55 protein-coding genes, 1 tRNA gene and 1 pseudogene (1 of these 57 only partly in view) are annotated in these 54721 nt (G+C 66.2%); 27 read left to right on the plus strand and 30 right to left on the minus strand.

The genetic code is table 11. The annotated features are described in order from the left end of the window. Positions 1-115, minus strand: partial view of a large conductance mechanosensitive channel protein MscL gene (mscL, locus tag SGRAN_RS15770; RefSeq protein WP_067105404.1) — the start only. Its footprint begins 299 nt before the window's first position; the window shows 115 of its 414 coding nt (coding positions 1-115); the start codon lies at positions 113-115; the stop codon falls past the left edge of the window. Between the two features lie 123 nt (positions 116-238). Between mscL and SGRAN_RS15775 the strand changes: the two genes are divergently transcribed. The 4 genes from SGRAN_RS15775 (at position 239) to SGRAN_RS15790 (ending at position 2991) form a co-directional block, all read left to right on the plus strand. Continuing rightward, the gene (locus SGRAN_RS15775; protein ID WP_067105405.1) at positions 239-835 is read left to right on the plus strand and encodes a LemA family protein; all 597 of its coding nucleotides are present in this window, start codon (positions 239-241) and stop codon (positions 833-835) included. 115 nt (positions 836-950) lie between these two features. Further along, entirely contained in the window at positions 951-1724 is a 774-nt protein-coding gene (locus SGRAN_RS15780; protein WP_067187125.1) for a TPM domain-containing protein, read from the plus strand. Between the two features lie 12 nt (positions 1725-1736). Then, positions 1737-2417 (plus strand): TPM domain-containing protein, encoded by a 681-nt coding sequence (locus tag SGRAN_RS15785; protein WP_067105406.1) that lies wholly within the window; start codon positions 1737-1739, stop codon positions 2415-2417. A 28-nt stretch (positions 2418-2445) separates the two neighbouring features. After that, positions 2446-2991 carry an NUDIX hydrolase gene (locus SGRAN_RS15790; protein WP_067185247.1) on the plus strand — a complete coding sequence of 182 codons (546 nt, stop codon included), beginning with the start codon at positions 2446-2448 and terminating at the stop codon, positions 2989-2991. A gap of 24 nt (positions 2992-3015) precedes the next feature. Here SGRAN_RS15790 and SGRAN_RS15795 read toward each other — a convergent pair whose 3' ends face one another. The 5 genes from SGRAN_RS15795 to carA form a co-directional block, all read right to left on the minus strand. Continuing rightward, on the minus strand, positions 3016-3651 hold the full coding sequence (locus SGRAN_RS15795; protein ID WP_067185250.1) for a rhomboid family intramembrane serine protease: 636 nt from the start codon (positions 3649-3651) through the stop codon (positions 3016-3018). 13 nt (positions 3652-3664) lie between these two features. Next, positions 3665-4141 carry a transcription elongation factor GreA gene (greA, locus tag SGRAN_RS15800; protein WP_067105409.1) on the minus strand — a complete coding sequence of 159 codons (477 nt, stop codon included), beginning with the start codon at positions 4139-4141 and terminating at the stop codon, positions 3665-3667. 97 nt (positions 4142-4238) lie between these two features. Continuing rightward, on the minus strand, positions 4239-7580 hold the full coding sequence (gene carB, locus SGRAN_RS15805; protein ID WP_067185252.1) for a carbamoyl-phosphate synthase large subunit: 3342 nt from the start codon (positions 7578-7580) through the stop codon (positions 4239-4241). Beyond that, positions 7580-8038: a hypothetical protein gene (locus SGRAN_RS22340; protein ID WP_148650900.1), complete on the minus strand. Its 459-nt coding sequence runs from the start codon at positions 8036-8038 to the stop codon at positions 7580-7582. Before SGRAN_RS22340 ends, carB begins: the two co-directional genes overlap by 1 nt. Position 8039: 1 nt before the next feature. Continuing rightward, on the minus strand, positions 8040-9227 hold the full coding sequence (gene carA, locus SGRAN_RS15810) for a glutamine-hydrolyzing carbamoyl-phosphate synthase small subunit (RefSeq protein ID WP_067185255.1): 1188 nt from the start codon (positions 9225-9227) through the stop codon (positions 8040-8042). Positions 9228-9359: 132 nt separating this feature from the next. Between carA and SGRAN_RS15815 the strand changes: the two genes are divergently transcribed. The 7 genes from SGRAN_RS15815 to SGRAN_RS15845 all read left to right on the plus strand — a co-directional run bounded on the left by SGRAN_RS15815 (position 9360) and on the right by SGRAN_RS15845 (position 17451). Next, positions 9360-9812 carry a GatB/YqeY domain-containing protein gene (locus SGRAN_RS15815; RefSeq protein ID WP_067185257.1) on the plus strand — a complete coding sequence of 151 codons (453 nt, stop codon included), beginning with the start codon at positions 9360-9362 and terminating at the stop codon, positions 9810-9812. Positions 9813-9931: 119 nt separating this feature from the next. Then, positions 9932-10291, plus strand: a complete 360-nt coding sequence (locus SGRAN_RS15820; RefSeq protein WP_067185259.1) for a GIY-YIG nuclease family protein — start codon at positions 9932-9934, stop codon at positions 10289-10291. After that, positions 10291-12186: a DNA primase gene (gene dnaG, locus SGRAN_RS15825; RefSeq protein ID WP_067185262.1), complete on the plus strand. Its 1896-nt coding sequence runs from the start codon at positions 10291-10293 to the stop codon at positions 12184-12186. Before SGRAN_RS15820 ends, dnaG begins: the two co-directional genes overlap by 1 nt. A 30-nt stretch (positions 12187-12216) precedes the next feature. Then, positions 12217-14223, plus strand: coding sequence for an RNA polymerase sigma factor RpoD (gene rpoD, locus SGRAN_RS15830; RefSeq protein ID WP_067185264.1), 2007 nt, complete (start codon positions 12217-12219; stop codon positions 14221-14223). A gap of 847 nt (positions 14224-15070) precedes the next feature. After that, positions 15071-15472, plus strand: coding sequence for a PspC domain-containing protein (locus SGRAN_RS23055; protein ID WP_237233539.1), 402 nt, complete (start codon positions 15071-15073; stop codon positions 15470-15472). Positions 15473-15729: 257 nt separating this feature from the next. Next, complete coding sequence (locus tag SGRAN_RS15840) at positions 15730-16401, plus strand: DUF6975 family protein (protein ID WP_067185270.1); 672 nt, start codon at positions 15730-15732, stop codon at positions 16399-16401. A 204-nt stretch (positions 16402-16605) separates the two neighbouring features. Next, entirely contained in the window at positions 16606-17451 is an 846-nt protein-coding gene (locus SGRAN_RS15845) for an AAA family ATPase (RefSeq protein WP_067185272.1), read from the plus strand. A 33-nt stretch (positions 17452-17484) separates the two neighbouring features. On the opposite strand, the gene SGRAN_RS15850 is transcribed toward SGRAN_RS15845, so the two are convergent. Then, positions 17485-18882, minus strand: coding sequence for a methyl-accepting chemotaxis protein (locus SGRAN_RS15850; protein ID WP_067185274.1), 1398 nt, complete (start codon positions 18880-18882; stop codon positions 17485-17487). A gap of 311 nt (positions 18883-19193) precedes the next feature. On the opposite strand from SGRAN_RS15850, the gene SGRAN_RS15855 reads away from it, so the two are divergent. The 3 genes from SGRAN_RS15855 to SGRAN_RS15865 all read left to right on the plus strand — a co-directional run bounded on the left by SGRAN_RS15855 (position 19194) and on the right by SGRAN_RS15865 (position 22195). Beyond that, positions 19194-20372, plus strand: a complete 1179-nt coding sequence (locus tag SGRAN_RS15855) for a vWA domain-containing protein (RefSeq protein ID WP_067105420.1) — start codon at positions 19194-19196, stop codon at positions 20370-20372. Between the two features lie 169 nt (positions 20373-20541). Next, positions 20542-21348 carry a lipid II flippase Amj family protein gene (locus SGRAN_RS15860; protein WP_067185277.1) on the plus strand — a complete coding sequence of 269 codons (807 nt, stop codon included), beginning with the start codon at positions 20542-20544 and terminating at the stop codon, positions 21346-21348. After that, a complete protein-coding gene (locus tag SGRAN_RS15865) occupies positions 21341-22195 on the plus strand; it encodes a DUF817 domain-containing protein (RefSeq protein WP_067185279.1) in 855 nt (284 codons plus the stop codon). The genes SGRAN_RS15860 and SGRAN_RS15865 overlap by 8 nt, the downstream gene beginning before the upstream one ends. Before the next feature lie 73 nt (positions 22196-22268). On the opposite strand, the gene SGRAN_RS15870 is transcribed toward SGRAN_RS15865, so the two are convergent. Genes SGRAN_RS15870 through SGRAN_RS15880 form a run of 3 tightly spaced genes read right to left on the minus strand, consistent with a single transcriptional unit; the run spans position 22269 to position 25292 of the window. Next, entirely contained in the window at positions 22269-23519 is a 1251-nt protein-coding gene (locus tag SGRAN_RS15870) for a M24 family metallopeptidase (protein ID WP_210434157.1), read from the minus strand. Positions 23520-23532: 13 nt separating this feature from the next. Beyond that, entirely contained in the window at positions 23533-24738 is a 1206-nt protein-coding gene (locus tag SGRAN_RS15875) for an exo-beta-N-acetylmuramidase NamZ family protein (protein WP_210434158.1), read from the minus strand. Beyond that, positions 24735-25292 (minus strand): DOMON-like domain-containing protein, encoded by a 558-nt coding sequence (locus SGRAN_RS15880; RefSeq protein WP_067185281.1) that lies wholly within the window; start codon positions 25290-25292, stop codon positions 24735-24737. The genes SGRAN_RS15875 and SGRAN_RS15880 overlap by 4 nt, the downstream gene beginning before the upstream one ends. 32 nt (positions 25293-25324) lie before the next feature. Here SGRAN_RS15880 and tyrS point away from each other — a divergent pair, with 32 nt between their 5' ends. After that, positions 25325-26551, plus strand: a complete 1227-nt coding sequence (gene tyrS / locus SGRAN_RS15885; RefSeq protein ID WP_067185284.1) for a tyrosine--tRNA ligase — start codon at positions 25325-25327, stop codon at positions 26549-26551. Positions 26552-26641: 90 nt separating this feature from the next. Then, entirely contained in the window at positions 26642-26983 is a 342-nt protein-coding gene (locus SGRAN_RS15890; RefSeq protein WP_067185286.1) for a PilZ domain-containing protein, read from the plus strand. A 17-nt stretch (positions 26984-27000) separates the two neighbouring features. Here the strand turns inward: SGRAN_RS15890 and SGRAN_RS15895 are convergent, their stop codons facing one another. Together SGRAN_RS15895 and recG are read right to left on the minus strand one after the other, a co-directional pair. Then, positions 27001-28176, minus strand: coding sequence for an iron-containing alcohol dehydrogenase (locus SGRAN_RS15895; RefSeq protein ID WP_237233540.1), 1176 nt, complete (start codon positions 28174-28176; stop codon positions 27001-27003). Between the two features lie 77 nt (positions 28177-28253). After that, positions 28254-30320, minus strand: coding sequence for an ATP-dependent DNA helicase RecG (gene recG, locus SGRAN_RS15900; RefSeq protein WP_067185292.1), 2067 nt, complete (start codon positions 30318-30320; stop codon positions 28254-28256). A gap of 207 nt (positions 30321-30527) precedes the next feature. Here recG and SGRAN_RS15905 point away from each other — a divergent pair, with 207 nt between their 5' ends. Both SGRAN_RS15905 and mfd read left to right on the plus strand, forming a co-directional pair. Beyond that, on the plus strand, positions 30528-30788 hold the full coding sequence (locus tag SGRAN_RS15905) for a succinate dehydrogenase assembly factor 2 (RefSeq protein ID WP_067185295.1): 261 nt from the start codon (positions 30528-30530) through the stop codon (positions 30786-30788). Further along, positions 30785-34372, plus strand: a complete 3588-nt coding sequence (gene mfd, locus SGRAN_RS15910) for a transcription-repair coupling factor (RefSeq protein ID WP_067185297.1) — start codon at positions 30785-30787, stop codon at positions 34370-34372. The genes SGRAN_RS15905 and mfd overlap by 4 nt, the downstream gene beginning before the upstream one ends. Before the next feature lie 175 nt (positions 34373-34547). Here mfd and SGRAN_RS15915 read toward each other — a convergent pair whose 3' ends face one another. After that, positions 34548-35744, minus strand: coding sequence for a GGDEF domain-containing phosphodiesterase (locus SGRAN_RS15915; protein ID WP_067185299.1), 1197 nt, complete (start codon positions 35742-35744; stop codon positions 34548-34550). Between the two features lie 60 nt (positions 35745-35804). Here SGRAN_RS15915 and moaA point away from each other — a divergent pair, with 60 nt between their 5' ends. The 4 genes from moaA to SGRAN_RS23060 all read left to right on the plus strand — a co-directional run bounded on the left by moaA (position 35805) and on the right by SGRAN_RS23060 (position 38202). Continuing rightward, positions 35805-36812, plus strand: coding sequence for a GTP 3',8-cyclase MoaA (moaA, locus tag SGRAN_RS15920; protein WP_067185302.1), 1008 nt, complete (start codon positions 35805-35807; stop codon positions 36810-36812). Positions 36813-36836: 24 nt separating this feature from the next. Further along, positions 36837-37607: an NAD kinase gene (locus tag SGRAN_RS15925; protein ID WP_067105433.1), complete on the plus strand. Its 771-nt coding sequence runs from the start codon at positions 36837-36839 to the stop codon at positions 37605-37607. 109 nt (positions 37608-37716) lie between these two features. Further along, a tRNA-Asn gene (locus SGRAN_RS15930) sits at positions 37717-37791 on the plus strand. Positions 37792-37923: 132 nt separating this feature from the next. Continuing rightward, positions 37924-38202, plus strand: a complete 279-nt coding sequence (locus SGRAN_RS23060; protein ID WP_237233541.1) for a hypothetical protein — start codon at positions 37924-37926, stop codon at positions 38200-38202. Positions 38203-38316: 114 nt separating this feature from the next. Here SGRAN_RS23060 and SGRAN_RS23065 read toward each other — a convergent pair. Then, positions 38317-39402: pseudogene (locus tag SGRAN_RS23065) on the minus strand (recombinase family protein); the annotation flags it as partial. A 660-nt stretch (positions 39403-40062) separates the two neighbouring features. On the opposite strand from SGRAN_RS23065, the gene SGRAN_RS22635 reads away from it, so the two are divergent. Then, the gene (locus SGRAN_RS22635) at positions 40063-40209 is read left to right on the plus strand and encodes a hypothetical protein (RefSeq protein ID WP_172709664.1); all 147 of its coding nucleotides are present in this window, start codon (positions 40063-40065) and stop codon (positions 40207-40209) included. A gap of 14 nt (positions 40210-40223) precedes the next feature. Here the strand turns inward: SGRAN_RS22635 and SGRAN_RS15945 are convergent, their stop codons facing one another. Genes SGRAN_RS15945 through trbB form a run of 11 tightly spaced genes read right to left on the minus strand, consistent with a single transcriptional unit; the run spans position 40224 to position 49439 of the window. Next, positions 40224-40445, minus strand: a complete 222-nt coding sequence (locus SGRAN_RS15945; RefSeq protein WP_067185306.1) for a DUF2274 domain-containing protein — start codon at positions 40443-40445, stop codon at positions 40224-40226. Then, positions 40442-41662, minus strand: a complete 1221-nt coding sequence (locus SGRAN_RS15950; protein ID WP_067185309.1) for a TrbI/VirB10 family protein — start codon at positions 41660-41662, stop codon at positions 40442-40444. The genes SGRAN_RS15945 and SGRAN_RS15950 overlap by 4 nt, the downstream gene beginning before the upstream one ends. After that, complete coding sequence (trbG, locus tag SGRAN_RS15955; protein ID WP_404950424.1) at positions 41659-42477, minus strand: P-type conjugative transfer protein TrbG; 819 nt, start codon at positions 42475-42477, stop codon at positions 41659-41661. Before trbG ends, SGRAN_RS15950 begins: the two co-directional genes overlap by 4 nt. Positions 42478-42491: 14 nt before the next feature. Beyond that, positions 42492-43175: a conjugal transfer protein TrbF gene (gene trbF, locus SGRAN_RS15960; protein WP_067185310.1), complete on the minus strand. Its 684-nt coding sequence runs from the start codon at positions 43173-43175 to the stop codon at positions 42492-42494. Between the two features lie 4 nt (positions 43176-43179). Then, positions 43180-44460 (minus strand): P-type conjugative transfer protein TrbL, encoded by a 1281-nt coding sequence (gene trbL, locus SGRAN_RS15965; RefSeq protein ID WP_067185313.1) that lies wholly within the window; start codon positions 44458-44460, stop codon positions 43180-43182. After that, on the minus strand, positions 44457-44708 hold the full coding sequence (gene trbK-alt / locus SGRAN_RS15970; protein ID WP_067185315.1) for a putative entry exclusion protein TrbK-alt: 252 nt from the start codon (positions 44706-44708) through the stop codon (positions 44457-44459). The genes trbL and trbK-alt overlap by 4 nt, the downstream gene beginning before the upstream one ends. Position 44709: 1 nt before the next feature. Continuing rightward, a complete protein-coding gene (gene trbJ / locus SGRAN_RS15975; protein ID WP_067185318.1) occupies positions 44710-45423 on the minus strand; it encodes a P-type conjugative transfer protein TrbJ in 714 nt (237 codons plus the stop codon). Then, entirely contained in the window at positions 45420-47861 is a 2442-nt protein-coding gene (gene trbE / locus SGRAN_RS15980) for a conjugal transfer protein TrbE (protein WP_067185320.1), read from the minus strand. Before trbE ends, trbJ begins: the two co-directional genes overlap by 4 nt. Then, positions 47858-48127: a VirB3 family type IV secretion system protein gene (locus tag SGRAN_RS15985; RefSeq protein WP_067185322.1), complete on the minus strand. Its 270-nt coding sequence runs from the start codon at positions 48125-48127 to the stop codon at positions 47858-47860. The genes trbE and SGRAN_RS15985 overlap by 4 nt, the downstream gene beginning before the upstream one ends. Further along, the gene (locus SGRAN_RS15990) at positions 48127-48459 is read right to left on the minus strand and encodes a TrbC/VirB2 family protein (protein WP_067185324.1); all 333 of its coding nucleotides are present in this window, start codon (positions 48457-48459) and stop codon (positions 48127-48129) included. The genes SGRAN_RS15985 and SGRAN_RS15990 overlap by 1 nt, the downstream gene beginning before the upstream one ends. After that, entirely contained in the window at positions 48456-49439 is a 984-nt protein-coding gene (trbB, locus tag SGRAN_RS15995; RefSeq protein WP_067185327.1) for a P-type conjugative transfer ATPase TrbB, read from the minus strand. Before trbB ends, SGRAN_RS15990 begins: the two co-directional genes overlap by 4 nt. Positions 49440-49658: 219 nt before the next feature. Between trbB and SGRAN_RS16000 the strand changes: the two genes are divergently transcribed. The 4 genes from SGRAN_RS16000 (at position 49659) to SGRAN_RS22645 (ending at position 51571) form a co-directional block, all read left to right on the plus strand. Further along, positions 49659-50177 carry a helix-turn-helix transcriptional regulator gene (locus SGRAN_RS16000; RefSeq protein ID WP_067185329.1) on the plus strand — a complete coding sequence of 173 codons (519 nt, stop codon included), beginning with the start codon at positions 49659-49661 and terminating at the stop codon, positions 50175-50177. Positions 50178-50238: 61 nt separating this feature from the next. Continuing rightward, entirely contained in the window at positions 50239-50571 is a 333-nt protein-coding gene (locus SGRAN_RS16005; RefSeq protein ID WP_067185331.1) for a hypothetical protein, read from the plus strand. A 41-nt stretch (positions 50572-50612) separates the two neighbouring features. Beyond that, the gene (locus tag SGRAN_RS22640) at positions 50613-51086 is read left to right on the plus strand and encodes a hypothetical protein (protein WP_067185334.1); all 474 of its coding nucleotides are present in this window, start codon (positions 50613-50615) and stop codon (positions 51084-51086) included. Further along, on the plus strand, positions 51038-51571 hold the full coding sequence (locus SGRAN_RS22645; protein ID WP_067185337.1) for a JAB domain-containing protein: 534 nt from the start codon (positions 51038-51040) through the stop codon (positions 51569-51571). The genes SGRAN_RS22640 and SGRAN_RS22645 overlap by 49 nt, the downstream gene beginning before the upstream one ends. A 35-nt stretch (positions 51572-51606) precedes the next feature. Here the strand turns inward: SGRAN_RS22645 and SGRAN_RS16020 are convergent. The 5 genes from SGRAN_RS16020 to SGRAN_RS16045 form a co-directional block, all read right to left on the minus strand. After that, positions 51607-52976 (minus strand): IS3 family transposase gene (locus SGRAN_RS16020; RefSeq protein ID WP_148650901.1). Its coding sequence is split into 2 segments (ribosomal slippage): positions 51607-52626 and positions 52629-52976, totalling 1368 coding nucleotides; the frame shifts between segments, so codons are not numbered across the junction. A gap of 39 nt (positions 52977-53015) precedes the next feature. Then, complete coding sequence (locus SGRAN_RS16030) at positions 53016-53531, minus strand: DUF2840 domain-containing protein (protein WP_082737304.1); 516 nt, start codon at positions 53529-53531, stop codon at positions 53016-53018. Beyond that, entirely contained in the window at positions 53531-53782 is a 252-nt protein-coding gene (locus tag SGRAN_RS16035) for a helix-turn-helix transcriptional regulator (protein ID WP_067185339.1), read from the minus strand. The genes SGRAN_RS16030 and SGRAN_RS16035 overlap by 1 nt, the downstream gene beginning before the upstream one ends. Positions 53783-53899: 117 nt before the next feature. Next, positions 53900-54346, minus strand: a complete 447-nt coding sequence (locus SGRAN_RS16040; RefSeq protein ID WP_067185342.1) for a DUF2285 domain-containing protein — start codon at positions 54344-54346, stop codon at positions 53900-53902. A 124-nt stretch (positions 54347-54470) separates the two neighbouring features. Further along, positions 54471-54680, minus strand: a complete 210-nt coding sequence (locus tag SGRAN_RS16045) for a transcriptional regulator domain-containing protein (protein ID WP_067185343.1) — start codon at positions 54678-54680, stop codon at positions 54471-54473. Positions 54681-54721: the final 41 nt, after the last annotated feature.

Consider the following 54721-nt stretch of genomic DNA (forward strand, 5'->3'; position numbering starts at 1 on the left):
TCAGGTCCTCGGTCAGCGACCCGGTGATCGTCGCAAAGGCGCCGCCGATGATGACGCCGACCGCCAGATCGATGACGCTGCCGCGTGCGATGAATTCCTTGAACTCGTTCAACATCTTCTCACTCCCGGGAAAATTGGGCGAACCGCCGAGTGGTGCCGCGACGATTGCGCAAAGGCAAGCGTCATCCTATTATGTGTATTGTTGCGGCAAAACGCCGCCGGAGGGAGTTTAGAGACCATGACCATGCGTTCCGCCCGCTGGATGATCGTCCCCGTCGCCGCGCTGTCGCTGTCCGCCTGCGGCATCAACAGCGTTCCCACCAAGGAAGAGGCCGCCAAGGCGAAATGGGCGAATGTCGAGGCCGCCTATCAGCGGCGCGCCGACCTGATTCCCAATCTCGTCGAGACCGCGAAGGGCGCGGCGAAGATCGAACAGGCGACGCTGGAAAGCGTCATCCAGGCGCGCGCCTCGGCTACCCAGATCAAGCTGACCGCCGACGACCTCGAAGACCCTGCGAAGGTGCAGGCCTTCCAGCAGGCGCAGGGCAATGTCACCGGCTCGCTCAGCCGCCTGCTCGCCACCGTCGAGCAATATCCCGACCTCAAGAGCCAGGGTCGTTTTGCCGACCTGATGACCCAGCTCGAAGGCACGGAGAACCGGATCAACGTGACGATCCAGGACTATAACAACGCGGTGCAGGATTATAACACGACGATCCGCACCTTCCCCGACATCATCGGCGCCAAGATCGTCCACGGCGCAAAGCCGATGACGCCCTATCGCGCGGTGACGCCCAACGCCAACGTCGCGCCCAAGGTCGATTTCGGGCAATAGGGCCATCGCTATGCCATTTCTCCCGTTCGCCCAGAGCACGAACGGACGCGAGGGCCGCTTCGGTTTCGCGGGATTGTGGGCCGCCCTGACGTCGGCCCTCCTCCTCGCTTTGCTTATGGCGGTCCCCGCCGCCGCGCAGACCTTTCCCCAGCTCACCGGGCGCGTCGTCGATCAGGCCGACATCATCCCGCCGGCCGAGGAAGCGGACCTCACCGCCCAGCTCGAACAGCTCGAAAAGACGACCGGGCACCAGCTCGTCGTCGCGACGGTCAACGACCTTGAAGGACAGGACGTCGCCGATTACGGCTACAGGCTCGGCCGCACCTGGGGCATCGGGGGCAAGGAAGAGAATGACGGCGTCGTCTTCCTGATCGCGCCCAACGAACGGCGAATGAACATATCGGTGGGCTACGGCCTCGAACCGATCCTGACGGACGCCCTGTCGGGGCGGATCATCCGCGATCAGGTGACGCCGCGCTTCAAGGATGGCGACTATCCGGGCGGCATCCAGGCCGGGGTGAACGCGATCGCGCAGCAGATCGCGCTCCCGCCCGAGGAGGCCGCGGCGCGCGCCGCCGCCGCCGCGAAGGCAGAGCGCGACCGCGCCGATGACGGCAGCTTCGGCGGCTTCATCTTTATCGGTTTCATCATCCTCTTCTTCTTCGTCCTGCCGATGCTCTCGGCCTTCGGGCGGCGCGGCCGGCGGCATCGCAAGCATCGCCCATGGGGCGCGGCGCCGATCATCGTCTGGGGCGATCATGACTGGGGCGGCGGCGGCCGTGGCTCATCTTGGGGCGGCGGCGGCGGCTGGGGCGGCGGTGGCGGATTCGGCGGTTTTTCGGGGGGCGGCGGCAGTTTCGGCGGCGGCGGCGCCTCGGGCGGCTGGTAGGGAGCGGAACGCATGAAAGTCAGCCATGTCAGCGCCGCCGATCACGACCTCGTCACCGCCGCGGTCGCCGCGGCCGAGGCGCGGACGAGCGGCGAGATCGTCACCGTCATCGCCGCGCAATCGAACGATTACGACGATGTCGCGCTTGTCTGGGCGAGCGTGATCGCCTTCCTCGCCATGTCGGTGATCGCGCTGTTTCCCGATTTCTATCAGGGCCTCTACGACCGGCTGACCGGCGGCTGGGGGCACGGCCTGACCGCCAATCAATGGCTTGGCGTCGTCATTGCAGTCGGTGTGCTCAAGTGGATCGCCATGTGGCTGATTCTGTTGTGGCGGCCGCTGCGTCTGTGGCTGACGCCGCGCGCGATCCTCGCCGGCCGCGTCCGCGCCCGCGCGATCGACCTGTTCAAGGTCGGGGCGGAGGCGAAGACGCTTGGCCGCACCGGCGTCCTCCTCTATCTCAGCCTGCGCGAACATCGCGCCGACATCGTCGCCGACGAAGCGATCGCCTCGAAAGTCCCGGCGGAGGTATGGGGCGACGCGATGGCGGCGCTGATCGAACGCGTGCGCGCCGGCCGGCCCGGCGAAGGCATGGCAGAGGCGGTCGCGCACATGGGTGTCATACTCGCCGAACATTTCCCGCGCGGCAGCGAAAATCCGAACGAACTGCCCGATCGCCTGATCGAGCTTTGACGCGCTCCGTCGCCGCGAAAGGAAAGCCATGTCCCGCCCCGCCCCCGACGCTCCCATCGAAACGCGATGGGAGGGCCGCTTCATCACCGTCCGGCAGCAGGGGACGTGGGAATATGTCTCGCGCTCGCGCGGCATCCACGCCGCGGTGATCCTCGCGATCGACGCGGACGAAAGCGGGCGTCACGTCCTGCTGGTCGAACAATATCGCGTGCCGCTGGGGCGTCCGTGCCTCGAACTGCCCGCGGGTCTCGTCGGCGACGAGAGCGCGGGCGAGGCGCCGGAAACGGCGGCCGAGCGCGAACTGGAGGAGGAAACCGGCTATCGCGCCACCCACTGGCGCACGGTGGGCGAATTCTTCAGTTCGCCGGGCATGGTCAGCGAGAGCTTCACCCTGCTCGTCGCCACCGGATTGACCAAGGTCGGCCCCGGCGGCGGAGTCGGCGGCGAAGACATCATTGTCCACCGCGTGCCGCTGACCGGAATCGCCGATTTCGTCGCGGCGAAGCGCGCCGGGGGATGCGGCATCGACGTGCGCGTCGCGATGCTGCTCGCGGGCGGCTTGCTGGACGGCTGAGCGCCACCAAAGGGTCGCCCGTCCCTACCGCCCTCCGAACCGCCAGCGCAGCAGCGGCCGCGCGAGCAGCAGGCCCGCCAGGAAACCGCCGACATGCGCCCAGATGGCGATGGCGCCAAAGCCGGCGCCGCCCGCGAAACCGATGAGCAGCTGGACGCCGATCCACGCCGCGGCGAGCCACAGCGCCCGCACCCAATGGCTGGGGATCGGCCCGAGCGCCGGTGCCTGCGACCGGCTGAAGATCAGCGCGAACACCGCGATCAGCGCCGAGATCGCGCCGCTCGCGCCGATCATCGGCACCACCGACGCCGGGTTGGAAAGCCATTGCGCGAATGCGCCGGCGCAGGCGCCGACGACCAGCAGGACCGCGATCGCCTTCGTTCCCATCGGCGCTTCGAGCGGCCGCCCGATATAGAGCAGCACGACCAGGTTGAAGATCAGGTGCAGCAGGCTCCCGTGCAGGAAGGCGGAGGTCAGCGGCGTCAGCACGAAGGGCACGAACGGCCCCGGCGGCAGGATCAGCTCGCCGCTCCAGCGCGCCGGCACGAAGCCCGCGCGCACGATCGCCTCGGTCTGGAAACCGCTGAGCGTCAGCACGACGAACAGCGCCGCACAGAGCAGCGCATAGCCCGTGACCAGCGGCGCGTCCTGCGGCTTCATGCGCGTCCGTCCGTCAGATGAATTCGATCTTCGTCACCAGATAATATTTGTCGCCCGACGGCACGGTGACCTCGATCTCGTCGTCGACGCGGCGGCCGATCAGCGCGCGGCCGAGCGGCGAATTATAGCTGATCCGCCCTTCCTTGGCGTCCGCCTCGGCCTGCCCAACGATCTGGTAGCGCACCGGCTTGTCGTCCTCGTCGGCCAGGGTGACGGTCGCGCCAAAGACGATGCGGTCGCCCGAAAGCGTCGTGGGGTCGATGATCTGCGCGCGCGCCAGCTTGTCCTCGAGATCGCCGATCGACGCCTCGACCTGGCCCTGGCGTTCCTTCGCGGCGTGATATTCGGCATTTTCCGACAGGTCGCCATGCGCGCGCGCTTCCTCGATCGCGTCGACGATCTGCGGGCGCTCGGCCTTCAGCGCGGCGAGTTGGGCGCTCAGCTTCTCATAGCCTTCCGCCAGCATCGGCACCTTTTCAACGCTTGCCATTATCCCATTGTCCTTCGTCAAAAATCCTGTTCCGGCGAACCGGGTGTCGGGCGGCTGAGCCGCTGTTTCCGTCAATGTCGGGGGGTGAAGCGGTGCATCAATAATAGTCCTGAAGCGGCTTTACTTCAAGACTGCGCGCGCGCAGCGCGCCGATGGCGTGGGTCGCGGCATCGCTTCCCGCCGCCGTCGTGTAATAGGCGACGTCCGCCGCGAGCGCCGAGGCGCGGATCGACTGCGAATCCTGCAGGCTCTGCCACCCTTCGGTGGTGTTGAAGATGAGCTGGACGTCGCCGTCCTTGATCCGGTCGACGATATGCGGACGCCCCTCGGCCACCTTGTTGACGCGTTCGATCGCGATGCCCTGCTCGGCCAGATAGTCGGCGGTGCCGCCGGTCGCGATCACCTGCCACCCCCAGTCGGCGAGTTGCTTCACCGCGCCGACGACCCGCGGCTTGTCGCTGTCCTTGACCGACACGAACAGACGCCCCTCGGTCGGCAGGCTGTCACCCGCGCCGAGCTGTGCCTTGGCAAAGGCCAGGTTGAAATCGCTATCGATTCCCATGACTTCGCCGGTGGACTTCATCTCCGGCGACAAGACCGGATCGGTGCCGGGGAAGCGCGCGAAGGGGAAGACCGCTTCCTTCACCGCGACATGCGCGATGTCGCGGTTGATCTTCGGCAGGTCGGCCAGCTTCTCGCCCGCCATCACGCGCGCCGCGATCTTGGCGATCGGCGATCCCACCGCCTTGGCGACGAACGGCACGGTGCGGCTGGCGCGCGGGTTGACCTCGATCAGATAGACGCTGGCCCCGGCCGGCGATCCGGGATCGGCCTGCACCGCGAACTGGATGTTCATCAGCCCGCGCACGTTCAGCGCGCGCGCCAGCGCGTCGGCCCGCCGTTCGATCTCGGCGACGATTTCGGCGGACAGGCTGTAGGGCGGGATCGAGCAGGCGCTGTCGCCCGAATGGACGCCCGCTTCCTCGATATGCTGGAGCACGCCCGCGACCACGACATCGGTGCCGTCGCACAGCGCGTCGACGTCGACCTCGATCGCGTCGCGCAGATAGCGATCGATCAGCACCGGCGAATCGCCCGATACCTGCACCGCGGTCTCGATATAGTTTTCGAGCTGTTCCTGATCGTCGACGATCTCCATCGCCCGCCCGCCGAGAACATAGCTCGGGCGCGTCAGCACCGGGTACCCGATACGCGCCGCGACCGCGATGGCCTCCTCGCGGCTGCGCGCGATGCCGTTGGCAGGCTGCTTGAGGCCGAGCTTGTTGACGAGCGCCGCGAAACGCTCGCGGTCCTCGGCCAGATCGATCGCGTCGGGCGAGGTGCCCAGGATCGGGATACCCGCCTCCTCCAGCGCCTGCGCGAGCTTGAGCGGGGTCTGCCCGCCGAACTGGACGATCACGCCGACGAGGGTGCCCTTCGACTGCTCGACGTGCAGGATCTCGAGCACGTCCTCGGCGGTCAGCGGCTCGAAATAGAGGCGGTCCGACGTATCGTAATCGGTCGACACCGTCTCCGGGTTGCAGTTGACCATGATCGTCTCATAGCCCGCCTCTTCCAGCGCGAAGCAGGCGTGGCAGCAGCAATAGTCGAACTCGATCCCCTGCCCGATCCGGTTCGGGCCGCCGCCCAGGATGACGATCTTTTTCCGGTCGCTCGGATTGGCCTCATTCTCGGGCGCGCCGAAGGTCGGCGCTTCGTAGGTCGAATAGAGATAGGGCGTCTGCGCCTCGAACTCCGCGGCGCAGGTGTCGATGGTCTTGAACACCGGGCGCACGCCCAGCCGGTGGCGCAGCGCGCGCACCTCGGCCTCGGTGACGCCGCCGGTCATCGCCTTCACCGCCTCGTGGATCAGCCCGCCGCCGCGCGCCGCGGCGTGCCCGGCGCCCGGCTGGAGATTCGCCGACTGGAGCGCCAGATAGGCGAGCCTCTTGTCCGAAAAGCCCATCGCCTTCAGCCGCCGCAGTCCTTCGGCGTCGCGCGGCAGGCCGTCCGCCACCACGGCCTTCTCGGCCGCGACGATCTCGGCGATGCGGTCGAGGAACCACATGTCATATCCGGCGATGCGGTTGATCTCGGCGAGCGGCAGCCCCTCGCGGATCGCCTGCGCGGCGACGAGCAGCCGGTCGGGGGTCGGCTTCGCCAGTTCGATCTTCAGCTGCTCCGCGCTCGCGCCGACCAGCCGGTCGACGAAGTTGAAGCCCGACAGCCCGGTTTCGAGCCCGCGCAGCGCCTTCTGCAGGCTTTCGTGGATCGTGCGGCCGATCGCCATCACCTCACCCACCGACTTCATCGCGGTCGACAGCGTCGCCTCGGCGCCCTTGAACTTCTCGAAGGCGAAGCGCGGAATCTTGGTGACGACATAGTCGATGGTCGGCTCGAATGACGCCGGAGTGACGCCGGTGATGTCGTTCATGATCTCGTCGAGCGTGTAGCCGACCGCCAGCTTCGCCGCGACCTTGGCGATCGGGAAGCCCGTCGCCTTCGACGCCAGCGCCGACGAGCGCGACACGCGCGGGTTCATCTCGATCACGATCAGGCGCCCGTCCTTCGGGTTGACCGCGAACTGCACGTTCGACCCGCCCGTTTCGACCCCGATCTCGCGCAGCACCGCGATGCTCGCGTTCCGCATGATCTGATATTCCTTGTCGGTCAGCGTCAGCGCGGGCGCGACGGTGATGCTGTCGCCGGTATGCACCCCCATCGGATCGACATTCTCGATCGAGCAGATGATGATGCAATTGTCCTTGCGGTCGCGCACCACCTCCATCTCGAACTCCTTCCAGCCGAGGAGCGATTCCTCGATCAGGACTTCGGTGGTGGGGGATGCGATCAGGCCGCCGCGAACGATGCCCTCGAACTCCTCGCGGTTATAGGCGATGCCGCCGCCGGTACCGCCGAGCGTGAAGGACGGGCGGATGATCGCGGGCAGGCCGGTGCGTTCGAGCACCGCGAACGCCTCTTCCATCGTGTGCGCGATGCCGCTGCGCGCGCTTTCGAGGCCGATCTTGTCCATCGCATCGCGGAACTTCAGCCGGTCCTCGGCCTTGTCGATCGCCTCGGCGTCGGCGCCGATCATCTCGACCCCGAACTTCGCCAGCGTCCCGTCCTGCGCCAGCGCCAGCGCGGTGTTGAGCGCCGTCTGCCCGCCCATCGTCGGCAGCACCGCATCGGGGCGCTCGCGTTCGATGATCTTGGCGACGATCTCCGGCGTGATCGGCTCGACATAGGTCGCGTCGGCCAGTTCGGGATCGGTCATGATCGTCGCCGGGTTGGAGTTGACGAGGACGATGCGATAGCCCTCCTCCTTGAGCGCCTTGATCGCCTGCGTCCCCGAATAGTCAAACTCGCACGCCTGACCGATAACGATCGGGCCGGCGCCGATGACGAGGATGGATTTTATGTCGGTTCTTTTGGGCATTAGATTGCGAGTTCCTGAATCAATACGGACCAATCGGCATCGGTGATTTTCGAAGGCTGGAATGCAAAATTGCCTTGAACCGTAATGAGATGCTTCCGTGGATCGTCTTTACCCGGGAGTTGCATACTCGGCAGGACCGCTTTCGCCCGAGCGACAGATAGCGATTTAGTTGGATTTCCTAATGGTTTGATCTGAAACGGTAAGACCCACGGAGCTGCCCAAATATTCGATATCGTTTTTGCGGGATCCGGCTTCGAATAGACCACAAATGGCGTCGTGTACGAAGCCGTCTCGCGGCAATATAGAATTCCAAAGGCACCGACCGGCATGCTGTCCGCTTTCGTGCGGCGGCCTTTTTCGTAAGTCGCATCCTTAGCTTCGCCGACAGCCCAGAGGCCCGAGCCGATGCCTGCCCAAATATTTGTGAGGCTGTCTGAAGCGAATCCGTAGATTTCCATCTCAGCTCTCCAACCCACCAACAAACTTCTCGAACAGATAGAAGCTGTCCTGCGGCCCCGGGCTCGCCTCGGGGTGATATTGCACGCTGAACGCATTCTTGCCCGTGATCGCTATGCCGCAGTTCGATCCGTCGAACAGGCTCTTGTGCGTCTCGACCACGCCCGCGGGTAGCGTCGCGGCGTCGACCGCGAAGCCGTGGTTCATGCTGGTGATCTCGACCACGCCGTCTTCCGCGCGCTGCACGGGGTGGTTCGCGCCGCGGTGGCCCTGGTGCATCTTCACCGTCCTGGCGCCGACCGCGATGCCCAGCATCTGGTGGCCGAGGCAGATGCCGAACAGCGGAATGTCGCGGTCGAGCAGCCCGCGAATCACGGGCACCGCATATTCCCCCGTCGCCGCGGGGTCGCCGGGGCCGTTCGACAGGAACACGCCGTCAGGCTTGTGGCTCAGCACCTCGTCCAGCGTCGCGGTCGCGGGAACCACGGTGACGCGCGCGCCGGCCTTCACCAGGTTGCGGAAGATATTGTCCTTCGCGCCATAGTCGATCGCGACGACATGCGGGCGCGCATCACCCCCGGCGCTCGCATAGCCCTGTCCCAGCGCCCACGCGCCGCCGGTCCAGTCGCCCGTGTCCGCGCGGCTGACGCCCTTCGCCAGATCGAGGCCTTCCAGCCCCGGCCAGTTGCGCGCCATGGCGAGCAGTTCGTCAATGTCGAACCGGCCATCGGGGCTGTGTGCGATCACACCGTTCGGCGCGCCCGCGTCGCGGATGCGGCGGGTCAGCGCGCGGGTGTCGATCCCCGCCAGCCCGATCACGCCCTGTTCGGCCATCCATTCGGGCAGCGTCTGGATACTGCGGAAATTGCTGGGCGCCGTCGGCAGCTCGCGCGTGATGCAGCCGACCGCACCATGGACGCCGCGCTCCATATCCTCCGGGTTCGCGCCGACGTTGCCGATGTGCGGAAAGGTGAAGGTGACGATCTGCCCGGCATAGCTCGGGTCGGTCAGTATCTCCTGATACCCCGTCATCGCGGTGTTGAAGCAGACTTCGCCCACCGCCCCCCCGGCGGCGCCGTATCCGACGCCCCACAGCAGCGTGCCGTCGGCGAGGACGAGCACGCCGGTAGCGCCGGCGGGCTGTTTTGCGGGCGCGACTTCAGGCGCGGCGGACGGGGTGGCTGGTGCCATCGAGCATGCTCCGGTGGGAAGGCTAAACGGCCGATCACCTATGCGCCAAAAAAGTGATTCACAAGCTATCGGATTATGAATCTTCCCGCTAAGGGTGCTCCTTTCCGAAATGGCAGCGCAAGAGGACACGCAATGATTCGCGAGGACATCAAGGCTGCGCAGGTTGCCGCGATGAAGGCCGGCGACAAGGCGCGTCTGGGCACCATCCGGCTGATGCTGGCCAAGATCAAGGACCGCGATATCGAGCTTCGTACCGGCACCCCGCCGGCCGACGACGACGTGCTGGTCGTCGACGTGCTGCAGAAGATGGTCAAGCAGCGGCGCGAATCGATCGCGATGTACGAACAGGGCGGCCGCCAGGAACTCGCCGACGCCGAAGCGGCCGAGGTCGCGGTGATCGAGGATTTCCTGCCCGCACAGCTGGGCGAGGACGAAGCCAGGGCCGCGATCGCGGCGATCGTCGCCGAACTCGGCGCGACGAGCGTCAAGGACATGGGCAAGGTCATGGCCGCGGTGAAGGACCGCCACGGCAGCCAGCTCGACATGAGCAAGGCGAGCGGGTGGGTGAAGGCGGCGCTGGGCTGATAGCGGATAAAACCGCCTTCCCACTTCCGTTCGTGTCGAGCGAAGTCGAGACACCCATCTATCGCGCACGCCTTCGGGGTGTCTCGACTTCGCTCGACACGAACGGGTAGAGAGCGGGAATGGCGTTCTGGTCCTACATCCTGCTTTGTGCCGATGGGCGATACTATACCGGGCATACGGATGAGTTGGAGCGCCAGATCGCGCAGCACCAGTCGGGGGAGATCGAAGGCTTTACGTCGTCACGATTGCCGGTTCGGCTGATGTGGTCGCAGGACTTCCCGACGCGGACAGAGGCCCTGGAGACCGAGTTGCGGATCAAGAAATGGTCACGCGCCAAGAAGGAAGCGCTGATCCGCGGGGATTGGGCAGCCATCAGCCATTTCGCCAAACCGCCCAAAGAGCGCTCCACCGCCCCCTCTTCCGTTCGTGTCGAGCGAAGTCGAGACACAAACGGCAATGAATCCGAGGGTCTGTCCTGATGGCCCTCACCCCGCAATGGCTCGACGAACTGCGCTCGCGCGTCACGCTGTCCACGCTGATCGGGCGGACGGTGAAGATCACGCGCGCGGGGCGCGAGTACAAGGCCTGCTGCCCTTTCCATAACGAAAAGACGCCCAGCTTCACGATCAACGACGAAAAGGGCTTCTATCACTGCTTCGGCTGCGGCGCGCACGGCGACGCTATCCGCTGGATGACCGACCAGCGCGGCCTGTCGTTCATGGACGCGGTCAAGGAACTCGCCGCCGAAGCGGGCATGGAGGTCCCCGCCCCCGACCCGCGCGCCGCGAAGAAGGCCGAGGCGCAGGCCAGCCTGCGCGACGTCGTGCAAGCCGCCGCCGACTGGTTTGCGCAGCAGCTCGGCAGCGGCAACGGCGCCCCGGCGCGCGATTATCTGGCGAAGCGCGGCATTTCGGAGGCGACCCGCGACGCCTTCGGTTTCGGCCTCGCCCCCGACAGCCGCAGCGCGCTGAAGGAGGCGCTGAAGACATTCCCCACCGCGATGCTCGTCGAATCCGGGATGTTGATTTCGCCAAAGGAACATGGCTCCGACAAGGACCCTTACGACCGTTTCCGCGGCCGGCTGATGATCCCGATCCGCGACGCGCGCGGGCGGGTGATCGCGTTCGGCGGGCGCATCCTGGGCGACGGCGAGCCCAAATATCTGAACTCGCCCGACACGCCGCTGTTCGACAAGGGGCGCACCCTGTTCAACCTCGACAAGGCGAGCCCGGCATCGCGCCGCACCGACCGCGTCATCGTCGTCGAGGGCTATATGGACGTGATCGCGCTCGCAGAGGCGGGAATCGCCGACGCGGTCGCGCCGCTCGGCACCGCGCTCACCGAAAGCCAGCTCGGCCTGCTGTGGCGGATGGTGCCGGTGCCGCTGCTCTGCTTCGACGGCGACGCGGCGGGACAGAAGGCGGCGATGCGCGCCGCGACGCGCGCGCTGCCGCTGCTCCGTCCCGGCTTCAGCCTCGCCTTCGCGACCCTGCCCGCCGGGCAGGACCCCGACGACCTCGTCCGCGCGAAGGGCGCCGAAGGCTTCGCCGGCGTGCTCGACGACGCCCAGCCGCTCGTCGAACGGCTGTGGACGCACGAGGTCGCGGCGGCGGCGCTGAACACGCCCGAGGAGCGCGCCGCGCTCAAGACGCGGCTGCTGAACCACGCCGACGCGATCCAGGACCCCGACGTGCGCCACCATTATCGCGAGGCCTTTCGCGAGCGGCTCGACACGCTGTTCGCGCGCGCGCGGCCCGAACGCGGCCCGCGCGTCCCGTGGGCGCCGCAGGGGCCGCGCGGCGGCGGGCGGCGCTTTCAGCCCGACCCGCGGCTGCAGCCGCCCGCCGACGAGACGCGGTCGATCGGACAGGCGGGAATCGCCGCCCCGCTCGCGGCGGCGCTGATCGGCGGATTGCTGCGCTATCCCGAGGTGTTGCGCCGCCACGAGGAGGCGCTGGCGCGACTCCCGGTGCCCGATTCCGCCGACGCCGAACTGCTCGGCCTGATGCTTGACATCGCGATGCGCGAAGAAGGGCTTGATACCGAGGGGTTGCTTGCCATATTGGAGCCGATGAAAGTGTATAATAGGGCGATGGCATTGCTCAGAGCCGACCGAATGCACTTCTCGTTCAATCGACGGCTGGAAGGCGATGAAGGGGTTGCCAAGGCGCGGGAAACCGCGCTGCGCGACCTTGACGAATATATCGGCGTGCTGGTGACGCAGCCCGAAATCCGTGCCCGGCTGGCCGAGGCGACCGCGGATTTCCAGCGGACGATGGACGACGAAGGCTTGGCGCGGCAGCAGAAACTGCGCGCGATGGACGAGGAACTGACCCGCAGGCTGGCCGCGCTGTCCGACAGCAGCCAGCTCTGACTATTTGATGCCCCAAGGCAGGAACAACGCATGGCAACGAAGAATACCGCCGAAACCGACGCTCCGCTGATCGACCTCAACGAGGCCGACGTCAAGAAGCTGATCGCGCGCGGCAAGAAGCGCGGCTACCTGACCTACGACGAGCTCAACGAGGCGCTGCCGCAGGACCAGATGTCGTCCGAGCAGATCGAGGACATCATGTCGGCGATTTCCGACATGGGCATCAACATCGTCGAAAGCGACGAGGATGTGCAGGAGGAAGCCGAGCAGGAGGCCGACGACGACATCGACGTCGCCGCCAATTCGGGTTCGGTGTCCGCGCCCGCGGTCGAGAAGAAGAAGGAAACGGTCGACCGCACCGACGACCCGGTGCGCATGTATCTGCGCGAGATGGGCGCGGTCGAACTGCTGAGCCGCGAGGGCGAGATCGCGATCGCCAAGCGCATCGAGGCGGGCCGCGACACGATGATCCTCGGCCTGTGCGAAAGCCCGCTGACCTTCAACGCGATCATCGAATGGTCGAACGCGCTCAACAACGGCGACATGCAGCTTCGCGAGATCGTCGACCTCGAAGCGATGCTGACCAAGGATCCCGCGCCCGAGAATCTCGAGGACGAGGAAGAGGTCGACGGCGAGATCAGCGAGAAGAACGCCGGCGTCTCGTTCAAGGACGAGGACGAGGTCGAGGAGGAGCCCGAGGCCGACGGCGACGACGAAGAGGGCGGCGCAGCCAAGAAGCGCGAGAATTACGACGACGACGACGAGGACAATACGCTGAGTCTCGCCGCGATGGAGGAATTGCTCAAGCCCGACGCGCTCGAGAAGTTCGCGGCGATCACCAAGAGCTTCAAGGCGTTTCAGAAGTTGCAGGAAGCGCGGCTCGACGCGCTGTCGGCGGGCGGCGACTTCCCGGCGGCGTCGGAGAAGAAATATCACAAGCTGCGCGAGGAACTGACCGCGCAGGTCGAAAGCGTGCAGTTCCACGGCACCAAGATCGAATATCTGGTCGACCAGCTCTACAGCTACAACCGGCGCCTGACCGCGCTCGGCGGCCAGATGCTGCGCCTGGCCGAGCGCCACAAAGTGGCGCGCAAGTCGTTCCTCGACCATTATGTCGGGCGCGAGCTCGAGGAGAATTGGCTCGACGAGGTCGGCAAGCTCGACAAGAAATGGGCCGCCTTCGCCGAGAATGAGGCGGTCGCGGTCGATCGCATCCGCACCGAGATTTCAGAGATCGCGCAGGCGGCGGGGATGAGCCTCGTCGAATTCCGCCGCGTCGTGAACATGGTCCAGAAGGGCGAGCGCGAGGCGCGCATCGCCAAGAAGGAAATGGTCGAGGCCAACCTGCGCCTCGTCATCTCGATCGCCAAGAAATACACCAACCGCGGGTTGCAGTTCCTCGACCTGATCCAGGAAGGCAACATCGGGCTGATGAAGGCGGTCGACAAGTTCGAATATCGCCGCGGCTACAAGTTCAGCACCTATGCGACCTGGTGGATCCGCCAGGCGATCACCCGCAGCATCGCCGACCAGGCGCGCACGATCCGCATCCCGGTCCACATGATCGAGACGATCAACAAGCTGGTGCGGTGCAGCCGCCAGTTCCTGCACGAAAGCGGCCGCGAGCCGACGCCGGAGGAAATGGCCGAACGGCTGTCGATGCCGCTCGAAAAGGTCCGCAAGGTGATGAAGATCGCCAAGGAGCCGATCAGCCTCGAAACGCCGATCGGCGACGAGGAGGATTCGCACCTCGGCGATTTCATCGAGGACAAGAACGCCGTGATCCCGGTCGACGCCGCGGTGCAGTCGAACCTCAAGGAAACGGTCACGCGAGTCCTGGCTTCGCTGACCCCGCGTGAGGAGCGGGTTCTGCGCATGCGCTTCGGCATCGGCATGAACACCGACCACACGCTGGAGGAGGTCGGCCAGCAGTTCAGCGTCACCCGCGAACGCATCCGCCAGATCGAGGCAAAGGCGCTGCGCAAGCTCAAGCACCCGTCGCGCAGCCGCAAGATGCGCAGCTTCCTCGACCAGTAAGCGCGCGCGTTCCGGCGCGGCGCCCGGGCTGAACCGCCCAAGCCCTCTCCTCTTCAGGGGGTGACACATCATATCGTGTCCCCGCGCAGCCGGGGACTCAGAGCGGCCCGACGCCATCTTGGCGCTATTCGCTCTGGGTCCCCGCCTGCGCGGGAGCACTCGGCTGCTCGATCCGGACCCGAATTCGGATGCCCCCTCCCGCGTCGTTGCGAGCGGAGCGAAGCAACCCAGGGCGGTTACCGCCCGCTCCGGATCGCCGTGCGACTTCGCCGCCCGCAATGACGATTCCGTCCGATGTCATCATGGTCTATGACCTGTGGGGATTCGGCGTTCGGCGCGCTGCCTCATCCGTTCGTCATGCTGAACTCGTTTCAGCATCCATGGCCGGACCTTCCCTTTTGTGCCACCTTTCATTCGAGCGCAGACCATGGCCCCCCGGATCGGGTCCGGGGCAGGCTCTGAAACAAGTTGGCCATTATCCCTTTTCGACAAGGAACTGTTCCCCGGCGAAAGCCGGGGTCCAGATGGCACAGCGCTACCTCGCATGGACCGCGGCTTTCGCCAGGGAACGCTTCCTTGCCGGAAACGGACGATTCCCGCACCATTCAAAGATGGCCATTGGCGGAAAGCGTCCGGCAGACCCGAATCCCCACGCGGCATAAAGTTCCGCCCCACCGCCATGCTGCACCGCACAAATATTTTGCCGCCACGGTCTTCAAATCTTCATCTTCGCGCCCCAGATAGCGACCCGCCGGATGGATCAGGCTTCATTCGCCATTCATTCTGCGCCCATCAAATGGCGATCCTTCCCATTCGATGGGAATCGATTCATCGAAAAAGGCACCGGATGGCGCATACCCGCCCGAAAACGCCTGAAAATGGAGAGAAAGCCCGAATTGGCACGCCCGTTGCTTTGGAACGGGCATGGATGGGGAACGGCCCACCGCCAGGACGAAAGACGAACAAGATGGAACAGGAAACCACCAATCTCTTCCGCCGCCGCGATACCTTCTTCGGCATCTGCGAGGCCGTGGGCCAGGACTTCGGCTTCAACCCGCTGTACCTGCGGCTCGCCTTCATCGCGCCGCTCTTCTTCTTCCCCGTGCAGACCTTTGCCGCCTATTTCGCGCTGGGGGCGATCGTGCTCGCCTCGCGCCTGATCTTCCCCGCCAGGACCGCGCCCGCGGCGACAGAGGCGGAAATGGAAACGCGCGCGCCGCAAACCGACGAGATGGCCCTCGCGGCCTGAGGGTTTGCGGGGCGGGGCCGCCCCTCTCTGGCCCCGCCCCGCTTCCCCGATCCCGCGGCGTTCCACTGGCGCCGCGGTCCCTGGGGACCGGCAGTTCCCTTGCCTGCCGGTCCCCTTGATTCTGTCCCGTGCGGGGACAGGCGCGCGGCACTTTGCCGGCGCCTCATAAACGCGACGTTTACGACGATGCTCTAGGACTGGCCTTCGCATATCCAACGGCGCGACCCCGACCATCGCGCCCCAGAGAGGATGAGACGTTGAGCCAGTCGCCCCAGCAAAAGCTGCCGACGCGCGGTATCGCCGAACTGCTCGATTCGCTGGTCGCGAGCGAGGGAACGGGCGCGCATCCGCATGTCCGGTCCGGCCGCCTCAGCCAGGGCGGCGACGCGATGCGCAACCTGGCCGATGCGGTCCATTTCCTGTGCCTGCTTCACGGGCGCCATCCCGGGGTGGTCGACAGCGCGGCGCGCAAGGCGGTCGATCCGGCATCGCGCGCCTGGATGGAGGAGGCCGCGCAGGCCTTCGCCGACGAGCGCGCCTTCCTGTCGCGGATCGCCGCCGCCGCCGGCCCGGTGCCGAGCACGCCGGGGCAGGACCAGTGCGAGGCCGCCGTCGCGGCCCAGTGCAAGGCGCTCGATATGCTCGCCGAATCGGACCGCCACGGCTGCGCGGTCGGCGCCGCGATCGCGCTGGCACTCGACTGGCGCACGATCCGCGTTCTCCTCGACATCAGCGCACAGCGGCTCGACCTGTCGCCGCCACGCTGCGCGCTGCCCGACCTGCCGGGCACCGCGCGCCTCGCGGGCGCGATCGCCCAGACCCCGGCGATAGAGCGCGCGCTCACCTTCGGCGCCCAGCAGCTGCTCGCGCAGCATAGCGGGCTGTGGGACCTGCTCGCCGCCCGCGCCGCCGCGCGCACGCATTCCTGAAACGGGAAATCCGGACTCGTCATTGCTAGCGGCAAAGCGGGGCAACCCAACGCCCCTCATGCCACTGCAAAGGCCGGGGCCACCGGCAGCCGCGCACGGCATCGCCGCATGGCCGGGCGGCGACGTGCCTGCTTGCACCCCTCCCCCGCCCCCGCTATGCCCAACGCGAGTTGACGTTCACGTTAAGGGAAAGGCAGCGAGCCGATGCGTTTCGAAGGTACCAGCGCCTATATCGCGACCCAGGATCTGAAGATCGCGGTCAACGCCGCGACGATGCTGCGCCGCCCGCTGCTCGTGAAGGGCGAGCCGGGCACCGGCAAGACCGTGCTCGCGGAAGAGATCGCCAAGGCCTTCGACGCCCCGCTCATCACCTGGAACGTCAAGTCGACGACAAAGGCGCAGCAGGGCCTCTACGAATATGACGCGGTCGCGCGCCTGCGCGACGGCCAGCTCGGCGAAGAGCGCGTCCACGACATCCGCAACTATATCCGCAAGGGCAAATTGTGGGAGGCCTTCACCAGCCCCAAATTGCCCGTGCTGCTGATCGACGAGATCGACAAAGCCGACATCGAATTTCCGAATGACCTGCTCCAGGAACTCGATCGCATGGCCTTCCACGTCTACGAGACCGACGAGACGATCACCGCTCGGGAACGCCCGATCGTCGTCATCACCTCGAACAACGAGAAGGAACTGCCCGACGCCTTCCTGCGCCGCTGCTTCTTCCACTACATCAAATTCCCCGACCGCGACACGATGGCGGAGATCGTCGAGGTCCACTTCCCCGGCATCCAGAAGACGCTGGTCAGCCGCGCGATGGACATCTTCTACGACGTGCGCGACGTGCCGGGGCTCAAGAAAAAGCCGTCGACGAGCGAACTCATCGACTGGCTCAAGCTGCTGCTGGCCGAGGACATGCCGCTGGAGGTCCTGCAGAACCGCGACGTCGGCAAGGCGATCCCGCCGCTGCACGGTGCGCTGCTCAAGAACGAGCAGGACGTGATGCTGTTCGAAAAGCTCGCCTTCATGGCACGGCGGCAGGGTAGCTGAACGTCATTCCGGCGAAAGCCGGGATAACGAAATCTACAGCTGATAGGCGACCTCGACGTCACCCCAGCGGCGCCCGCCGATCACCACCGGCATATAGACGTTGCGCACGGTCACATAATTGGTGCCGTCGCCCTCCTGCCGATAGACCGCCATGAAGAAGGGCGCGTCGCTGCGCTTCGCCGCGGCGTCGATCGCGTCGAGCAGGATGCGCCCGTTGCGGCAGTGCGCGGTGTCATGTTCGAGGTCGCCGGTCGGCGCGCGCGAACAGTCGCTGATGTGCGTCGGCAGAAATCCGTTCATGTCGCCCGCCGACGACATCTTCACCTCGGGATGCTCGGCGACGATGCGGTCGAACAGCGGCCGCCAGTTGGCGTCGGCCCAGTCGCTCAGCGTCGTGCGAAAGCGTTCGGGATTGGAATGCGGCACCCGCACATAGTCGGTGTCGAAAAGCTGCTCCATCGTCAGCGTCCCGGCCACCAGCCCGCGTTCGGCGATGGCGACGAATTCGTCGCGCACCCGCGCCGCCAGCTCGACCACCGCCGAATCGCGGGGGGACACGCCGGCCGATATCACCGCGTTGAACATGCGGTTCGACACCTGCTCCATCGTCAGGATCGAATCGCGCGTCGCGCCCAGCGTTGCGCCATTCTCGCGCACCGACGCGACGACGCCGTCGAGCGCCTCGCGCACCTTGGCGCCGTTGGCATGCACCATCGCGCTCGACTGTGCGATGCGGTCGCTCTGATCGTCGAGTAGCGCGACGAGATGCGTCGCGTCGTGCAGCGCGTCGGTGATCGTCTCGAACTGTGCCTCGGCGCGGCTCGACTGTTCGACCCCCGACTGGATTTCGGCGACGAGCCCGCCCGCCTCGGCCGCGAGGCTGCCGATCGAGCGGCGGATCTCGTCGGTCGCGCCGCGCGTGTTCTGCGCCAGCTTCTTCACCTCGGCGGCGACGACCGCGAAGGTACGCCCGGCATCGCCCGCGCGCTCGGCCTCGATCGCCGCGTTGAGCGCGAGCATGTTGGTGGTCTTGGCGATCGATTCGATCGACTGGCTGACCTGCTGGACCTGTTCCATCACCGCCGCGAAATTGGTGACATGCGTGCCGAGCCGCGCGACGAGGTCGATCACGGCGCGAAACTCGGTCACCGCCGAATTGACTCGTTCTGCCCCGGCATCGAGCTGTTCGCACGCCCGCGCCGACAGCAGCTTCGCCTCGTCGGTCGAATCGGCGATCTGGCGCTGATCGGCCTCGAGGCTGACGACATATTGTTCGAGCCGGCCCAGTTCGGCGATCTGGCGATCCATCTGGTCGGTGGTGCGCTTGATGCGCCCGGCCGCTTCGCTGCATCCGACGGCCAGCTCGCCGCAATCGCTCGCGACCGACTGGTCGAGGATCGGCCGGGCCGGATTGATCGGATCGAATTTCATTGCGCACTCACGTCCCTGAATGATCGCGCAACCATGCCGGACATTGGTTAACGCGGCGTCAATGGATCGGAAGCGGAACGACCGCGAACATCGGGTTCGGGCATCCGCGACCTCCTTGAAGCCACAAGAGTCTCGATCTCGCACCCGACATGCGGGGCTATTGTGGCTTCAAGCGGCCGCCCTTCCAACGCACCGCCGCGCATCGCGCGTGAAGTTGCGCGGTTTTCCGCCGCTTTCCTTCGACGCCTGCCCTTGCTTTCCGTAAACGTAAAGTGATTGCGCCCGCCGCCCCGACAGGATAGTCCTGCCCCATGTTTTTCGGCTTTCTCGACGAGCTTCGCGCCGCGGGCATTCCCGCCAGCCTGAAAGAGCATCTGCTGCTGCTGGAGGCGCTCGACCGCGAGGTGATCGACCGCACCCCCGAGCAATTCTATTATCTCTCGCGCGCCATCTACGTGAAGGACGAGGGGCTGCTCGACCGCTTCGACCAGGTGTTCAACAAGGTCTTCAAGGGCCTGCTCACCGATTACGGCCAGACCCCCGTCGACGTTCCCGAGGACTGGCTGAAGGCGGTCGCCGAGAAATATCTGACGCCCGAGGAGATGGAGGCGATCAAGTCGCTCGGCTCGTGGGACGAGATCATGGAGACGCTGAAGAAGCGGCTCGAGGAACAGCAGAAGCGCCACCAGGGCGGCAACAAGTGGATCGGCACCGGCGGCACGTCGCCCTATGGCAATTCGGGCTACAATCCGGAGGGTGTGCGGATCGGCGGCGAGAGCAAGCACAAGCGCGCGCTGAAGGTCTGGGAAAAGCGCGAGTTCCAGAATCTCGACAACACCAAGGAACTCGGCACCCGCAACATCAAGATCGCGCTGCGCCGCCTGCGCAAATTCGCGCGCGAGGGCGCGGCGGACGAGCTCGACATTCCGGGCACGATCGACGGCACCGCGCGGCAGGGCTGGCTCGACATCAAGATGCGGCCGGAGCGGCGCAACGCGGTCAAGCTGCTGCTGTTCCTCGACATCGGCGGGTCGATGGACCCGTTCATCAAGCTGTGCGAGGAATTGTTCAGCGCGGCGACGAGCGAATTCAAGAATCTCGAATTCTTCTATTTCCACAACTGCCCCTATGAGGGCGTGTGGAAGGACAACAAGCGTCGCTGGTCCGAACGCACCCAGATGTGGGACATCCTCCACAAATACGGCCACGACTACAAGCTGGTGTTCGTCGGCGACGCGTCGATGAGCGCCTATGAAATCAGCCATCCGGGCGGCAGCGTCGAACATTTCAACGAGGAAGCCGGCGCGGTGTGGCTGCAGCGGATGACGAACGTCTATCCCGCCGCGGTGTGGCTGAACCCGGTGCCCGAGGCGCACTGGGGCTACACCCAGTCGATCAAGATGATCAAGCAGCTGATGAACGACCGCATGTATCCGCTGACGCTGGCCGGCCTCGACGATGCGATGCGCGAGTTGACACGCAAGCATTGACGATGGCGCGCCGCGCGCTAGCAACGTCCATCGAATTCTTCGCTTCCCTTTCGTCCGTTCGTGCTGAGCCTGTCGAAGCACCGTTCTTTCTTTGACGCTCGAAGAAGACCGGCCCTTCGACAAGCTCAGGGCGAACGGCAGAGGGCACAGCCATCGGAAAGAGCCGTCGATGCTCGACCTCCCCCTCGTCGTCATCCTCCTGCTCACCGGTTTCATCAACCTGATCGGCGCGCTCGCCTATGCGGCGCGGATCGCGGGGGTGCGGACGGGGCGGATCGCCATGTCCTTCGCGCTGTTCAACATCCTCCTGCTCTTCTCGCGAACCTCGAACAGCTTTCTGGGACCCTTCCTCGCCAAGCGGATCGAGACGCGCATCCACGACGGCACCGGCGCGTCGCTCTTCCTCGACATGCAGTTCGTTCTCGCCGCGGCGAGCATCGCGACGCTGGCCGGCATCCTGCTCGTCCCCACCGGTCAGCGCCTGTTCGCTGCGGCGATCGGCTGGTATCAGGACAATCGCTCGACGACGAAGCTCGCGCTCAAGGCCGCCAGTCCCGCCGGGCTGCGCACGCTCCGCCGGTCGCTCCGCTTTCCGAGCCTTGTGCATCTCAAGGGCTGGCACATGCCGCAGGGGATCGGCTGGGGCGTACTGATCGCCAATTGCCTCGCGCAGTCGCTGCTCGCCGTCGGCGTCGTCGCCTCGCTTTATGCCGGCTATCTCGCCCCCGAATTTCGCGTCACGGCCTCGCAACTGTCGGCGCTGATCAACGGTTTCGCGACGATCCTGCTTTTCGCCTTCATCGACCCGCAGCTTTCGGTGATGACCGACGACGCCGTCGAGGGCAGCGTCGGAGAGGCCGACTTCCGCCGCGCCATCGCGCTCATCTCGCTCAGCCGGCTGGCGGGAACGGTGCTGGCACAGGCGCTGCTGCTGCCCGCCGCGCTGCTGATCGCGCTCGTCGCCGTCCATGTCTGAACCGCGCCGCGCGCACAGCCGTTTCCACCAGGTCCGCCTCCGCCTCGAGGCGATGGCGGTCGTGCCGGGGCCGCGCGGCTGGTTCCTCGAATTCCTCGTCTTCGGTTTCAAGCAGGGCTGGGCCTGTCTGTTCGGCGGCCTGATGCTGGCGCTGCTGCTCGGCACGCATCTGTTCTGGCCCGAAGGCGTGCCGGTTCACCGTTATGACGCAATCACCGTCGGTGCGGTGCTGATTCAGCTCTCGATGCTCACCTTCCGGCTCGAAACGCCGCGCGAGGCCGTGGTCATCCTGCTCTTCCACATCGTCGGCACGGTAATGGAATTGTTCAAGACCGCCGCCGGTTCGTGGCAATATCCCGAAGCGAGCCTGCTCCATATCGGCGCGGTGCCGCTCTTCTCGGGCTTCATGTATGCGGCGGTCGGCAGCTATATCGCGCGCGTCTGGCGCATCTTCGATTTCCGCTACACGCGCTATCCGCCCGCAGGGGCGACATGGGCGCTCGCCGCGGCGATCTACGTCAATTTCTTCGCGCACCATTGGCTGCCCGACATCCGCTGGCTGCTGTTCGCGGCGACCGGATTGCTCTTCTGGCGCTGTCAGGTGTGGTTCCGCCCGCTGCACGTCCATCGCCGCATGCCGCTGCTCGTCGGCTGGGGTCTCGTCGCGCTCTTCATCTGGTTCGCCGAGAATATCGGCACCTTCGCACGCGCCTGGACCTATCCCAGCCAGAAGGACGGCTGGCACATGGTCGGAGTCGAAAAGCTGGGGAGCTGGTACCTGCTGATGATCATCAGCTTCGTGCTGGTGAGTCTGGTGCAGCGGCCCCAGACGCCCTGCCAGACGTAGCGCGGCTGAATCCTCGGAATAGATAAGCCGGCATCGCTTCCGTGAATGGGAGGCGGATTTAACGCACAATGCCTCAATCGAACGGCCGGTCGATCGAAGGCGGCGGCTCGCTGAACCATTCCGGTCCACTCTCGGTCATGTGGAAGCAATCCTCCAGCCGGATGCCGAACTCGCCGGGGATGTAGATACCCGGCTCGTTCGAGAAGCACATGCCGGCAGCGAGCGGCGTCGTCTCGCCGCGCACCAGATTGACCGGCTCGTGCCCGTCGAGGCCGATGCCGTGCCCGGTGCGGTGCGAGGTGCCGGGCAGCTTGTAGCCGGGGCCATAGCCCAGGCTTTCGTAATAGGCGCGCACCGCATCGTCGACCGCGCCCGCCGGCGCGCCGATCCGCGCGGCGGCGAAGGCGACGTCCTGCCCCTTGCGCATCTGGTCCCACACCTGCCGCTGGCGCGGGCTCGCCTTGCCGAAAACGAAGCTGCGCGAAATGTCGGACTGATAGCCGTGAACGGTCGCGCCGCAGTCCATCAGCACCACCTCGCCCGGCCGCACCGCCTGCGGCTTGCCGCTGCCGTGCGGATAGGCGCTCGCCTCGCCGAGCAGGATCAGGTTGAATTCGCCGCGTCCGCCCAGCGCTTTCGTCGCCGCACCCATGATCGCGTCGATGTCGGCGGGCGTCATCCCCGCCTCGATACGTGGCGCGGTGTGACGATAGGCGGCGATGGTGATGTCGGACGCGAGTCGCATCAGCGCGATTTCGGCCGCCGACTTGATCATGCGGCAACCCCGCACGACGGGCGCACCGTTGACCACCGTAACGTCCGGCATCGCTTTCTGAAGCCCGTCGACCGCGAAGAAGCGCACCGTTTCCTCGACGCCGACACGCCCCTTCGCCAGCCCGCGCTTGCCGAGCCAGTTCGCCACCGCGGCGAGCGGATTCTCGTCCTCGTTCCACGTCAGCACATCGGCCGCGACACCCAGGCTCTCGCGCACCGACGGCTCCTCGAAGAAGGGGGTGACGATCGCCACCTCGCCTTCGCGCGTCAGCACCGCCGCGGTCAGCCGCTCGCTGCGCCACCATTCGACGCCGGTGAAATAGATGAGGCTCGATCCCGGCTCGATCAGCAACGCATGCATGTCGTGCGCCCGCAGCAATCCGGCCGCCTTGGCGATTCGCGCCTTGCGCTCTTCGGCGCCGATCGGCACCGCCGCCGCCGCCAGGTCGGGAAGGCCTGCCGTGTCGGCGGCGATGACGGAAGCGGGCAAAGCCGCCGCCAGTCCGCCGAGCGCCGCGGTGCCCAGAAATTGCCGTCGCTGCATCGTCATTCCCCCTCGCCTTTCAGTAAAGAAGCAGGCCCGCGATCTCCTCGCGCCACGCTGCCTCGTCGGGCAGCGCCAGCGCGTCGAGGTCGCCCGGCATCGCGCCTGCATCATCGACCCATTCGCGCAGCAACGGCGACCCGTTGATCACGTCGATCGCCAGCACGTCGTCGGTATATTCATATCGGAAATCCTTGCCGCGCCAGATCGGATAGTCCGACCACAGCGAACGGATCGCCTTGAACGCCAGCGCCTGCACGCGCCAGGGGCGAAAGGCGGCGGGGTCGTACCACGGCCCGTCGGCATGGATATGCACGCCGCCGCACAGGGCGCCGACATGCTTGTGAAAGGTCGGCTGGAACCAGATATCGCGCAGCTTGCACCCACCCAGCCATTGCGGCGCCAGCCGCCGCATCTCGGCAATTAGCGCGCGCGCGTCGATGTCGGGGGCGCCGAACAGTTCGAGCGGCCGCGTCGTCCCGCGCCCCTCGCTCAGCGTCGCGCCCTCGACCATCACCGTGCCCGCATAGGCGCGCGCCATATTGACGTTGGGCGCATTGGGGCTGGGATTGATCCAGGCGCGCTCCGCGGGCCAGCCGAAGCCTGGGCCATCGGGCTCCCAGCCCTCCAGCCCGATCACGCGATAATCGACGTCGAGCCCGAAATGGCGCACGAACCAATGCCCCATCTCGCCCATCGTCAGCCCGTGCCGCATCGCCATCGGGCCGGCGCCGACGAAGCTTTCCCAACCGCTGCGCAGCAGCGTCCCCTCGACCGGGCGGCCCGCCGGGTTCGGCCGGTCGAGCACCCAGACGGCCTTGCCGTGCGCGGCCGCGGCCTCCAGCACATAGAGCAGCGTCGTGATGAAGGTGTAGATCCGGCAGCCGAGGTCCTGCAGGTCGACCAGCAGCACGTCGAAGGTCTGCATCGACTGGCCGGTCGGCCGCCGCACCTCGCCATAGAGGCTGAAGCAGGGCACGCCATGGACCGGATCGGTGAAGTCGGGCGACTCCATCATATTGTCCTGCAGGTCGCCGCGCACGCCGTGCTGCGGCCCGAACACCGCGCTGATGGTCACCCCCGCCGCGACCAGCGCGTCGAGGCTGTGGACGAGGTCGGCCGTCACCGACGCAGGATGGGCGAGCAGCGCGACGCGCCGCCCCTCGAGCGGCCTGCGCAGCGCGGGGTCGGCGAGCAGGCGATCGATGCCGAACTGGATGGTCATGGCCGTTCGGGTGCCCCAAGCGTCAGGCGAAAGCAATCCGGATGATGGAAGTCGGGTTTCCCCGGCGGATGCGCGAGCGCCCAATAGCTTCGGGTGCCGTCCAGTTCCTCGACGACGGCGGACAGGCCCAGCCGGCTGCCGCGCTCGGGATAGATGCCGGGTTCGACGCGCAGCGCATAGAGCGCATGCCCCCGCTCGCTCGTCATGTCCCAGGGGGCCAGGTCGTCGGATTTGAACAGCGAGCGATAGTCGTCGAACTGATAGCAGGCCCAGCGACCGTCGGGAGCATAGTTGAACTCGGTATAGTCGGGCTGCCCTTCCTCGCTCAGAAAGGCCTCGAAACAGGTGCTTTGCCAAAGGCCGTCGGTCGCGGTATCGGCGATGACGAGTTGTCCGTCGCCCTGCGGCAGCGCCAGCGCGTCGACGTCGCCTTCGATCCCGAAGCGCAGCGCAAAGCCTTCGTCGAAAGACAGCGACACCTCCACCCACACGGCGCGCGCGGCGCGCGCCGGCGTGTCGGGATGACAGATCAGGTCCTTCCGGATGCTATCCAAACCGCAAACCCCATGCTAAGCGCGCCCGCGCTATGACCACCTACAAATCCGACCTGCTACGCCTGCTCGACGAGCGAGGCTATATCCACCAGATGACCGACGCGGAAGGGCTCGACGCCCTCGCGGCGAAGCAGGTCGTCCCGGCCTATATCGGTTTCGACGCGACCGCGCCCTCGCTCCACGTCGGCAGCCTCGTCCAGATCATGATGCTGCGCCGTCTGCAACAGACGGGGCACAAGCCGATCGTGCTGATGGGCGGCGGAACGACACGGATCGGCGACCCGACCGGACGCGACGAGAGCCGCAAGATGCTGTCCGACGCGACGATCGACGCAAACATCGCATCAATCTTCAGCATCTTCCAACAATATCTGACCTTTGGCGACGGTCCGACCGACGCGGTGATGGTCAACAACGCCGACTGGCTCGGCAAGCTCGGCTATATCGAATTGCTGCAAGAGGTCGGCACCCACTTCACGATCAACCGCATGCTGACCTTCGATTCGGTGAAGCTGCGGCTCGAACGCGAACAGCCGATGACCTTCCTCGAATTCAACTACATGATCCTGCAGGGCTATGATTTCCGCTATCTGTCGCGCGAGATGGGCGTGCGGCTCCAGATGGGCGGGTCCGACCAGTGGGGCAACATCGTCAACGGCATGGAACTGGGCCGCCGCATGGACGGCACCGAATTGTTCGGGCTGACGACGCCGCTGCTGACCACCGCCGCGGGCGCGAAGATGGGCAAGACCGCCGCCGGCGCGGTGTGGCTCAATCCCGCGCAATTGTCCCATTTCGACTATTGGCAATATTGGCGCAACTGCGACGACCGCGACGTCGGCCGCTTCCTGCGCCTGTTCACCGACCTGCCGCTGGAGGAGATCGTACGGCTCGAAGCGCTCGAAGGCGCCGACATCAACGAGGCGAAAAAGATATTGGCGAACGAGGCGACCGCGCTGTGCCGCGGCGCCGAAGCGGCAAGGACCGCGGCCGAGACCGCCGCGCAAACCTTTGAAAAAGGGCATATCGGCGGCGATCTGCCGCGCGTCGCGGCCCCGGCGGAGGGAATCGGCATCCTCAATGCGCTACGCGATCTGGGCTTTACCGCATCGAACAAGGAAGCGCGCCGCAAGCTGGAGGAAGGCGCGGTCAAGGTCGACGGTGCGGTGATCCGCGATCCCCATCACCTGATCGTTCCGGGCGAGGTGGAGGTTCCGGTGAGCCTCGGCAGCAAGAAGCACGGGCTGGTGACTCGCTGAACGGGGTTGCGGGGAACGAAGCAACAGCGTTTACCGTTTCTTCAGCAATCGGACCGATTCTATTCGGTCAGACCAGCAAGGCTTTTTGGTATGCGCAAGATCGACACGAACAAGGCTCATTATGTCGGACTCGACCAGCGGATCGCACCGCGCAGCGACGTATATTGCCGCCTGCCCTTCGTGCTGCCCGACGGTCGGCAGGAAATGTGCACCTGCGTCAACATCAGCGCCGACGGCCTACTGATGCGCTATGAGCGCGGGCTCGAGCCCGGCGACCTCGTCGTGTTCCGCATGCCGATCATCGGCCGCACCGCCGCCAAGGTCATCTGGTCGCTGGGCGGCAAGACCGGCGTCCAGTTCGAAAAGTCGATCGTGGCGGAGGATTATCTGCCGATGCTGCGCGCCATGGGCGCCCGCGGCGACGTCAACTAAGGTCGACGCGCGCGACGTTACGCCGCCATCCGCAATATCTCCAGCACATCGTCCTGCGATTCGATCGACCGCGGGTTCGACCGCAGCCACAGGTCGTGCATCGCATAGCGAGCGACGGCGCCGAACTGGTCCTCGCCGACGCCGACCTCTGCCAGCGTGCGCGGCATGCCGAGCCCGCGGACGAAGGCGTCGAGCGCCGCCGACGCCGTGGCATGACCGCCGCCGAGGCATTGCAGGATGCGGCCCTGCCGGCTCGCATCATGCCCGGCGTTCCAGGCGAGCACGACGGGCGACAGGATGCATGAGGTATAGCCGTGCGGTACCCCACAGGTCCCGCCGAGCACATGGCCGATCGCATGGCTCGCCCCCATCGGGACACCGGCGAGCACCGGCATCATCGCCTGCCACGCGCCGATCTGGCACTTCTGCCGCCCTTCGAGATCGCGCGCGTCGGCCTTGGCCCGGCGCAGCCCCTCGAGGAGCAGCCGCAGCGCGCTGTCGGCGAGCCCGTCGGCATAATCGTTCGACCGGAAGGAGGCGAGCGTCTCGACACAATGGTCGACCGCGCGCACCCCGGTCGAAAGCCAGACCCATTCGGGCGTGTGGACGGTCAGCGCCGGGTCGAGGACGATCGCGACCGGGACCATCGCCGGATGGCCATAGCCCTGCTTGTGCCGCGTCGCCTCGTCGGTGGCGCCCGAACGCGGGTTGAATTCGCCGCCCGACAGCGTCGTCGGCACGCAGATGACGCGAACGTCGGGCCCTTCGGTGAGCGGATTCACTGCGCGGCCCTGGTCGTCGACGCGCGTGCGCAGCGGCTCGAAATCCTCGACACGGCGCACCCCGTGCCTGAGCGCCAGCGCGACGATCTTGGTCGCGTCGGTCACCGATCCGCCGCCGACCGACACGATCAGGTCAGCCTGCGCCGCGCGCGCCGTTTCGACCGCGCGCAGCACGTCCAAGCGCGGCGCATGCGGTGCAATGCCGTCGAAGGTTGCCGCGTGCCGATCGCCGAGCGCGCTCTCGATCCGCGCCACGGCATCGGTCTGTTTGCGAAGCGAGGTCGAGACGATCAGCAGCACCCGTCGCGCGCCCATCGCCTCCGCCTGCTCGCGGAGCGCTTCTCCCGCCGGTCGCCCGAAAACGACGCGCTTCGTTTCGGTGAAGGTCACTTCGCCCGACGACAGTTGCACTGCAGTTCCTCCATCTTCGCTCATCAGATGGTTAGGATACAAAGTATTTCCGCTCCAGCCAATGGGCGGGAAGCCGATCAGCCGCTGCGCAGGAGCGGCACCGCCGCGTCGCGCTCGAACAGATAGAGGCACAGGCGCACCGCCTCGCCGCGCGGGCCATCCATGCCGCCGTCGCGTTCGACGAACAGGCGGGCGTCGTCGTGCGCGACGGGGAGCAGGCGCACCAGTTGCTCCGGCGTCGCAAGGCGATAATCGGCGTCGCCCGACTGCTTGAGCCCGAGCAGTTCGCCGCCGCCGCGCAGTTCCAGATCGCGCTCGGCGATCACGAAGCCGTCGTTCGTCTCGCGCATCAGCGCGAGCCGCTCACGCGCCGTCTCCGACAGATTCTGGGAGCGCAGCAGCAGGCACACCGATTTCGCCGTCCCGCGCCCGACACGCCCACGAAGCTGGTGGAGCTGCGCGAGGCCGAAGCGATCGGCGTGCTCGACGATCATCAGGCTCGCCGCGGGGACGTTGACGCCGACCTCGATCACCGTCGTCGCGACGAGGACGCCGATCTCGCCCGCTTCGAAGCGCGCCATCACCGCATCCTTGTCGGGGCCTTTCATCCGCCCATGGACGAGCCCGACCGCGTCGGCGCCGAAGCGTTCGCGCAGCAGCGCCGCGCGATCCTCTGCCGCCGCGAGTTCGCTCGCTTCGCTCTCCGCAACCAACGGGCAGACCCAATAGGCCTGCGCGCCGCTCGCCAGATGGCGCCCGAGCCCGTCGATCACCTCGTCCAGCCGGTCGACCGAGACGACGCGCGTGTCGACGGGCGTGCGGCCCGGGGGCATCTCGTCGAGCCGCGACACGTCCATCTCGCCATGATTGGCGAGCAGCAGCGTGCGCGGGATCGGCGTCGCGGTCATCACCAGCAGGTGCGGCGGCCGCGCGCCCTTGTCGGTCAGCATCAGCCGCTGCGCGACGCCGAAGCGATGCTGTTCGTCGACGACGACCAGCGCCAGGTCGCGGTAGCCGACCGCCTGCTGGAAGATCGCGTGGGTACCGACGAGGATATCGATGCTGCCGTCGGCGAGCCCCATCAGCGTCGATTCGCGCACCTTGCCCTTGTCGCGCCCGGTCAGGATCGCGAGGTTGACCGGCAGGCCCACGAGCATCTGCTGCAAGGTCGCATGATGCTGGCGTGCCAATATCTCGGTCGGCGCAAGCAACGCCGCCTGCGTCCCCGCCTCGACTGCCGTCAGCATCGCGCGCAGTGCCACCAGCGTCTTGCCCGACCCGACGTCGCCCTGCAGCATTCGCAGCATCGGCACGTCCTGCGCCATGTCGCCCGCGATCTCACGCCCGACCCGCTCCTGCGCGCCGGTTAGGCCGAAGGGCAGCTTCAGCGCGCCGGTCAGCCGCCCGTTGCCGGCGATCGGCCGGCCCTTGCGGTTGCGCAGCCCCTGCCGGATCAGCATCAGCGCGACCTGGCTCGCGAAAATCTCGTCATAGGCAAGCCGGTCGCGCGCCGCCTCGTCGCGCGGGCCGGCATGCGCGCGCGCCATCGCCTCGCGCCAGGCCGGCCAGCCCCGGCTTGCCAGCAGCGGCGCGTCGATCCATTCGGCGAGGTCGGGCCTCCGGTCGAGGGCCACTTCGGCAAGCTGCGACAGCCGCGCGTTAGTCAGCCCCTCGGTGAGCGGGTAGACGGGCTCATGCTCCGCGATGGCGGTTTCGTCCCCCGGCTCGGCGACATGATCGGGGTGCACGATCTGGCGCATGTCGCCATAGAGGTCGAGCCGCCCCGACACGCGGCGCTTTTCCCCCAGCGGGAACAGCTTGCGCGCGAGGCCGGAGGTGCGCCCGAAATAGACGAGCCGCACATGATCGCCCGCGCCATCGACGGCCTCGACACCGAAGGGCGCGCGCGGGGAGCGGCCGGAACGATAGTCCTGCGCGGTCAGATCGACGATGATCGTCTGCCCCGGCTGCGCCTGATCGAGCCGTTCGACCGGAATGCGCGAGATCAGGCCGGTCGGCAGATGGAACAGCACATCGACGACGCGCTCCAGCCCGAGCCGCGCCAGCGGTTTGGCGAGCTGCGGCCCGACGCCCTTGAGGTCGGTCAGCGCGGCAAAGAGCGGGTTGAGGATTTCGGGTCGCATAGCTAGAGCGTGTCTAGCCTCGTCTTTCCGTTCGTGTCGAGCGAAGGAAAGCCGGCCCCTCTTCCGTTTGTGCTGAGCTTGTCGAAGCACCGTCCTTATTTTCCGGCGGCGCAAAGAAAGAACAGCCCTTCGACAAGCTCAGGGCGAACGGTGAGCGGATACGATGCCCGTTTCCGCTTCATCGCTCGCGCGATTAAAAGGCCCGCCATGCAAAACCGCCTGAAACGCCTGAGATTCCGCGCATGGCACCGCGGCACGCGCGAGGCCGACTATATGATCGGCGGCTTCTTCGACCGCTATTCGCCCGGCTGGGACGAGGCGGAGGTCGAATGGTTCGAGGCCGTCGTCGAAGAGGACGACGTCGATATCATGGCGTGGGCGCTCGGCACCGGGCATCCGCCCGCGCACCTTGACCGTCCCGAATGGATCGCGGCGATGCGCCGGCTGGATTATATCCCGCTGCCATGACCCGGACCGCCGCCGACATCTTCGCCGCCATCGGGTCGGCGTCGGCGCCCCTGACGCTGGCGCGCGCGGCCGACGGATTCCTGCCGCTGCTGCTCGCCGATCTGGCGCGGGCGAGCGACAAGAGGCTGCTTTACGTCGCAACCGACGATGCGGCGATGCAGGCGATCGCCGACGCCGCGCCCTTCTTCGCGCCCGACCTGATCGTCCACCGCTTTCCAGCGTGGGACTGCCTGCCCTATGACCGCGCCGGGCCGTCGATGCGGGTCAGCGCCGACCGGCTGGCGACACTGTCGGCACTACAGGCGCCCGCCAGGCGCGGCGAGCTGATCCTGACCACCGTCGCCGCGATCACCCAGCGCACGCTGACGCCGTTCCGTATCCGCCAGCTCGCGACGACGCTCGCGGCCGGGCAGCGGATCGACCGCGACGCGCTCGCCGAACTGCTGGTCGCCAGCGGCTTCAACCGCGTCGATACCGTCACCGACCAGGGCGAGTTCGCGGTGCGCGGCGGCATCGTCGACCTGTTCCCGGCGGGCGAAGATGCCGGATTGCGCGTCGATTTCTTCGGCGACGAGATCGAGAGCATCCGCCGCTTCGACCCCGCCGACCAGCGCAGCCTGGGCCCCGCCAAGGCGCTGCAACTGCTCCCGGCCGCTGAAACCCTGCTCGACGAGGCAACGATCAAGCGCTTCCGCACCCGCTATCGCGAGATGTTCGGGGCGCAGGCGACCGGCGACCCGCTCTATCAGGCGGTGAGCGAGGGGCGGCGGCAGGCGGGAATGGACCATTGGCTGCCGCTGTTCGAGGAGCGGCTGGCGACCTTGTTCGACCATATCGACCCGGCGACCCCGGTGCTGCGCGGCCACCGCACCGACGCGACCGCCGAGACGCGCTTCGACGCGATCCGCGACTATCATGCCAACCGCGTCACCGCCGAGCAGGTGCAGGCGGGCAGCTATCGCCCGCTCGCGCCCGAAGCGCTCTACCTGACCGAGGCCGAGTGGAGCGAGGCGGAGACGGCGCGCCCTATCCATGTCGTTACCCCGTTCGACATTCCCGAGGCGCCGACGGTTCTCGATCTCGAAAGTTTCGCAGCGCGCGATTTCACGCCCGAACGCACCGCCGACCTCAATGTCTACGACAAGGTGGCCGACCATCTGTCCGACGAACGGCGCAGGGGACGGCGGACGATTATCGCCAGCTATTCGGCAGGCGCGCGGGATCGGCTGGCGGGGCTGCTCAAAGAGCATGGCGTCAGCGGGCTGGCGCAGGTCGATACGTGGCAGGAAGCGCTGGGTTCAACGTCCGTTCGTGTCGAGCGAAGTCGAGACACCCCGCGGGATAGCGCCACGCCGAGGGGCGTCTCGACTTCGCTCGACGCGAACGGGTTGGGAGCGAATAATCCGGGGACAGACACCGTCGCGCTCATCGTCCTCCCCCTCGACCACGGCTTCGCGACCGACGCGATCAGCCTGCTGACCGAACAGGACATCCTCGGCGAGCGACTGGTCCGGCGACAGAAGCGGCGCAAGAGCGCCGACGCCTTTCTCGCCGAACTCGCGACGCTCAGCGTCGGCGATCTCGTCGTCCACCTCGATCATGGCATCGGCCGCTACGAGGGGCTGACCTCGATCCCGGTCGGCGACAGCCCGCACGACTGCGTCGCACTCACTTACGCCGGCGGCGACAAGCTTTACGTGCCGGTCGAGAATCTCGACGTGCTGTCGCGCTACGGCGGCGAGAGCGAGGGGGTCGCGCTCGACAAGCTCGGCGGCGAGGCGTGGCAGCGGCGCAAGGCGCGGATGAAGGAGCGCATCCGCGAGATCGCGGGCGAACTGCTCGCCACCGCGGCGCAGCGCGCGCTGCGGTCGGGCGAAATGCTGGCGCAGGATGCCGCCTACCCCGCCTTCGCCGACCGCTTCCCCTATCAGGAAACCGACGATCAGGACCGCGCGATCGGCGACGTGCTCGCCGACATGGCATCGGGGCGGCCGATGGACCGGCTGGTGTGCGGCGACGTCGGCTTCGGCAAGACCGAGGTCGCGCTGCGCGCCGCCTTCGTCGCGGCGATGGCGGGGGTGCAGGTCGCGGTCGTCTGTCCCACCACGCTGCTCGCCCGCCAGCATTACAGCAATTTCGTCGAGCGCTTCAAAGGCTTCCCGATCAACATCGGGCGGCTGTCGCGGCTGGTTCCGGCGGCCGAGGCCGCGAAGACGCGCGACGGGCTGGCGAGCGGGCAGATCGACATCGTGGTCGGCACCCATGCGGTCTTTGCGAAGGCGGTCGAGTTCCAGCGCCTCGGCCTCGTCGTCGTCGACGAGGAACAGCGCTTCGGCGTCGTCCACAAGGAGCGGCTCAAGCAGTTGAAGGCCGACGTCCATGTGCTGACGCTGACCGCGACGCCGATCCCGCGCACCTTGCAGATGGCGATGTCGGGGCTTCGCGAACTGAGCGTCATCCAGACGCCGCCGGTCGATCGTCTCGCCGTGCGCACTTATGTCGCACCGTGGGACCCCGTCGTCATCCGTGAGGCGCTGCTGCGCGAGCACGACCGCGGCGGGCAGAGTTTCTTCGTCACCCCGCGCATCAAGGACCTTCCCGACATCGAGGATTTCCTGCGCACCCGCGTTCCCGAGGTCAAATATGTCGTCGCGCACGGCCAGATGGCGCCGGGCGAGGTCGAGGAGCGGATGAGCGCCTTCTACGACCGCAAATATGACGTGCTCGTCTCGACCACTATCGTCGAGAGCGGGCTCGACATTCCGAGCGCCAACACGCTGGTCGTCCACCGCGCCGACCGCTTCGGCCTCGCGCAGCTCTATCAGCTTCGCGGGCGGGTCGGGCGGTCGAAGACACGCGCCTATGCCTATCTGACGACGCCCGAGCATGGCGCGATCACCGACACCGCCGAAAAGCGGCTCAAGCTGCTCGGCGACCTCGACACGCTGGGCGCGGGCTTCCAGCTCGCGAGCCACGATCTCGACATCCGCGGCGCGGGCAATCTGGTCGGCGACGAGCAATCGGGGCACATCCGCGAGGTGGGCTTCGAACTTTATCAGGCGATGCTGGAGGAGGCGATTCTCGTCGCCAAGGCCGAGGGCGCCGGCGTCGCGCCGCCGCGCGAGGCGCTGTCGCCGGTCATCACCATCGACGCGCCGATCCTGATCCCCGAGGATTATGTCCCCGACCTGCCACTGCGCATGGCGCTCTACCGCCGCCTCAACGAAGCCGGAGACCGCGCGGAACTCGACGCGTTCGCGGCCGAGATGATCGACCGCTTCGGCCCGCTGCCGCCGGAGACGGCGAACCTGATCCAGCTGATGGAAATCAAGGCGAACGCCAAGGCAGCGGGCATCGCCAAGCTCGACGTCGGCACCAAGGGCGCACTGGTCGCCTTCCACGGCGACCAGTTCGCGAACGTGCCGGGCCTGATCGCCTATGTCGAACGGTTGAAGGGCCGCGCGCGCATCCGCCCCGACAACCGCCTGTCGGTCAGCGGCGAATGGGGCAGCGCCGGCGCCCGACTCAACGGCGCGTTGCAATTGTCGAAAGGTTTGGGGAAGCTGGCGAAGCAGGCGACGTAGAAACCGTCGTTATTGCGAGCGGCGAAGATAGAGTGGCGTATCTTTGATCTGACCACCGTCCCGTTCGTGTCGAGCGAAGTCGAGACACCCATCGGTGTTGAGCAAGGCCGATGGATGTCTCGACTCCGCTCGACACGAATGGAAACGGGGGGATGTGGATTTAGGGCTCGATGCCCTATTCCAGCAACCCCAGCAGTTCGTCGCCCGGGACCGGCCCCGATTTCAGGAAACCCTGCCACGTCGCGACGCCGATCTCCTTCAGCCGCGCGAGCTGGCTCTCGCTCTCGATCCCCTCGGCAACGACCAGCAGGCCGAGCGCACGGGCAAGGTCGACGATCGCGCGCACGACGATGCGGTCACGGTCGCTGCCGTCGATGGTGCGCGTGAAGCCGGCGTCGATCTTCAGATAGTCGATCGGCAGCCGCGCGAGCAGCGACAGGCTGGAATAGCCGGTGCCGAAATCGTCGATCGCGATCGCGCAGCCGAGCGAGCGGATCTGCGCGAGCTGCGCCGCCGCGCTCGTCGGATCGCTGAGCATCGCCTGTTCGGTGAGTTCGAGCGTCAGCCGGTCGGGATCGACCCGCGCCGCCTTGACCATCGCCGCCAGCCGGTCGGCAAACGCCGGGTCGCCGAGGTCGGCGGCGGTGATGTTGAGCGAGACGCGCAGCTTGCCGAGCGGCTTCGGCCAGCGCGCGACCTCGTCCAGCGCGACGCGGTGCGCATGTTCGGTCAACTCGCATTCGAGCCGCGCCGCGCGCGCCGCGGTGACGAGCGGCCCGGCGCCGAGCAGGCCGAGGTCGGGATGCCGCCAGCGCAGCAGCGCCTCGACCCCGACCATCGCGCCGCTCGCGACGTCATATTGCGGCTGATAGAAGATCGCCACCTCGCCGCGCGACAGCGCGGCCTTGACCATCGCGCCATCGCGCGCCGACGCCGGCCGCGCGAGCTGCTCGGCCGCCATGCGCAGCTGATCGTCGATCGGCTCGTCGCGCGTGATCAGCGCCGCGGCGATGCGAATCGCCAGCCGTCCGTTGGGGTCGCCGACCATCGGCTCGGCCAGCGCGACGTGAAGGGCCCGTTCCTGCGCATGCAACGCGCCGAGCGACAGCGGCACCGCCGGTACGATCAGGAAGCGCGGCCCTTCGAGCCGTGCGACCAGCGAGCCGTGGCCGAATTCGTCGCTGGCGAAAGTGTCGAGCCGTCGCGCCACCTCCTCCAGCAGGGCGTCGCCCGTCTCGGTGCCCGCGCTGTGATTGATTCGCGCCAGCTGGTCGAGCTGGATCAGGATCACGCCCAGGTCGGCGCCGTGCCGCGCATGCAGGTCTTCCAGATGCCGAACGCTTGCCGCGTTCGTGTCGTTCGATCGATTCATGCCGGCCCCCTAGCAGGCTTTGCTTGCCAATCTCTTCCCATTTGCACCACAATAATCGCGATGACCGCAAATTCCGCCCCATCTGCCGCGTCGCTGGCCGACGGTCATGGCCGCCGGATCAGCTATCTGCGCCTGTCGGTGACCGATCGCTGCGATCTGCGCTGCCGTTATTGCATGGCGGAGACGATGACCTTCCTTCCGCGCTCGGCGGTGCTGACGATCGAGGAAATGGGCGATCTCGCGGCGCGTTTCGTCGCGCGCGGCATCCGCCGCATCCGCCTGACCGGCGGCGAACCGCTGGTGCGGCGCGGCGTCGACATGCTCGCCCGGCGGCTTGGCGCGCTGATCGGCGACGGTCTCGACGAACTGACCCTCACCACCAACGGCATGCGGCTCGCCGAGCATGCGGCGATGCTCGCGGCGGCGGGCGTGCGCCGCGTCAACGTCAGCCTCGACACGCTCGATACGGCCGCCTTTCGGCATATCACCCGCGTCGGCGACCTCGCCGTCGCGCTGCGCGGCATCGCGGCGGCGCGCGCGGAGGGGCTGTCGGTCAAGATCAACATGGTCGCGCTCGCCGGGCTCAACGAGGACCAGTTCCTCCCGATGCTCGATTTCTGCGCCGCGAACGGCTGCGACCTGACGCTGATCGAAACGATGCCGCTCGGCGAGGTCGAGGCCGACCGCAGCGCCCATTTCATTCCGCTCCACCACTTCGTCGCGCCGCTGCGCGCCGAGCGCGCGATCTGGCCGGTCGACAAACGCACCGGCGGCCCGGCGCGTTATTTCGCGGTCGAGGACAGCCCGGTGACGCTCGGCCTGATCACGCCGCTGAGCGACAATTTCTGTGCGACCTGCAACCGCATCCGCCTGACCGTCGAAGGGCGCATCTACATGTGCCTGGGACGCGACGACCATGTCGACCTGCGCGCGGCGCTGCGCGACGGCGGGGACGTCGATGGGTTGATCGACACGGCATTGGCTGGCAAACCGCGCGCGCACGATTTTCGTATCGAACGGAAATCGGCGCCGGCGGTCGCGCGTCACATGAGTGCAACGGGCGGCTGACGCGGCGCCCTTCTGGGGGTAGTTATGCAACGCAAGATCGCGCTCGTCGCGTCGAATGCGCCCGCGGGACAGGAGGCCGAGGCCGAACTGCGTCCGCTCTACGACTTCGTCGATCTCGCCGAGGCCGACCTGCTGATCGCGCTCGGCGGCGACGGCTTCCTGCTCCACATGCTGCACCAGCTTCTCGACCAGCGGCGCAGCCTGCCCGTCTTCGGAATGAACCGCGGGACGATCGGCTTCCTGATGAACGAGTTCCGCGTCGAAGGCCTGCTCGAGCGCATCGCCAGCGCGCGGCCCTTCCTGATCCACCCCCTGTCGGGCGACATCACGACGATCAGCGGCGAACGGCATATCCTGCCCGCGATCAACGAGATTTCACTGCTGCGCGAAACGCGCCAGGCGGCGAAGCTGGAGGTAGTGATCAACGAGCGCACGATGCTGGAAGAACTGGCGTGCGACGGCGTCCTCGTCGCAACGCCCGCAGGTTCGACAGCCTATAATCTGTCCGCCAACGGACCGATCCTGCCGCTCGAATCGGAAATGCTCGCGCTGACCCCGATCAGCCCCTTCCGCCCGCGGCGCTGGCGCGGCGCCCTGCTCCCCGAATCGGCGAGCATCCGCTTCAATGTCCGCGAAGCAGCGAAACGCCCGGTCAGCGCCGTCGCCGACCAGCGCGAAATCCGCGACGTGAAGACCGTCCTCGTCACCACCGACCGCAGCCGGCCGCTGACGCTCCTGTTCGATCCCGATCAGGGGCTCGACGAACGGATCGCGATGGAACAATTCATCGTTTGAGGCACGCTGGCTCCAACGCAGGGCCAGCGGTACGAAATATACCGAATCCCCCTTGCAAAATGGCGCGGGCAACGGCAAAGGGGCCGCCTTGCCCGCCTTGGCGGGCTGCTCCTCGGTAGCTCAGCGGTAGAGCAATCGACTGTTAATCGATTGGTCGCAGGTTCGAATCCTGCCCGGGGAGCCATTTCAGTACAGCAGAGGGCACCAAGTCCTTTTGTTGTACATTTCCAAGAGCAAAAACGGCGTTAAACAGGGATTCCTTGGTCCCTCCGATCCGTATTTTGCGCTTTAGAATCTCCACTCGCTGCGCGAACTGATGGAAATGATCACGGCGGTACTTGCCGTTCGATCCCCGCAGCCTTTTCTTTACGCGTTTCGTGAATTCGGCGAGCAATTCGGGGGAGATCGATTTGGCTCCCGACGAATCCATCAAGGCCTCGGCGCGCTCCGCATCGACTTGCGCTTGATCGCGTGTGGCTTTCAAAGTGGCGATGCGGTTGGCGAGATCAGGATCATCGAGGTCTGCCGCTCCGCTCTCGATGGCAGCATAGAGACGCGCCAGCCTCTGCTGGGCTTCGGCAGCCTTGCGGCCTAGCTCCGCGATGCGTTGTTCCCGTTCCTTCGCGCGCTCTTCCCTTTGATCGAGAAGACTGGACAGAAGCCCCCCCAAGCGAACCGGATCGAGAAGTCGCTTTTCGATATATTGGGAAACCACATTCTCGAGAAGTTCGGTCCGAATGATCCCCGCCGAGCACGCCACAGCGCCTTTGCGGCGACGGTTTGCACAGGCATAATATCGGTAGCGACCACCCTTCCCCGTCATCACCGTCATCGATCCGCCGCACTCTGCGCAGTGAAGCACGCCAGTCAGCAATGAAGGTGATGCAGCAATGGCCGGGTTCAGCCGAGCCGGACTGCGCGCGCGCAAGCGCGTCTGGACTGCGTTGAAGCAATCCTCCGATATGATCGGCGGCACCTCGATCGTGACGATATCCGCCTTGTCATTAGGACGCTTTCCCTTCGCGAGCCTGTTGAACTCATGGATGCCGAAATAGGTTCGGCGTGTCAGGATCTGGTGCACAGCGCCGACGCCCCATAGGCCTCCCGATCGGGTGCGGATGTGGTTTTCGTTGAGATGATTTACGATCATCTTGACCCCCATCGGACCGTCCCCGACACCTTCTTGCGCCAGCCTGAAGATGAGCCGGACGGTGTCCGCGTGTAGCGGATCGATCTCGAGCTTCTTTTTGATCCGCTCGCCTCGTTGCGCGGCCACGACAAGCCGGTAGCCGATGGGTGGCTGGGCGCCATTCCAGAAGCCCTGCCGAGCATTTTCCTTCATGGCCCTCAGCGTGTGCTTGGCATTCTCCTTCGACTGATATTCGTCGAACAGCGCCATAATCTGCCGCATCATCACATGGACCGGATCGTCACCGATTTCTTGCGTGATCGACACCAGCTTCACGCCGTTTTTCGCGAGTTTCCGAACATAGAATTCGAGCTCGAAATGATCTCGGAAGAAGCGGCTGAAGCTGTGAACGACGATGATGTCGAACTGCGAAGGCTTGGCGGTACCCGCCTCGATCATCCGCTGGAACTCAGGGCGGCGATCGGTCGTGGCCGAAGCGCCCGCCTCGACGAATATGTCGACCACCGCGAAACCCTTGTCCGCACAATAGGCCTCGCCTTGGCGCCTCTGGTCGGGGATCGAGACATCCTGCTCGGCCTGCCTTGCCGTCGATACGCGAAGATAGAGCGCGGCCCGGGGCTGGATCATCATGGGACCGCTCTCCATCCGCGATCAAAGCCCGCGATCGAGCAGCTCATCGAGCATCTCGCCGAAATAGGCCTGAAAGAGGTCGATCTCCTCCTGCGTGATTTCGATCTGCTCGGGCAGGTCGTCGGAGATGGTCCAGGGAAGGTCGGGATCTTGCCCGCAATAGTCAGCTCCGCGCAAGAAGAAGTCATGTTCGAAGCGATACGAAGACTGCGAGGCGGGTTTGTCCGGCATGCAGGCCGAGGTGGGCACGATCGGTGCGAAATAAAGCCGATTTCGCGCGTAAGCAGGCATCTGGAAACATTAGGAAAAAAGCACCGGCGATATGCTGAAATCGCCAGAAGCGCACGGCAATAGGAAAGGATTTGCGGTTTTGATTTGGTCATGAGCGTCCTCCGTTGGACGCGCCCGCCACCACCTCCACAGCGCAATCTGCGGCCCGATTCTAGCATCGGCGACGCCGCATCCGCAACCGGTTGCGGGCGCAATCTGTACGGATTTGGACCTGCCGTTTGCGAGGCGGGCGGTCATCTTGGCACGGATCGGTGGTCAGCATCCTGTCCACCCTGTCCGCTGGCGGACGGGATCTCGTCCGAAATTTTCGGCTATCTGACGGCGGTAACCCCGGCATCGCGATGCGGCCAAGGTCGGGGCCGACAAACTGCCGTGGAGTCCATGATGACCGAATTCCTGCTGATCTTCGCCTGCATCGCGCTCCGCGAGCTCGCCCGATCGCTACCCGCGATCATCTGGGCGGTGCGCTGCATGCCCGACAGCCCCAACTACAAGCTGCCAAGTCCGCCGCGCGCGGTCCGACAGCCGTGACCCCGCAGTCGCGGTCAGCGCTGCCGCCGCGCCGCGGCGAAGCCGCGATCGGTCGCGATGAAGCGCTCGATCATCGGCACCGCTATCCTTTCGGGGGTCAATGGCTCGGACAAGCCGTTGGTGCGCGCATGGACCGCGGCATATTCGACAAGCTCGCGATGAAGACTGCCAGGCAGCTCGATCATGAGTTTTACCGGTTTCTCGTCCACGATCGGTCCGAGCCGAAGCTTGCTCATGGCCGCGCTCCCGGGGTCTCCTCAAAGATCAGGTCGCGCGTAACGATCACACGAAAGGCGAGTCCCGGGCGAACCGTCAACGTGGGCGGGACCGAGAGTTCACGCTCCACGACGCGCCGGCCTGCCTCGTTGCTACTGTCCTGCACGCCTCCCCGGAGCGCCCGGACAAGATCGCTGTCGTTGTTCGAGACCAGCTCGGTGCCGACCCCCAGCAGCGACGAGATCAGCGCGGCACGGAGCATCCGGCCCCAATGATTGTCGACCCTGTCTTCGACCCCCGCCATGCCCGACGCGTCGGCCCCGGGCTGGCGGTCGAGCCGGATCGAACGGCCTCCGGGAAGAATGAGCCTGTCCCATGCCAGAAGTACGCGCCGCTGCCCGGCGACGACCTCGCTGTCATATTCGCCGACCAGCCGGGCACCTTGCGGAATGAGGAGAAGGCGTCCGGTGGGGCTATCGAAGACATTCTGCGTGACCTGCGCGCTGATCTGACCCGGTAGATCGGAGCGGATGCCGGTGATGAGCGCCGCCGGGATCACCGCTCCCGCCTGGAGAATGAAGGGCGAGCTTGGCGCCACGATCTTCTCGTCGCTCTCGATGGCGCCGCGGGCGTCCCCGACCAGGAAGCGACGCCGCGCCGAGGTGGTCGTCGGCTTGTCGTCCGCGGCCGCCGCCGGCGTGGGAGCCAAGGATATTTCTGTTGCAGCTTCGCGAAGCGACGCGCCGCCGCTGCCGAGAAACAGCCGGCTCGCCGTTGCGGCGTCCCGCTCCTGTGCGGCGCGCTGCCGTGCCTGTTCGGCCGCCGCCACCCGCGGGTCGACCGGCGGCTGCGCCATACCAGGGACGGGGACGGTCTCACCCGCATTTTGCGCCGACACGATGGGCCGTCCGAGGTCGCCGGGGAGCGGCGGGCCAAGTTTCGGCACGGCGCCATAATCGGCCGGCGCACTGGTGACCGCTTCGGACTTGTTCGGGTTCGTCACCTCGTACAATTCCTGCGCGGTCTTGGGATCTGGGGTACGCAAGGCCCAGAGCAGTGCGCCGCCAATCGCCAGGCCCGCAGCGCCGCCGGCAATGGCCAAGGTCCTGCGCGACAGGCGCATGACGCGTGGCATCTCGCCTTCGAGACGGAAGCCATCGGGGCTGGCGGGCGCGACAACCGGTGCGCCCTCCTCGCCGGACACACCCGGTTCGCCTCCCCGTTCCGGCGCGCTCATTTGCCACCCCGGCGCCGCGGCGCGTCGCGCTCGATCCGGACCGCCTTGGCCGCGCGCCCGCTGCCAAGGCGCAGTTCGGCGCGCTCGAACAGGCGGTCGACGATCATGAAGCGGCCCTGGACACGGTAGTTGACGAGCTCGGCCGCGCCTTTGTCGCCCAGGATGAATAGCGGCGGCATCTCGTCGGTTGCGACGTGCCCCCCGAATTCGACGAAGAGCTGGCGCCCGTCGTCGAAGACGCGCTGCGGCCGCCACGCCGCCTTGTCCCCCGAAATCCGGTACGCGAAGTTCAGCGCGGCAAAGTCGATTCCGCCCGCTACGGGCAGCGCCCGCTCGCGCTCCCCCTCGGCGGCGCGAAGCGCGATCAGCTCGTCCTGCGGATAGGACCAGGACACCCCCGCCATATAGGTCGCCGGGGTCGCGCGCAGTTCGATGTGGTAGGTTCTGCGGCTGGTGTTGATGACGAGGTTCGTCATGATATCGGGCCGCGTTGGCTTCACGAGGATATGAACGCGCCGGGATACGCCGGCGCCGCTCAACGTGTCGCCGATGATCCAGCGCACCGTGTCCCCGGCGGCAACGGGCCCTGGCCCGACGAGTTCCTCGCCCTCCTGCAGCGCGATGTCGGTCACCTGCCCCGGCGCGGTGTAGATCTGAAACAGCGCGCCATCGGCCCAGGCATATTTCTGGATCGCGCCTTGGAAGGTCGAACGCTCGGGCTGGACGCGCGCGGCGTCATTGGCGCGGCCGACCTGGACCTTGGGATCGCCGGGCGCGGCGTGCGCGGGAAGGCCGAGCGCAAGTGCGCCCAGCAAGAGGGGAAAGCGGTTCACTGGCTGAGCTCCTTCGACCAATTCAGGGCGGACACGAAGACGCCGAGCGGATTTTTCCGGAGGGCGTCGGGGGTGCGGGGCGGCTGGATCGTCACCGTGACGATCGCCGACCAGCGCGAGGTTTCGAGGAGGCTGCCGTCCTGATAGCGGCGCTCGGTCCAGGCGATACGGAAGCTGTCCTTCGACGCACGGATCACGCTCGACACGTCGACTGCGACCTGGCGCTTGCCGATCTCGGCGAAGGGATCGTTGGTCCGTGCATAATCGTTGAGCGCCTGCGCGCCGCTCGTCGTCGTGAAGTCGTAGGCGCTGAGCCAGTCGCGGCGCAGCACCACCGGATCGGCGGGGATCGAGCGGACATGCTCGATGAAGCGCGCGAGGTGGAAGGCTATCTGCGGGTCGGTCGGAGCGAAGTCGCCGTCGGCCGGAGCGACGGACCGCGCTTCGCCAAGCTTGTCGACCTCGACGACCCAGGGGGTGATCGTGCCGCGCGACGCTTGCCAAACCACTGCCGATGCGAGGCCGCCCGACAGGATGAGGCAACCGAAAAAGGCAAGCCGCCAATTCTTCGCCTGGACACGCGCGGCGCCGAGACGATCGTCCCAGACCTGCGCGGCACGCTGGTGCGGCGTCACGGGCTCGGGCGACTTGCCATAATGATTGGTAGGTCGTCGAAACATCGGATCATTCCTTCTGGCTGATGTCGGGAGCGGAGCCGGCGCCGTGGCTGTCGCCGGCCTTCAGGGTCTGCGAGGCAATGGTGGCGCCCGACGTGACGGCCTGACGCCGTTTCATCGCGGCCGCCCATGGCGGCGGCCCGCCGGGCGATGCGCCCGGCGCCGCCGCGGCCGGCGCACCGCCCTGCCCTTGGGCATAGCTTTGCCGAACCCGCGCCGCCGCGCGGCGCAGCGGGGACCCGGCGCCGCTCGCCGCGTCGCGCGCGACATTGGCGAGGCCCGCCCCGAACGCCCTCATCCCGCTCTTCACGGCAGCCCCGCGGGCATAGGAGGCCGAGGCACCACCCGCCGTGCGCGAGGCACCGAGGGCTGTCCGGCCAAGCGCGCTGCTCGCCGCGCCGGCGGCGAGCGTCGCGCCCGCGGCCCCGGCGGCGAGCGTGGCCCCTGCCGCAAGCGTCGTACCTGCCGCGGCGCCAGCGCCGAGCTGGGGTCCGCCGGCGACGATCCCGTTCGCAACGCTCGGTCCGAAGATGCCGAGACCGAGCAACGTCAGGGCGCCGAGCGCGATCGCCATGACTTCACGGATATCGGGCTCGGTTCCGAGGCCCGCGTCCATGAAGCGCTGGAAGAGCGTCGTGCCGATACCTGTGATGACAGCGAGCACGAGGAGCTTGATCCCCGAGGAGATGACATGCCCGAGCACGCGCTCGGCCATGAAGGCGGTGCGATTGAAGAAGGCGAACGGCAGCAGGACGAAGCCCGCGAGCGTCACGAGTTTGAATTCGAGGATTGTGACGAAAATCTGCACCGCGAGGATGAAGAAGGCGATGACGACGATCACCCAGGCGATCAGCAGGATCATGATCTGGACGAAGTTGGTGAAGAGCCCGACCGGACCGACGAGGTCGGCGGTCGCATCGAGCAAGGGCTCCGCTGCATCCAGCCCGGTCGCGGCGACCATGCCGGGGCGCATGAAGTCGCCGATCGCCATCGCCCCGCCGCTCGCCTTCAGCCCGAGACCTGCGAAGCTTTCGAGGAGTATGGTCGCAAGCGCCTGAAAATTGCCGATGATGAAGGCGAACACGCCGATGTAGAGGGTCTTCTTCACGAGGCGCTGCAGGACATCCTCATCGGTGCCCCACGCCCAGAAGAGCGCTGCGATCGTCACGTCGATCACGATCAGCGTCGAGGAGAGGAAACCCACCTCACCGCCGAGCAGCCCGAAGCCGCTGTCGATATAGGTCGAGAAAACCGACAGGAAATTGTCGATAACGCCGGTGTCGTTCATTGCTCAGGCTTTCCAGAACGGAAGAAGTGACGCCGCTTCGCTTCCCACGCGGCCTCGCACTCGGGATCGGCTTCGGTGACGGACCGGCAGCGCCGCGGCGTGTCGCCTTCATCAGGGGGTGCGTCCGCTCCGGAGATTTGCAGAGCGGACGCACCGGGCTTGGGCGGGTCGAGCGCAGCAACGAGAGCAAGGGCCAGCGCAAGTCCCAGGACGATGGCTCCCATCACCAGCCCGCCCGCCCGGCCCATCTCAATTGCCTTTGCGGAAGCGGCGGAAGCGTTCGCGGCCATCGGCCTCGGCGGCAGCGGCGCGCGCGGCGTCGAGCATTTGTGCCCTGCCCTGCGCGCTCAGTACGGCGGACAGATCGGCGATCTGCTGCGACTGGATGGCGAGCAGCTGATTGCCAGCCTGTGCCGCCTGCAGCGCGCCAGTCGCCGACTGGCTGGCGCCGACGATCGTCCCGATCGACGTGCGGGTGCCGCCCATGTTCGAGACGATGCCGGCCTGCACCTTCATCGCATCTTCGAATGCGCCGACGCTGTCCTTCCAGCGCGCATCGGCATTGGCGACCAATTCGGCCGCCGTGCCCGAGAAGGCGGTGCCCTTGTAGCGCTGTTCGAAGCCCTTGCGGATGTCGGTCACGTCATAGGCGATGCCCTCGGCCTCGCTGAGCAGCTGCCGGGTCTGATCGACCTGCGCCTGCAGCTCGCCGAGCGTCGAGACCGGGAGGCTCTGGAGGTTGCGCGCCTCGTTGAGGAGCGAGGTCGCCTGGTTCTGCAGCTGCTTGATCTGGTTATTGATCTGCTCGAGCGTGCGCGCGGCGGTCAGGATGTTCTGGGAATAGTTGCGCGGGTCATGGACGATACCGCCGATCTGCGCGCTTGCCGGCGCCGCAACCATCGGTCCGGTGGCCGCCGATGCCAGCAGCGCAGCAGCGACGGCACGGGCAAAATTCTTCTTCATTGGGAGGACTCCTCATTGGGGGCGGCGATGGTGGAGAGCAGCTCGGCCGCCCATTCGAGCTTGCGGTGGGAGAGCCAGGCGGCGGCAAATCCGTCTTCTCCATGCGCGGCGAAGAGCTCGCCGATGCGCGTCTGGTCGGTCTTCGAGGAAGCAGCGGTGAACGCGAGCGCCACCTCGCCGAGCCCGAGGTCGAAAAGGCGGTTTCCGCGCCGCGACTGGCAATAATAGTCGCGCTTGGGGGTCGCCCGGCTCAATATCTCGATCTGGCGCTCGTTGAGCCCGAAGCGCTCGTAAATCCGCGCGATCTGCGGTTCGGCCGCGCGTTCGTTCGGCAGGAAAATGCGGGTGGGGCAGCTTTCGATGATCGCGGGCGCGATGTTCGATGTCTCGATATCGGCGAGACTCTGGGTCGCGAATACGACGCTCGCATTCTTCTTGCGCAGCGTCTTCAGCCATTCGCGAAGCTGCGCGGCGAACGCCGGACTGTCGAGAACGAGCCAGCCCTCGTCGATGATGATGAGCGTCGGCGAGCCGTCGAGCCGGCCCGCCATTCGGTGGAAGAGATAGGTGAGCACAGCGCCAGCCGACGCGGCCCCGACGAGTCCCTCGGTCTCGAACACCTGCACCCGGGCTTCGCCGAGCCGTTCGTCGTCGGCATCGAGCAGCCGACCCCACGGGCCCCCGATACAATAGGGCGCGAGCGCCTGCTTGAGCGGCTGCGACTGCAAAAGCACGGCAAGGCCCGTCAGCGTTCGTTCGGAGACCGGTGCAGTCGCGAGCGAGGTCAGCGCCGACCAGAGATGCTCCTTCGCCGCCGGATCGATCGCGACCCCTTCGCTTCCAAGCAGCGCCGCAAGCCATTCGGCAGCCCAGCTGCGCTCGGCGGCTTCATCGATCCGCGCCAGCGGCTGCAACGCGACCCCGCCATCGCCATCGTGCAGCGCGCCGCCAAGATCCTGCCAGTCGCCGCTCATCGCGAGCGCCGCGGCGCGGATCGAGCCGCCAAAGTCGAAGGCGAAGATTTGCGCCTGCGGGTAGCGACGGAACTGCATCGCCATCGTCGCGAGAAGCACCGACTTGCCGGCGCCGGTCGGGCCGACGACGAGGCAGTGGCCGACGTCGCCGACGTGAAGCGAAAGGCGGAACGGGGTCGAGCCTTCGGTCTTGCCGTACAGCAAGGGGGCGTCACCGAAATGCTCGTCCCGTTCCGCCCCCGCCCACACCGCCGAGAGGGGGATGAGGTGGGCGAGATTGAGCGTTGAAATCGGCGGCTGGCGCACATTGGCATAGACATGGCCGGGCAGGCTCCCGAGCCAGGCCTCGATCGCGTTCATCCCTTCGATCGTGCAGGTGAAGTCGCGGCCCTGGATGACCTTCTCGACGAGCCGGAGCTTCTCGGCGGCGAGCGCAGCGTCGACGTCCCAGACGGTCACCGTCGCGGTCACATAGGCGATGCCCGAATGATCGGCGCCGAGTTCCTGCAAGGCCATATCGGCGTCGGCTGCCTTGTTCGAGGCGTCCGAATCCATGAGGACCGACTGCTCGTTGGTCACCACCTCCTTGAGGATCGCGGCGATCGACTTGCGCTTTGCGAACCATTGCCGGCGGATTTTCGTCAGCAGCTTCGCTGCATCGGTCTTGTCGAGCATGATTGCGCGGGTGGACCACCGGTAGGAGAAGGCGAGCCGATTGAGTTCGTCGAGCAGGCCCGGCCAGGTCGCGGTCGGAAAGCCGGTGATCGTCAGCGTGCGCAGGTTCGACCGTCCGAGCCGCGGCTCGAGGCCGCCGGCGAGTGGCTGGTCGGTCAGCAACGCATCGAGATAGACGGGGGTCTCGGGCACGCGAACCCGGTGCCGGTTGGTCGACACCGTGCTGTGCAAATAGGTCAGCGTCTCGGCGTCGCCGAGCCATTCGGCCTCGGGCATGAAGCCCTCGACGAGATGGAGGATGCGGTTGGTCCGGTCGGTAAAGCTCTCGAGATGCTCCCTCGGATCGACGCCGCTCCGCGCCATGCCTTCGTACAGCCAGCCCTCGGCGCGCGAGGCGTCCTCGGCCGGCGGCATCCACAGCAGGGTAAGGAAATAGGCGCTCTCATAATGCGCGCCTTCCTCGCGGAACTGTTCGCGCCGCTCCATGTCGACGAGCGCCGAGGCCGGGTCGGGAAAGTCGGACACCGGATAGGCATTCGACGGGACGCGCTGCGCCTCTACGAAGACCGCCCATCCCGAGCCGAGGCGCCGGAGCGCATTGTTGAGGCGCGCGGTGACCGCGACCAGCTCGGCAGGCGTGGCGCTTTCGAGATCGGGACCGCGAAAGCGCGCCGTGCGCTGGAGCGATCCGTCCTTGTTCAGCACCACGCCCTCGCCCACGAGCGCGACCCAAGGGAGAAAGTCGGCAAGGCGGGCGGATTTCGAGCGATATTCGGCGAGGTTCATCATGGCCGCATCCAGACGGGATATTTGAGGTGACGCCGGGCTACGTCGACGAACTGGGGATCGCGGCGGGCTGCCCATACGGAGAGAGCATGGCCGATCGCCCAGATGGCGAGGCCGGCGAGCCAGAGGCGAAGGCCGAGGCCGATGGCGCCCGCGAGCGTTCCGTTCACGATCGCAAGGCTGCGCGGCGCGCCGCCGAGCAGGATCGGTTCGGCGAGCGCGCGGTGCACCGGCGCGAAAAAGCCCGGCACCTCCCCTTCCCGGCTCATCAGAGGAGCGCTCCGCCGCCGAAGGAGAAGAAGGACAGGAAGAAGCTCGACGCGGCGAAGGCGATCGACAGGCCGAACACGATCTGCACCAGCCGGCGAAAACCGCCCGAGGTGTCGCCGAACGCGAGGCTGAGCCCGGTCACGATGATGATGATCACCGCGACAATTTTGGCGACCGGCCCTTCGATGCTTTCGAGGATCGACTGCAGCGGCGCTTCCCAAGGCATCGACGAGCCGCCGGCCCAGGCCGGAACCGAGACGGTCAGCGCGGCGGCGAGCGCGGTAGTGGACAGCATGGCGCGAAGCGCGCCATGCCGGAGGGCATGGATCATCGGATTTCTCCTTCAGGGGTGATGAGCGAAGTGATGCGGTAGTCGCCGGTCGCCGGGTCCAACCCGCCTATGCGCGCCAGTTCGGCAAGGCGGCGGCCGTTGCCGTCGCGGACCAGAACCGCGACGAGGTTGATGGTCTCGGCCAGAAGCGCGCGCGGGACGGTGACGACCGCTTCCTGGATGAGCTGCTCCATCCGGCGGAGCGCGCCGATCGCGCTGCCGGCATGGATCGTGCCGATGCCGCCGGGGTGACCGGTGCCCCACGCCTTCAGCAGGTCGAGCGCCTCGGCACCGCGAACCTCGCCGATGGGGATGCGATCGGGCCGGAGCCGCAGCGACGAACGGACGAGATCGGATAGCGAGGCGACGCCGTCCTTCGTGCGCATGGCGACGAGGTTCGGGGCAGCGCATTGCAGCTCGCGCGTATCCTCGATCAGGACGATGCGATCCGAGGTCTTCGCAACCTCGGCGAGCAAGGCATTGGTGAGCGTGGTCTTTCCTGTCCCCGTGCCGCCGGCGACGAGGATGTTCAGGCGATCGGCAACCGCGCGCCGCAGCGCTTCGGCGGCGCCCATCGCCATGATGCCCGATGCGACATAGTCGCCGAGCGTGAACACCGCGACGGCGGGCTTGCGGATCGCAAAGGTCGGCGCGGCGACGACGGGGGGAAGAAGCCCTTCGAACCGTTCACCCCCTTCGGGCAGCTCCGCCGACACGCGGGGTGCGCCGGCATGAACCTCTGCGCCGACGTGATGCGCGACGAGACGGATGATCCGTTCGCCATCGGCCGGCGAGAGAAGAATACCGCTATCGGTGATCCCTGCGGCGAGCCGATCGACCCAGAGGCGGCCATCGGGGTTGAGCATGATTTCGATGACGGAAGGGTCGGCCAGCCATTCGGCGATAGCGCCGCCGAGCGCGGTACGGAGCATCCGCGCACCGCGCCCATGAGCCTCCAGTCGTATCGGTTCCGCGACCATGGATTACCCCGTTTCTGCGGCGGGGCATCAGCGCCCGGCTCGACGGGGACGAGTAAGAGACGCAGAAAAAGGCTTGCTTCAACAAGTTATTCAGTGCGTCCAACAACAGGAAAGAATGACCGGCGTTAGGAAAGGCGACCTTCTTCAATTCGGAACGAACTCACCGCGACTCACCCCGTTGTGACTTGCGCTCGGCGACTTTGTGACAAGAGTGAGACCATGGATGATTCGGGGTCGCGCCCAAATATTGACGAAGATCGCTGGAACCGCCTGACCGAGAAGCAGCGCGCGTGCCTCGACCTGCTCATCGAACATAAGACATCGAAAGAGATTGCCAGGCTGCTCGATATCTCGAAGCATACGGTCGATCAGCGGCTGAATGCGGCGCGCGACACGCTCGGCGCGCGCGATCGTAACGAGACCGCGTTCCTCTACGGGCAGCTCAAGCAGATATACGACCGCGTGACATACGACGCGGTGGATGTTCCCGACCGACCGACATTGGTGCGATCCGAATTCCCGAACGGAAGCCCGCCCAACCTGATGGAATTGAAAGACAGTTCCGAAATGCTGGGTAGGCTATCGAGCAAACGCTCTCCGTTCGGGGATTTGTTGAGGCCCGACCATAGTTCGGCAGCGCGTATCGGGATCACGTTAACGGTCGTCGCCGTCGTCGTCCTGATAGGTCTTGGCGGACTGTCTATCGGGCAGACGCTTACCGAGCTGCTTACTCGCTGACCCCCTTCCATTGTCGCCGAACATTGCCGGAGCGGATGCCGCCTCCGGAACAGGAGAAGTCATGTCCAATGAAATCGCACCCACTACCGCGCGTCTCCAGCAGGACGTCGCTGCAGCTGAAACCAGCGTTGACGATACGCTCATCACCATTTCGACGCTCATGAGCAGCGTCGTTGCCGCTCGGCGCGACACACCGGGCGTTCCCGTCGTCAAGGGTCATGCCACGATCCGCCGGCTAGCCACAGCGCAGCTGGCGCTCGTCGACCTCAGCGGCGACATCCACCGTGTTCATGGCGATCTCGTCGATATCGGCCGGGAAACTGCGGGCTATGACCTTCACGAATGTCCGAAGACTGCCGGCACCAATGTCGTCCCGCTCTCGGCCGTCGCCTGAGCTCGTTTGACCGAGAGCCATGAGCATGAAAAAAGAAGAGGATGCGTATCGCGGCCTTCCTCATCCTCATGCTCGTGGCAATCGGTTATGCCCTCCGTCGAGGCGGAGGCCCGGAGCGAGCGATGGCCCTCATCGCGGCAACGATGATCGCATCGGATCAGGCGCTACACCTGCTCGTACCGCCGGAATATGCGAGCCTCGACGTCGGACATCTTGCGATCGATCTGTTCGGAGCGAGTTCAACGATGTTCCTCGCGCTGATAGCCTATCGGTTCTGGCCGATGATAGCAGCCGCGCTTCATATTCTCCCGCTCCTTGCCCATCTCAGTCGCTACTTAGACTTTGCGCTGCATCCCGCAGCATATCTGATCATGCAGGTGTCCTCCTCCTGGCTGGTCCCGCCGCTTCTCATTGCGGCTACATGGCAGCACCGGCAAAGGATCTCGCGGAACGGCAGCGATCCATCTTGGCGCGGCTCATTGCGGCGGTCGAACCCGCCAACTGCGAGCGCCTAGCCAAGGTCCTCCTCGACGAATTCCAGAGCATCGGCCGGATTTGGTCGGCGGCGCCTGAAGCATTGTGTCGTATCCTCGGTGACGTCTCGCCGGTCGTTTCGCTCATAATCGGCGCGCGCGAGGCTGCCCTCGAAACTATGGCCGGAGATCTTCGTGCCATCGCGATCGATCCGTTCAGCCCAGAACTCCGGCGCTATCTCATCGCCTCGATGGGTTCGCTCGACGACGAAACGCTGAGGATTCTGTTTCTCGACAATTCGCGACGCTTGATCGCCGACGAGCGATTGCAACAGGGAACTCTGAGCCAGCTCGCCCTGTATCCGAGGACGATTTTCCGGCGCGCGCTGGAACATAATGCGGCGGGCCTCATCCTCGTCCACAATCACCCGAGCGGAGATCCGTCACCGAGCGAGGAAGATATCGTCGCGACGCGGCATCTCGATCAGTGTTCGTCGTCAGAACATTCGGCACAACTCGCGGCGTAGATTAGCGGAGTGCGGGCCTCGTCTGGGGGTTGATGTTAGGCGGCGAGCTTGCGGTGCTGCAAGCGCCGATATTCGATGGTCTGTCGCTTGATCCTTTCTCGTCGTTCGATGATGGCCGGGGCCCTGCCGAAGTAGGCGTCGGCGGGCGTCACGTTATTTAGGCTCTCGTGATAGCGCTGGTGATTGTAATGTTCGACGAAGGCCTCGATCTGGGCTTCGAGGTCGCCGGGCAGGAAGTAGTTCTCCAGCAGGATGCGGTTTTTCAGGGTCTGGTGCCAGCGCTCGATCTTGCCCTGGGTTTGCGGGTGCATGGGAGCGCCGCGGACATGGCTCATTTTGTTGGCCTCGATATATTCGGCCAGTTCGCCGGCGATGTAGCTGGGGCCGTTATCGCTGAGCAGCCGGGGCTTGTGCAGCACCGTGGCGCTGTCACAGCCGGAAGCCGCCAAGGCGAGGTCCAGCGTTTCGGTTACATCCTCGGCACGCATGTTGGTGCACAACTTCCAGGCAATGATATAGCGCGAGAAGTCGTCGAGCACGGTCGAGAGGTACATCCAGCCCCACCCGATGATCTTGAAGTAGGTGAAGTCGGTCTGCCACATCTCGTTCGGGCGGGTAGTCTTGGTGTGGAACTGATCGGCGGCCTTTATCACGACATAGGCCGGACTGGTGATCAGATCGTGCGCCTTGAGCAGGCGGTAAACCGTGGATTCCGATACGAAGTAGCGCTTCTCGTCGGTGAAGCGCACCGCCAGTTCGCGGGGGCTGAGATTGGTCGCGTCGGCTTCCAGCGCCATTTCGATGATCTGGTTCTGGATGTCGTCACCGATGCGGTTCCACACGCGGCTCGGCGCCGATGGCCGATCCTGTAACGCTTCCGGCCCGCCCCCAAGATAACGGTCATACCAACGGTAGAACGTCCGGCGGGCGATGCCGAGCTTGTCCAGCGTGCGTTTGGCGGGCAGGTGCGACTGCTCGACGATCCGGATGATCTCGAGCTTTTCGGATGCGGGATACCTCATTCGTCGTCGCCCCCATCCGCGATCATGCTTTTTTTCAGCAGACGGTTTTCGAGTGTCAGGTCGGCCACGCATTCCTTCAGGGCACGCGCTTCGCGGCGCAGATCCTGCACCTCGCCGGTGGTCGCGGCACGGGCAGTGTCGCCCGCCAGGCGGCGCTTGCCCGCTTCCATGAACTCCTTCGACCAGGTGTAGTACAGGCTTTGCGCGATGCCTTCCTTGCGGCACAGCTCGGCAATGCTGTCCTCGCCGCGAAGGCCTTCAAGCACGATGCGGATCTTGTCCTCGGCAGAGAAGTGCCGCCGGGTCTGCCGCCGGATATCCTTCACCACCTGCTCCGCAGGGGCCTTCGACGGCGATTTTGAATAGGAGGATTTGGGCTTCATCTTCGTTCCTTCGTCACTACGACGAAGCCCAAATCCTCCTTAAATCACAACCTCAAATCTGTGCCATTGGTGCTGACGGCGGACAGCGGCAAGCTGGCTGCCGATATGACGCCAATGGTCGGGCGCGACATCGCAGGGATCGACGCCCGACGCTTCGATCGCATCGATCGCCTTCAGCACCTGTTCGACCTTCGGCCAGCCGTGGATCCGCAGCAACAATTCGCCGCCGGGGCGAACATAGGGATAGGTCGAATAGGGCGACCCGGCGACAACAGCCGTGACGATCGCGATGTTCGAGTGGATCGTCCCGAAGTCGTTCGATGTCCAGCGAACGAACGCGAAGGTCGCGCCGGGACGAAAGGAGACGACGCGGGTGCGGCGATTAACGATATGCTCGGCGGCAACGCGGCCGAAGCGTATCCACTGCTCGAGGCGCTGCTCGATCCACGTCATTTCGACATCGGTCAGGCCGCTGGCCGTCGACGCGGCGCCGACGCCGGTCGGGTCAACTTCGGGAGCCGCTTTGGGCGGCCGCGGAGCGGCGGGCGCGCGCATCAGCGGCGCCCCGGACGCAGCGGCGAGATGGTGCCGGCACCGGGATCCGACGTCGAGATCTTACGTCCGATCGCCGCCCAGGCGTCGAGATCGGCAATCGTATAAACGATGCGGCCGCCAAGTTTATGGAAGCGCGGCCCCGTCCCGTAGCAGCGATGCTTCTCGAGCGTTGTCGCCGAGAGGCTGAGGTGCACCGCCGCTTCCTTCGTTCGAAGGTAGCGCGGGACGACGGGCTCGGTACGGTCGGGCAAAGGGGCCTCCTGCCAAGAACCGGAAGCCCTGAGAGATTCCGGAAACGGAAAGGAGGTTTTGGAAAATCACCGGAAGGATTCGGAACGGACAAAGCGCGGCGGTGCGGAATGTCCCGATCAGGCGGCGCGGAGCAGCGCGGTGAAACCGCCGTCGCGCATCGCGACGGCCGCGCGCTGCCAACGGGCGATGCGGCGGCGCTCGCTCGATGCATCCCATTCGGATGCCGAATAGTCGCGCGCCTCGGCGAGCAGCAGCGTGGCGGCGATCTCGCGGGCGGGCGCGCCTTCGGCCATGGCGTCGAGGAGCCGGAGCCACTGCACGAGGCGCCAGCGCTCCGACGGCCCCGGCACAGCGTCAGGCGGAATAGTGCTCCCGCCGAGATCGAGCAGCTCGCGGTGCAACGCCATGATCATCGAAGCGCGGAGCGCGACCTGCGCGTCGGCGGGCGTCAGAAAGGCGAGGCGTTCGTTCGACAGGCAGCGCCGGATCAGCAGGCGATAGTGTCGCCCCCCGGCAAGCAGCACGACGTGCCACTCGCGATAGGACAGGAGTTCGGCGGCCACTTGGGGGCCATCGATGATTTCAGCGAGGCGTAAGGCCTCGAAGCCCTTGGGAGCGGGCCGGGCGATCGTGACGAAGGCGCAGGTCTGCGGCCGCCAGAGGGCGGGCGCGGCCGCTGCCGAGAGGTCAGGATCGAAGGCGAAAGACCAACCCCCAGCGGCTGGCGAGCCGCCGGAAGAGCCGCGCCCGATCGGCGCCCGAAGCCGCCGCGGCGAAGGCGTAGCCGCCGCGATAGGCGGGACTTCGCCGCAGGAATTCCTGCGCGAAATCCGCGCGATCATATAGTTCGAATATCTTCGGAAAATATGGCGATTGCCACCCGGTTACCTGATCCATTCGCACCTCCGACCCGTTTGAGGAGAATAAACCGCTGAATT

This window comes from Sphingopyxis granuli, assembly GCF_001559015.1.
Taxonomy (GTDB): Bacteria; Pseudomonadota; Alphaproteobacteria; order Sphingomonadales; family Sphingomonadaceae; genus Sphingopyxis; species Sphingopyxis granuli.

What these genes read in the sequence shown, in the direction of transcription:
- SGRAN_RS15775 (WP_067105405.1), top strand. Translation starts at nt 239, where the DNA reads ATGACCATGCGTTCCGCCCGCTGGATGATCGTCCCCGTCGCCGCGCTG.
- SGRAN_RS15780 (WP_067187125.1), top strand. Translation starts at nt 951, where the DNA reads ATGGCGGTCCCCGCCGCCGCGCAGACCTTTCCCCAGCTCACCGGGCGC.
- SGRAN_RS15785 (WP_067105406.1), top strand. Translation starts at nt 1,737, where the DNA reads ATGAAAGTCAGCCATGTCAGCGCCGCCGATCACGACCTCGTCACCGCC.
- SGRAN_RS15790 (WP_067185247.1), top strand. Translation starts at nt 2,446, where the DNA reads ATGTCCCGCCCCGCCCCCGACGCTCCCATCGAAACGCGATGGGAGGGC.
- SGRAN_RS15795 (WP_067185250.1), bottom strand. Translation starts at nt 3,651, where the DNA reads ATGAAGCCGCAGGACGCGCCGCTGGTCACGGGCTATGCGCTGCTCTGT.
- greA (WP_067105409.1), bottom strand. Translation starts at nt 4,141, where the DNA reads ATGGCAAGCGTTGAAAAGGTGCCGATGCTGGCGGAAGGCTATGAGAAG.
- carB (WP_067185252.1), bottom strand. Translation starts at nt 7,580, where the DNA reads ATGCCCAAAAGAACCGACATAAAATCCATCCTCGTCATCGGCGCCGGC.
- SGRAN_RS22340 (WP_148650900.1), bottom strand. Translation starts at nt 8,038, where the DNA reads ATGGAAATCTACGGATTCGCTTCAGACAGCCTCACAAATATTTGGGCA.
- carA (WP_067185255.1), bottom strand. Translation starts at nt 9,227, where the DNA reads ATGGCACCAGCCACCCCGTCCGCCGCGCCTGAAGTCGCGCCCGCAAAA.
- SGRAN_RS15815 (WP_067185257.1), top strand. Translation starts at nt 9,360, where the DNA reads ATGATTCGCGAGGACATCAAGGCTGCGCAGGTTGCCGCGATGAAGGCC.
- SGRAN_RS15820 (WP_067185259.1), top strand. Translation starts at nt 9,932, where the DNA reads ATGGCGTTCTGGTCCTACATCCTGCTTTGTGCCGATGGGCGATACTAT.
- dnaG (WP_067185262.1), top strand. Translation starts at nt 10,291, where the DNA reads ATGGCCCTCACCCCGCAATGGCTCGACGAACTGCGCTCGCGCGTCACG.
- rpoD (WP_067185264.1), top strand. Translation starts at nt 12,217, where the DNA reads ATGGCAACGAAGAATACCGCCGAAACCGACGCTCCGCTGATCGACCTC.
- SGRAN_RS23055 (WP_237233539.1), top strand. Translation starts at nt 15,071, where the DNA reads ATGGCGCATACCCGCCCGAAAACGCCTGAAAATGGAGAGAAAGCCCGA.
- SGRAN_RS15845 (WP_067185272.1), top strand. Translation starts at nt 16,606, where the DNA reads ATGCGTTTCGAAGGTACCAGCGCCTATATCGCGACCCAGGATCTGAAG.
- SGRAN_RS15850 (WP_067185274.1), bottom strand. Translation starts at nt 18,882, where the DNA reads ATGAAATTCGATCCGATCAATCCGGCCCGGCCGATCCTCGACCAGTCG.
- SGRAN_RS15855 (WP_067105420.1), top strand. Translation starts at nt 19,194, where the DNA reads ATGTTTTTCGGCTTTCTCGACGAGCTTCGCGCCGCGGGCATTCCCGCC.
- SGRAN_RS15860 (WP_067185277.1), top strand. Translation starts at nt 20,542, where the DNA reads ATGCTCGACCTCCCCCTCGTCGTCATCCTCCTGCTCACCGGTTTCATC.
- SGRAN_RS15865 (WP_067185279.1), top strand. Translation starts at nt 21,341, where the DNA reads ATGTCTGAACCGCGCCGCGCGCACAGCCGTTTCCACCAGGTCCGCCTC.
- SGRAN_RS15870 (WP_210434157.1), bottom strand. Translation starts at nt 23,519, where the DNA reads ATGACGATGCAGCGACGGCAATTTCTGGGCACCGCGGCGCTCGGCGGA.
- SGRAN_RS15875 (WP_210434158.1), bottom strand. Translation starts at nt 24,738, where the DNA reads ATGACCATCCAGTTCGGCATCGATCGCCTGCTCGCCGACCCCGCGCTG.
- tyrS (WP_067185284.1), top strand. Translation starts at nt 25,325, where the DNA reads ATGACCACCTACAAATCCGACCTGCTACGCCTGCTCGACGAGCGAGGC.
- SGRAN_RS15890 (WP_067185286.1), top strand. Translation starts at nt 26,642, where the DNA reads ATGCGCAAGATCGACACGAACAAGGCTCATTATGTCGGACTCGACCAG.
- recG (WP_067185292.1), bottom strand. Translation starts at nt 30,320, where the DNA reads ATGCGACCCGAAATCCTCAACCCGCTCTTTGCCGCGCTGACCGACCTC.
- SGRAN_RS15905 (WP_067185295.1), top strand. Translation starts at nt 30,528, where the DNA reads ATGCAAAACCGCCTGAAACGCCTGAGATTCCGCGCATGGCACCGCGGC.
- mfd (WP_067185297.1), top strand. Translation starts at nt 30,785, where the DNA reads ATGACCCGGACCGCCGCCGACATCTTCGCCGCCATCGGGTCGGCGTCG.
- SGRAN_RS15915 (WP_067185299.1), bottom strand. Translation starts at nt 35,744, where the DNA reads ATGAATCGATCGAACGACACGAACGCGGCAAGCGTTCGGCATCTGGAA.
- moaA (WP_067185302.1), top strand. Translation starts at nt 35,805, where the DNA reads ATGACCGCAAATTCCGCCCCATCTGCCGCGTCGCTGGCCGACGGTCAT.
- SGRAN_RS15925 (WP_067105433.1), top strand. Translation starts at nt 36,837, where the DNA reads ATGCAACGCAAGATCGCGCTCGTCGCGTCGAATGCGCCCGCGGGACAG.
- SGRAN_RS23060 (WP_237233541.1), top strand. Translation starts at nt 37,924, where the DNA reads ATGGAAATGATCACGGCGGTACTTGCCGTTCGATCCCCGCAGCCTTTT.
- SGRAN_RS22635 (WP_172709664.1), top strand. Translation starts at nt 40,063, where the DNA reads ATGACCGAATTCCTGCTGATCTTCGCCTGCATCGCGCTCCGCGAGCTC.
- SGRAN_RS15945 (WP_067185306.1), bottom strand. Translation starts at nt 40,445, where the DNA reads ATGAGCAAGCTTCGGCTCGGACCGATCGTGGACGAGAAACCGGTAAAA.
- SGRAN_RS15950 (WP_067185309.1), bottom strand. Translation starts at nt 41,662, where the DNA reads ATGAGCGCGCCGGAACGGGGAGGCGAACCGGGTGTGTCCGGCGAGGAG.
- trbF (WP_067185310.1), bottom strand. Translation starts at nt 43,175, where the DNA reads ATGTTTCGACGACCTACCAATCATTATGGCAAGTCGCCCGAGCCCGTG.
- trbL (WP_067185313.1), bottom strand. Translation starts at nt 44,460, where the DNA reads ATGAACGACACCGGCGTTATCGACAATTTCCTGTCGGTTTTCTCGACC.
- trbK-alt (WP_067185315.1), bottom strand. Translation starts at nt 44,708, where the DNA reads ATGGGCCGGGCGGGCGGGCTGGTGATGGGAGCCATCGTCCTGGGACTT.
- trbJ (WP_067185318.1), bottom strand. Translation starts at nt 45,423, where the DNA reads ATGAAGAAGAATTTTGCCCGTGCCGTCGCTGCTGCGCTGCTGGCATCG.
- trbE (WP_067185320.1), bottom strand. Translation starts at nt 47,861, where the DNA reads ATGATGAACCTCGCCGAATATCGCTCGAAATCCGCCCGCCTTGCCGAC.
- SGRAN_RS15985 (WP_067185322.1), bottom strand. Translation starts at nt 48,127, where the DNA reads ATGAGCCGGGAAGGGGAGGTGCCGGGCTTTTTCGCGCCGGTGCACCGC.
- SGRAN_RS15990 (WP_067185324.1), bottom strand. Translation starts at nt 48,459, where the DNA reads ATGATCCATGCCCTCCGGCATGGCGCGCTTCGCGCCATGCTGTCCACT.
- trbB (WP_067185327.1), bottom strand. Translation starts at nt 49,439, where the DNA reads ATGGTCGCGGAACCGATACGACTGGAGGCTCATGGGCGCGGTGCGCGG.
- SGRAN_RS16000 (WP_067185329.1), top strand. Translation starts at nt 49,659, where the DNA reads ATGGATGATTCGGGGTCGCGCCCAAATATTGACGAAGATCGCTGGAAC.
- SGRAN_RS16005 (WP_067185331.1), top strand. Translation starts at nt 50,239, where the DNA reads ATGTCCAATGAAATCGCACCCACTACCGCGCGTCTCCAGCAGGACGTC.
- SGRAN_RS22640 (WP_067185334.1), top strand. Translation starts at nt 50,613, where the DNA reads ATGCGTATCGCGGCCTTCCTCATCCTCATGCTCGTGGCAATCGGTTAT.
- SGRAN_RS16030 (WP_082737304.1), bottom strand. Translation starts at nt 53,531, where the DNA reads ATGCGCGCGCCCGCCGCTCCGCGGCCGCCCAAAGCGGCTCCCGAAGTT.
- SGRAN_RS16045 (WP_067185343.1), bottom strand. Translation starts at nt 54,680, where the DNA reads ATGGATCAGGTAACCGGGTGGCAATCGCCATATTTTCCGAAGATATTC.